The sequence below is a fragment of the Caulobacter sp. UNC279MFTsu5.1 genome (assembly GCF_900114015.1).
GTDB lineage: Bacteria > Pseudomonadota > Alphaproteobacteria > Caulobacterales > Caulobacteraceae > Caulobacter.
In genome coordinates, this window is the sequence record NZ_FORN01000036.1 from 1 (window position 1) to 56,435 (window position 56,435).

Annotated in this window: 48 protein-coding genes and 2 tRNA genes (1 of these 50 running past the window's edge); 24 read left to right on the forward strand and 26 right to left on the reverse strand. The window is 68.7% G+C overall.

Features of this window, described 5'->3' with window-relative positions; all coding sequences use genetic code 11:
• Positions 1-435: 435 nt before the first annotated feature.
• The 4 genes from BM066_RS18140 to BM066_RS18155 all read right to left on the reverse strand — a co-directional run bounded on the left by BM066_RS18140 (position 436) and on the right by BM066_RS18155 (position 5,179).
• Complete coding sequence (locus BM066_RS18140) at positions 436-2,460, reverse strand: DUF3857 domain-containing protein (RefSeq protein ID WP_218150920.1); 2,025 nt, start codon at positions 2,458-2,460, stop codon at positions 436-438.
• Positions 2,461-2,695: 235 nt separating this feature from the next.
• A complete protein-coding gene (locus tag BM066_RS18145; RefSeq protein ID WP_056749999.1) occupies positions 2,696-3,322 on the reverse strand; it encodes an ATP-dependent Clp protease proteolytic subunit in 627 nt (208 codons plus the stop codon).
• 178 nt (positions 3,323-3,500) lie between these two features.
• Positions 3,501-4,859, reverse strand: coding sequence for a trigger factor (gene tig, locus BM066_RS18150; RefSeq protein WP_304441217.1), 1,359 nt, complete (start codon positions 4,857-4,859; stop codon positions 3,501-3,503).
• 235 nt (positions 4,860-5,094) lie between these two features.
• Positions 5,095-5,179 (reverse strand) — tRNA-Leu (locus BM066_RS18155).
• Between the two features lie 309 nt (positions 5,180-5,488).
• On the opposite strand from BM066_RS18155, the gene BM066_RS26540 reads away from it, so the two are divergent.
• Entirely contained in the window at positions 5,489-5,665 is a 177-nt protein-coding gene (locus BM066_RS26540) for a hypothetical protein (protein WP_177218492.1), read from the forward strand.
• On the opposite strand, the gene BM066_RS18160 is transcribed toward BM066_RS26540, so the two are convergent.
• Positions 5,662-7,113 carry an NAD(P)H-hydrate dehydratase gene (locus BM066_RS18160; RefSeq protein ID WP_089929820.1) on the reverse strand — a complete coding sequence of 484 codons (1,452 nt, stop codon included), beginning with the start codon at positions 7,111-7,113 and terminating at the stop codon, positions 5,662-5,664. The genes BM066_RS26540 and BM066_RS18160 overlap by 4 nt on opposite strands.
• Before the next feature lie 685 nt (positions 7,114-7,798).
• Between BM066_RS18160 and BM066_RS18165 the strand changes: the two genes are divergently transcribed.
• Positions 7,799-8,137, forward strand: a complete 339-nt coding sequence (locus BM066_RS18165; protein WP_028037660.1) for a P-II family nitrogen regulator — start codon at positions 7,799-7,801, stop codon at positions 8,135-8,137.
• Positions 8,138-8,177: 40 nt separating this feature from the next.
• Positions 8,178-9,587, forward strand: coding sequence for a type I glutamate--ammonia ligase (glnA, locus tag BM066_RS18170; RefSeq protein WP_089929821.1), 1,410 nt, complete (start codon positions 8,178-8,180; stop codon positions 9,585-9,587).
• A 129-nt stretch (positions 9,588-9,716) separates the two neighbouring features.
• On the opposite strand, the gene BM066_RS18175 is transcribed toward glnA, so the two are convergent.
• A complete protein-coding gene (locus tag BM066_RS18175; protein WP_089929822.1) occupies positions 9,717-10,094 on the reverse strand; it encodes a nuclear transport factor 2 family protein in 378 nt (125 codons plus the stop codon).
• A gap of 166 nt (positions 10,095-10,260) precedes the next feature.
• On the opposite strand from BM066_RS18175, the gene BM066_RS18180 reads away from it, so the two are divergent.
• Entirely contained in the window at positions 10,261-11,142 is an 882-nt protein-coding gene (locus tag BM066_RS18180) for a LysR substrate-binding domain-containing protein (RefSeq protein ID WP_089929823.1), read from the forward strand.
• 93 nt (positions 11,143-11,235) lie between these two features.
• Here the strand turns inward: BM066_RS18180 and BM066_RS18185 are convergent, their stop codons facing one another.
• Both BM066_RS18185 and BM066_RS18190 read right to left on the reverse strand, forming a co-directional pair.
• Positions 11,236-11,631 (reverse strand): putative quinol monooxygenase, encoded by a 396-nt coding sequence (locus BM066_RS18185; protein ID WP_089929824.1) that lies wholly within the window; start codon positions 11,629-11,631, stop codon positions 11,236-11,238.
• Positions 11,631-12,521, reverse strand: a complete 891-nt coding sequence (locus BM066_RS18190) for a LysR family transcriptional regulator (protein WP_089929825.1) — start codon at positions 12,519-12,521, stop codon at positions 11,631-11,633. Before BM066_RS18190 ends, BM066_RS18185 begins: the two co-directional genes overlap by 1 nt.
• 91 nt (positions 12,522-12,612) lie before the next feature.
• Here BM066_RS18190 and BM066_RS18195 point away from each other — a divergent pair, with 91 nt between their 5' ends.
• On the forward strand, positions 12,613-13,359 hold the full coding sequence (locus BM066_RS18195) for a hypothetical protein (protein ID WP_089929826.1): 747 nt from the start codon (positions 12,613-12,615) through the stop codon (positions 13,357-13,359).
• Here the strand turns inward: BM066_RS18195 and BM066_RS18200 are convergent.
• On the reverse strand, positions 13,356-13,712 hold the full coding sequence (locus tag BM066_RS18200; RefSeq protein WP_089929827.1) for a Kazal-type serine protease inhibitor family protein: 357 nt from the start codon (positions 13,710-13,712) through the stop codon (positions 13,356-13,358). The genes BM066_RS18195 and BM066_RS18200 overlap by 4 nt on opposite strands.
• A gap of 197 nt (positions 13,713-13,909) precedes the next feature.
• Between BM066_RS18200 and parE the strand changes: the two genes are divergently transcribed.
• The 3 genes from parE to BM066_RS18215 all read left to right on the forward strand — a co-directional run bounded on the left by parE (position 13,910) and on the right by BM066_RS18215 (position 19,381).
• A complete protein-coding gene (gene parE / locus BM066_RS18205) occupies positions 13,910-16,012 on the forward strand; it encodes a DNA topoisomerase IV subunit B (RefSeq protein WP_089929828.1) in 2,103 nt (700 codons plus the stop codon).
• Between the two features lie 320 nt (positions 16,013-16,332).
• The gene (locus tag BM066_RS18210) at positions 16,333-16,659 is read left to right on the forward strand and encodes a UrcA family protein (RefSeq protein ID WP_089929829.1); all 327 of its coding nucleotides are present in this window, start codon (positions 16,333-16,335) and stop codon (positions 16,657-16,659) included.
• Between the two features lie 430 nt (positions 16,660-17,089).
• Positions 17,090-19,381: a DEAD/DEAH box helicase gene (locus BM066_RS18215; protein WP_089929830.1), complete on the forward strand. Its 2,292-nt coding sequence runs from the start codon at positions 17,090-17,092 to the stop codon at positions 19,379-19,381.
• 130 nt (positions 19,382-19,511) lie between these two features.
• Here BM066_RS18215 and BM066_RS18220 read toward each other — a convergent pair whose 3' ends face one another.
• Positions 19,512-20,690 carry a BaiN/RdsA family NAD(P)/FAD-dependent oxidoreductase gene (locus tag BM066_RS18220; protein ID WP_089929831.1) on the reverse strand — a complete coding sequence of 393 codons (1,179 nt, stop codon included), beginning with the start codon at positions 20,688-20,690 and terminating at the stop codon, positions 19,512-19,514.
• A 52-nt stretch (positions 20,691-20,742) separates the two neighbouring features.
• Positions 20,743-21,558 carry an alpha/beta hydrolase gene (locus BM066_RS18225; RefSeq protein ID WP_089929832.1) on the reverse strand — a complete coding sequence of 272 codons (816 nt, stop codon included), beginning with the start codon at positions 21,556-21,558 and terminating at the stop codon, positions 20,743-20,745.
• Positions 21,559-21,678: 120 nt separating this feature from the next.
• Between BM066_RS18225 and BM066_RS18230 the strand changes: the two genes are divergently transcribed.
• Positions 21,679-23,013 (forward strand): Hsp70 family protein, encoded by a 1,335-nt coding sequence (locus tag BM066_RS18230; RefSeq protein ID WP_089929833.1) that lies wholly within the window; start codon positions 21,679-21,681, stop codon positions 23,011-23,013.
• Between the two features lie 70 nt (positions 23,014-23,083).
• On the opposite strand, the gene ppdK is transcribed toward BM066_RS18230, so the two are convergent.
• The gene (gene ppdK / locus BM066_RS18235) at positions 23,084-25,768 is read right to left on the reverse strand and encodes a pyruvate, phosphate dikinase (RefSeq protein ID WP_089929834.1); all 2,685 of its coding nucleotides are present in this window, start codon (positions 25,766-25,768) and stop codon (positions 23,084-23,086) included.
• 421 nt (positions 25,769-26,189) lie between these two features.
• Between ppdK and BM066_RS18240 the strand changes: the two genes are divergently transcribed.
• Together BM066_RS18240 and BM066_RS18245 are read left to right on the forward strand one after the other, a co-directional pair.
• Positions 26,190-27,857: a sensor histidine kinase gene (locus BM066_RS18240; protein WP_089929835.1), complete on the forward strand. Its 1,668-nt coding sequence runs from the start codon at positions 26,190-26,192 to the stop codon at positions 27,855-27,857.
• A gap of 82 nt (positions 27,858-27,939) precedes the next feature.
• Positions 27,940-28,263, forward strand: a complete 324-nt coding sequence (locus BM066_RS18245) for a GIY-YIG nuclease family protein (protein WP_089929836.1) — start codon at positions 27,940-27,942, stop codon at positions 28,261-28,263.
• Positions 28,264-28,435: 172 nt separating this feature from the next.
• Here the strand turns inward: BM066_RS18245 and glyS are convergent, their stop codons facing one another.
• From glyS to BM066_RS18270, 5 genes are all read right to left on the reverse strand, one after another.
• A complete protein-coding gene (glyS, locus tag BM066_RS18250; protein ID WP_089929837.1) occupies positions 28,436-30,565 on the reverse strand; it encodes a glycine--tRNA ligase subunit beta in 2,130 nt (709 codons plus the stop codon).
• Positions 30,565-31,095, reverse strand: a complete 531-nt coding sequence (locus BM066_RS18255) for a YegJ family protein (RefSeq protein ID WP_089929838.1) — start codon at positions 31,093-31,095, stop codon at positions 30,565-30,567. Before BM066_RS18255 ends, glyS begins: the two co-directional genes overlap by 1 nt.
• The gene (locus BM066_RS18260; protein ID WP_089929839.1) at positions 31,095-32,006 is read right to left on the reverse strand and encodes a glycine--tRNA ligase subunit alpha; all 912 of its coding nucleotides are present in this window, start codon (positions 32,004-32,006) and stop codon (positions 31,095-31,097) included. The genes BM066_RS18255 and BM066_RS18260 overlap by 1 nt, the downstream gene beginning before the upstream one ends.
• A gap of 86 nt (positions 32,007-32,092) precedes the next feature.
• Complete coding sequence (locus BM066_RS18265) at positions 32,093-32,494, reverse strand: hypothetical protein (RefSeq protein ID WP_089929840.1); 402 nt, start codon at positions 32,492-32,494, stop codon at positions 32,093-32,095.
• 84 nt (positions 32,495-32,578) lie between these two features.
• Positions 32,579-32,929: a DMT family protein gene (locus BM066_RS18270; RefSeq protein ID WP_089929841.1), complete on the reverse strand. Its 351-nt coding sequence runs from the start codon at positions 32,927-32,929 to the stop codon at positions 32,579-32,581.
• A 323-nt stretch (positions 32,930-33,252) separates the two neighbouring features.
• Here BM066_RS18270 and BM066_RS18275 point away from each other — a divergent pair, with 323 nt between their 5' ends.
• Positions 33,253-33,591, forward strand: a complete 339-nt coding sequence (locus BM066_RS18275) for a P-II family nitrogen regulator (RefSeq protein ID WP_007665036.1) — start codon at positions 33,253-33,255, stop codon at positions 33,589-33,591.
• Between the two features lie 27 nt (positions 33,592-33,618).
• The gene (locus BM066_RS18280) at positions 33,619-35,151 is read left to right on the forward strand and encodes an ammonium transporter (RefSeq protein WP_089929842.1); all 1,533 of its coding nucleotides are present in this window, start codon (positions 33,619-33,621) and stop codon (positions 35,149-35,151) included.
• A gap of 111 nt (positions 35,152-35,262) precedes the next feature.
• On the opposite strand, the gene BM066_RS18285 is transcribed toward BM066_RS18280, so the two are convergent.
• The 3 genes from BM066_RS18285 to BM066_RS18295 all read right to left on the reverse strand — a co-directional run bounded on the left by BM066_RS18285 (position 35,263) and on the right by BM066_RS18295 (position 39,676).
• Positions 35,263-36,147 (reverse strand): 4-(cytidine 5'-diphospho)-2-C-methyl-D-erythritol kinase, encoded by an 885-nt coding sequence (locus tag BM066_RS18285; RefSeq protein WP_089929843.1) that lies wholly within the window; start codon positions 36,145-36,147, stop codon positions 35,263-35,265.
• Between the two features lie 37 nt (positions 36,148-36,184).
• Positions 36,185-37,918, reverse strand: coding sequence for a tetratricopeptide repeat protein (locus BM066_RS18290; protein ID WP_089929844.1), 1,734 nt, complete (start codon positions 37,916-37,918; stop codon positions 36,185-36,187).
• Positions 37,919-38,002: 84 nt separating this feature from the next.
• On the reverse strand, positions 38,003-39,676 hold the full coding sequence (locus BM066_RS18295) for an electron transfer flavoprotein-ubiquinone oxidoreductase (RefSeq protein ID WP_089929845.1): 1,674 nt from the start codon (positions 39,674-39,676) through the stop codon (positions 38,003-38,005).
• Positions 39,677-39,848: 172 nt separating this feature from the next.
• Between BM066_RS18295 and BM066_RS18300 the strand changes: the two genes are divergently transcribed.
• Positions 39,849-40,670, forward strand: a complete 822-nt coding sequence (locus BM066_RS18300) for a uracil-DNA glycosylase (protein ID WP_089929846.1) — start codon at positions 39,849-39,851, stop codon at positions 40,668-40,670.
• A gap of 70 nt (positions 40,671-40,740) precedes the next feature.
• Positions 40,741-42,306 carry a lytic transglycosylase domain-containing protein gene (locus tag BM066_RS18305; protein ID WP_089929847.1) on the forward strand — a complete coding sequence of 522 codons (1,566 nt, stop codon included), beginning with the start codon at positions 40,741-40,743 and terminating at the stop codon, positions 42,304-42,306.
• A gap of 139 nt (positions 42,307-42,445) precedes the next feature.
• On the opposite strand, the gene BM066_RS18310 is transcribed toward BM066_RS18305, so the two are convergent.
• Positions 42,446-44,404 carry a hybrid sensor histidine kinase/response regulator gene (locus BM066_RS18310; RefSeq protein ID WP_218150921.1) on the reverse strand — a complete coding sequence of 653 codons (1,959 nt, stop codon included), beginning with the start codon at positions 44,402-44,404 and terminating at the stop codon, positions 42,446-42,448.
• A 379-nt stretch (positions 44,405-44,783) separates the two neighbouring features.
• Positions 44,784-45,269 carry a glycosyltransferase gene (locus BM066_RS18315; protein WP_089929848.1) on the reverse strand — a complete coding sequence of 162 codons (486 nt, stop codon included), beginning with the start codon at positions 45,267-45,269 and terminating at the stop codon, positions 44,784-44,786.
• A gap of 75 nt (positions 45,270-45,344) precedes the next feature.
• On the opposite strand from BM066_RS18315, the gene BM066_RS18320 reads away from it, so the two are divergent.
• Positions 45,345-46,025 (forward strand): HAD-IA family hydrolase, encoded by a 681-nt coding sequence (locus BM066_RS18320; protein ID WP_089929849.1) that lies wholly within the window; start codon positions 45,345-45,347, stop codon positions 46,023-46,025.
• Here the strand turns inward: BM066_RS18320 and BM066_RS18325 are convergent.
• Positions 46,022-47,113 (reverse strand): PA0069 family radical SAM protein, encoded by a 1,092-nt coding sequence (locus BM066_RS18325; RefSeq protein WP_089929850.1) that lies wholly within the window; start codon positions 47,111-47,113, stop codon positions 46,022-46,024. The genes BM066_RS18320 and BM066_RS18325 overlap by 4 nt on opposite strands.
• A gap of 200 nt (positions 47,114-47,313) precedes the next feature.
• On the opposite strand from BM066_RS18325, the gene BM066_RS18330 reads away from it, so the two are divergent.
• From BM066_RS18330 to BM066_RS18360, 7 genes are all read left to right on the forward strand, one after another.
• Entirely contained in the window at positions 47,314-47,469 is a 156-nt protein-coding gene (locus BM066_RS18330) for a hypothetical protein (protein ID WP_089929851.1), read from the forward strand.
• Between the two features lie 311 nt (positions 47,470-47,780).
• Complete coding sequence (locus tag BM066_RS18335; RefSeq protein WP_089929852.1) at positions 47,781-48,329, forward strand: helix-turn-helix domain-containing protein; 549 nt, start codon at positions 47,781-47,783, stop codon at positions 48,327-48,329.
• Positions 48,330-48,420: 91 nt separating this feature from the next.
• A complete protein-coding gene (locus BM066_RS18340) occupies positions 48,421-49,398 on the forward strand; it encodes a S1C family serine protease (RefSeq protein WP_089929853.1) in 978 nt (325 codons plus the stop codon).
• Positions 49,399-49,551: 153 nt separating this feature from the next.
• The gene (locus BM066_RS18345; protein WP_089929854.1) at positions 49,552-49,923 is read left to right on the forward strand and encodes a DUF2946 family protein; all 372 of its coding nucleotides are present in this window, start codon (positions 49,552-49,554) and stop codon (positions 49,921-49,923) included.
• 139 nt (positions 49,924-50,062) lie between these two features.
• Positions 50,063-52,114: a TonB-dependent receptor family protein gene (locus BM066_RS18350; RefSeq protein WP_089929855.1), complete on the forward strand. Its 2,052-nt coding sequence runs from the start codon at positions 50,063-50,065 to the stop codon at positions 52,112-52,114.
• Positions 52,115-52,143: 29 nt separating this feature from the next.
• Positions 52,144-52,617 (forward strand): copper chaperone PCu(A)C, encoded by a 474-nt coding sequence (locus BM066_RS18355; protein WP_089929856.1) that lies wholly within the window; start codon positions 52,144-52,146, stop codon positions 52,615-52,617.
• Complete coding sequence (locus BM066_RS18360; protein ID WP_089929857.1) at positions 52,617-53,198, forward strand: SCO family protein; 582 nt, start codon at positions 52,617-52,619, stop codon at positions 53,196-53,198. The genes BM066_RS18355 and BM066_RS18360 overlap by 1 nt, the downstream gene beginning before the upstream one ends.
• A 243-nt stretch (positions 53,199-53,441) precedes the next feature.
• Here the strand turns inward: BM066_RS18360 and BM066_RS18365 are convergent.
• The 3 genes from BM066_RS18365 to BM066_RS18375 all read right to left on the reverse strand — a co-directional run bounded on the left by BM066_RS18365 (position 53,442) and on the right by BM066_RS18375 (position 55,974).
• Positions 53,442-53,515, reverse strand: a tRNA-Cys gene (locus BM066_RS18365).
• A gap of 99 nt (positions 53,516-53,614) precedes the next feature.
• A complete protein-coding gene (locus BM066_RS18370; protein ID WP_089929858.1) occupies positions 53,615-54,706 on the reverse strand; it encodes a class I SAM-dependent methyltransferase in 1,092 nt (363 codons plus the stop codon).
• 41 nt (positions 54,707-54,747) lie between these two features.
• Positions 54,748-55,974: a class I SAM-dependent RNA methyltransferase gene (locus BM066_RS18375; RefSeq protein WP_089929859.1), complete on the reverse strand. Its 1,227-nt coding sequence runs from the start codon at positions 55,972-55,974 to the stop codon at positions 54,748-54,750.
• 251 nt (positions 55,975-56,225) lie between these two features.
• On the opposite strand from BM066_RS18375, the gene BM066_RS26685 reads away from it, so the two are divergent.
• A protein-coding gene (locus tag BM066_RS26685; protein WP_089929860.1) for a hypothetical protein crosses the window boundary here: on the forward strand, positions 56,226-56,435 show its 5' end (the start). Its footprint extends 426 nt past the window's final position; 210 of the gene's 636 nt are visible here — the first part of the coding sequence; it begins with the start codon at positions 56,226-56,228; the stop codon falls past the right edge of the window.

The following is a 56,435-nucleotide window of genomic DNA, read 5'->3' on the forward strand; positions in this document are numbered from 1 at the left end:
GCCCTCGCCGGCCCTTCGTCCAACGCCGTATCCGTGTTCCGGGCTCGGCCAGCACCAGATGGACGAAAGTCGCGGCCCCTCGCGGAACCGCCGCCGACGAGCGCTTCCCGCTCGACCGCACCCCAAGGCCGCGAAGGTCGCAGGCCTTAGCGCCCTCCCCATCGCCTCGAGGTGAGTTGATCATACGGCGGCGCGGGAGGGGGAGGATAAGTGATTTCGGAGTGTTGTTTTTGTTGGAAAAACACGCCGGGAGCGATGGGAAGAAGTTTTTTCGTCCAATTTTCGCCGGACGAACGATTTCTCTAGCCCCCGAACCTGACCGATCAGATTCATCATCAGGATTGGAAGCGCGATCACCCAGCACATCACCGCCAGAAGCAGCGCCCCCGCGCGAACCGGTGGTGGCGGGATTCGTCCTGATTCGTCGTCGGAAGCTCAGGTCTTCGGAGTGGACACACAGGGCACGTCGTCGGCCGTCCAGTCGAAGTCATAGGTTGCGGGGACGTTCTCTCCACTCCCCACGGCGCTCTTGCGCGCCGAAGGGCGATAGAAGATCCAGCCCATGCTGTTATCGAACGCGGCGATCCGTCCGTTGTCGCGCTGGGCGGTGGCGGAATCGATCTCCGGCTGCTCGACCCGCGATCCGCGGATCATGCGAATTGCCCCATCGCGCAGTTCCCAAGCGCGATGATAGTTGCGACCGAAGATGCGCGTATCGTAGCTCTTCTCGGAAGACCATTGGTTCGGCTGGGTCGAGCTCGGCAGTCGCACCGTCGTGACGTGGCAGCTGTATTCCGGCTTGGTGTAGAAGGGCACGTCCTTGTGATCCGCCCTTGCCCGCCGCTCAGGAGGGTTGAACCCGCCTCCAGGAAGCGCCAGGGACTTTTCACCGGGGCCGTCGTCGTCCCAATCCATGGCCCCCGTGCCACTGATCGTCAGGATGCTCGCGCCCGCCCTCTGATCATAGCGCCACTTGACGTCGTCGATCGTCTGCCAAACACCGCCAATGGCGCGCTGGCGGAAGAGCTCAAGCAACTGCCCCTCGCTAACCGAAGAAAACTGCACCTGCCGTTCCAGGGCGGGGACACCTCGAACAATTTCGGTGGATACGATCCGCGCCGGCTTGTCGAAACCCGCGCGCGCATCGATCTCGAACAGACTGATCTCCTCGGGCGCCGCGGCTGGGCGCCATTCCATTCGCTCGAGGTCGCCGCCCTGTGCGGTCAGAGGCAGGACCCATCTGACCGGGAAAACGGGCTGTGGACTGGGCGAAGCCACCGGCGGCAGCGTGCCGTCCAGCCAGTAGACCTTGCCGTCGATATGGGCGCGCACGAGCACATGATCGAACAACTGCGGGATGGGCAGGCGCTGATCGAAGCCGTCGTCGACGCCGCTGGAATTCACGAGCACGGCCTCCGCGTCGATGCCCAGCTCACGCAACAGGGCCAGCAGGAGCGCGGTCTTCCCCTTGCAGTCCCCATAGCGGCGCTTCCAGGTTTCGTCCGCAGAGACGGGGACCAGATTGCCGCCATTGAGGCCCACGTAGATGTACCGCACGTTCTGCTGAACCAACTTCAGCGCCACGCTGGCGCGATCTAACGAGTTCGCGTGGGCGGCGCGGAGGCGGGCGGCTTCGAGCTTGAGCGAAGAGTCTGGAGCGAGGGTCGATGCTTTCGCGTACAGCGGCGCGAAATGCCGGGAAAGAACCGCCCAGTCGTGAAAATCACTGTATTCGACGACGCGCTGCCATTGGTAGCGGATCGGCGCGTCGGTCGGTGCTGACTGAACTGGCGGATTGTCGAACTGGAAATCGACGGCGCGCTCAGTGCTCCGCATGGCCGCGGTCATGTCGGCCGTCACCTTCAAGTCGGGCTTGCGGCCCTCGTCCCAGCTCAACCCGAGACGATACCGGCCCGGGGACGGACTGGCCCCAAGCAGCAGCAGGCCAGATTCATGGGTCCCGAGGGCAGGACTATGCTGGAACGTCGTCAGCTCGACCTCCAACTCGTCGCCAACGCGAAGGTCGGGAACGCGAAGAACCGCCGTCAGCATCCCATCCAGCTTGGCCGCCTCCAGTTGATTCTCACGGCGCAGGATTTCGAAGGTGGCGTCCTTCAGAACGTCGATGACTTGCTCGTCGCGAAAAACCTTGATGCCGTGGACAACCGGAGCTCCAGCTGACGGGTCCCAAGCGATCGAGATATTGCCAAGCTGAAGTGCGCTGGGTTGGAGAATCCTGACGCGATAACCGAGGTACTGCGCCTGACCCTCTCCGTTCAGATGGATTTCCGCATCCTGGCGACGAAAGAACATCGCCCCCGAAGCGGTCTCCGGCACGGGCATCGGCGAGGATGCGACCGCCCAAGCCGGGACCGGACCACGCCGTATCTCCTGTGACTGAGCAAAGGCCGAAGTGGCGACGAGCACGCACGCCGAAACCAACGAAACTTTCAAAGCCATAAGCGCCCCCTGTCGGACAAATGCGGCAGAAAGGCCAAGCTTTCAAGGGGGCCACTTTCGAGCCCATCAGGGACGTTGAGCTTGCCCTCCCGGGAACCGACCGTCGTCGCGTCCGCTTTCCGCCCATGGCGTCAGCCCAGAAAGCCGAGGCCGCTCCAGCCTCGGCGGCAAGATCATGAAAAGGCCGCCGACCTTTCGGCCGGCGGCTTGAATTCAGCGCGAAAGGACGCAGCCCTTACGCCTTGTCTTCCGAGGCGTCGCGGCTTTCGTTGATGTGGTCGATCAGGCCCCAGGCCTTGGCTTCCTCGGCGCTCATGAAGTGGTCGCGGTCGAGGGTCTTTTCGACTTCCTCATAGGTGCGGCCGGTGTGCTTGACGTAGATCTCGTTCAGGCGGCGCTTGGTCTTGATGATGTCCTCGGCGTGACGCTCGATGTCCGAGGCCTGGCCGCGGAAGCCGCCCGACGGCTGGTGGACCATGATGCGGGCGTTCGGCAGTGCGATGCGCTGGCCGGCGGCGCCGGCGGTCAGCAGCAGGCTGCCCATCGAGGCGGCCATGCCCATGCACACCGTCGAGACCGGGCTCTTGATGTACTGCATGGTGTCGTAGATCGCGAGACCCGCCGTCACCACGCCGCCCGGCGAGTTGATGTACATGGCGATTTCCTTCTTGGGGTTCTCGGACTCCAGGAAGAGCAGCTGGGCGCAGATCAGGCTGGCCATCCCGTCTTCGACGGGACCGGTCAGGAAGATGATCCGCTCTTTCAACAGACGGGAGAAGATGTCGAACGCCCGCTCGCCGCGGCTGGTCTGTTCGACCACCATCGGCACGAGGTTCATCGCCGTCGCCATCGGATCATACATAGGGATCGCCCTTTTCAATGTGTCTGGGCGGCGCGAACGCGAATCAGCCCCCGCGCGCCGTCGCCAACGCATATCGCGTGGCGCTTAACAGGTTGCAAGGAGCCGGGCCGCGGCTCGGGCCATGAAAAAAGGCGCGACCCTCGCGGATCGCGCCCTCTTCAGGTCGGTCGACGGAAGCTTAGCCGCCGTAGCCTTCCGGCAGGTCGTCTTCTTCCAGGAGCTCTTCCTTGGAGACTTCCTTTTCCTCGATCTTGGCCTTGCCGAAGATCAGGTCGACGACCTTGTCCTCGTAGATCGGGGCGCGCAGGGCGGCCTGCAGGTCGGCGCGCTGGCGGTACATGTCGAACACCTGCTGGGCTTGCGCGCCGTACTGGCGGGCTTCGCGCATCATGGCGTCGGCCAGTTCCTGCTCGGTGACGGCCACGTCGTTCTTGCGGCCGATCTCGGCGAGCACCAGACCCAGGCGCACGCGGCGCTCGGCGATCTTCTTGTACTCGTCCTTCAGCTGGTCTTCGGTCTTGCCTTCGTCCTCGGGCGGCAGGCCGCCCTGGGTCTTGTCGGCCTGGACCTGCTGCCAGATGCCGGCGAACTCGGCGTCGACCATGCGCGGCGGCAGGGCGAAGTCGTGCTTGCTGTCCAGCACGTCCAGCAGGGCGCGCTTCAGCTTGAAGCGCGAGCTGTTGCCGTAGCGGCCTTCCAGGTTCGACTTCAGCAGGTCCTTCAGGGCCTGCAGGTCGGCCAGGCCCAGGCGCTTGGCCAGCTCGTCGTCCGGCTCGGCGTCGACCGGGGCGCGCACTTCCTTGACGGTGGTGGCGAACTCGGCGTCCTTGCCGGCCAGGTTGGCGGCCTGATAGTCGGCCGGGAACGTGACCTTCACGGTGACGACGTCGTCCGGCTTGGCGCCGACCAGTTGCTCTTCGAAGCCGGGGATGAACTGGCCCGAACCCAGGGTCAGCTCGGCGTCGTTGGCGGTGCCGCCGTCGAAGGCCACGCCGTCGATGGTGCCGACGAAGTCGATCAGCAGCTGGTCGCCGTCCTTGGCCTTCAGGGACTTGCCCTTGCGCGGCTCATAGGTGCGGGCCTGCTTGGCGAGGTCCGCCAGGGCCTCGTCGACCTCGGCGTCCGAGACCTTGTAGACCGGCTTGGTCAGCTCGATCGACGCGGGGTCGATCGGCTCGAATTCCGGCATCACTTCCACGGCCAGTTCGAAGGCCAGGTCCTCGCCGCCGGCCAGCACCTTGTCCATGTCGGACGACGGCTTCAGGTCCGGCTGGCCCGCGGGGCGCAGCTTGTTGTCGTCCAGCACCTTCTGGGCGCCTTCGTTCAGCGTCGCCTCGATGACTTCGCCCATCAGGGCCTTGCCGTAGAGGCGGCGAACGTGGGCCGTCGGCACCTTGCCAGGGCGGAAGCCCTTGACGTTCATCTGGGGCGCGACCTCGGCGATCCGGGCTTCGAGACGCGTGGCGAGTTCACTCGCGGGCACCGTCACGCCATAAACGCGGCTGAGGCCTTCGCCCGACTTTTCAACGATCTGCATCGACATTCTTAGCTTCTCGGCTCTTGGGCGCCCGCGCCCGTCGTCCGCCCCAGGGGTCAAAACATCAAAGCCGCCCACGTCACCGGGGCGGCGAAAGAGCGCCCTTATGTCACGCGTTTGGCGACCATCCAAGGGCATTGGCGCCCTCACGGGACGAAAGTCCCGCTGAAAATGCGCGCCGCCGGGCGAAAGCCAAGCGGGGTGGTGCGCCCCGCCGGGCGAAAGCCCGGCGAAGTGGTGCGGATGAGAGGACTCGAACCTCCACGCCTCTCAGCGCCAGAACCTAAATCTGGTGCGTCTACCAGTTTCGCCACATCCGCACGATGCGCCGGAGCGGGTTAGACATGCCCGGGCGGCTTGGCAAGTCGTCAGGCGATCCGCCAGGCCGCCCAACGTCCGGCGATCGCTCGCGAAAGGTGAATTATTTCGCCCGTCAGGCGGGAACGACTCTCCACCCAACCGGTTATGCAGAGGTCCGCGGCCGTTCAGAACGCCATGGATTTACATCGGCCCGGGCCATGCCCCCCCGACTGACGCCCGGGCCGATGTTTCACTCTCAAAAATACAACCCAAGCGGAACAATCTGGCCTCGGACGGGTTTGCGTCTGAGTACGTCCAGTGAGCGCGCCATGGAAATCATTGAAGTCGTCGAAGGTGAAAAGGGCTGGACCGTGCGGCACGGCGCGAGGGTCCTGTTCATCGACACCGTCGAGGAGCGAACCTTCCAGACGGCGCTGGCCATCAGCAACACCCTGTTCGACGAGGGCGTGCGCAGCCAGGTCGTGCTGATCCGCCAGGACAACTAGAGCCTAGCTTCCCACAGCTTCCGCAGCACCGACGGCGCCAGGTCGGGCAGGTCCTCGGCGATCAGGCCGGGCCCGTGGGCCGCGCCGGCCTCGGCATGGATCCAGGCGGCGGCGCAGGCGGCTTCGAAACTCTCCATACCCTGGGCGATCAGGCCGGCGATGAAGCCGGCCAGGACGTCGCCAGCCCCGGCCGTCGCCAGCCAGGGCGCGCCGTTGAGCCCCACCGCGGCCCGCCCGTCGGGCGCGGCGACCACCGTGTCGGATCCCTTCAGCAGCACCACCGCTCCCGCCCGCCGGGCGGCCTCGCGCGCCGCCGTGATGCGCTCGGGGGAGGCGTCCAGCAGGCCGGGGAAGATCCGCTCGAACTCGCCGGGGTGCGGGGTCAGCACGTCGTCGCGGTCCAGGGCCGAGAACAGGGCCGCCGGATCGTCGGCGAAGCTGGTCAGGGCGTCGGCGTCGACGACCAGGGCCGCGCCGTTGCGCGCCAGGGCGAAGACATGCCGCATCGTCGCCTCCCCCACGCCCGCCGCCGGCCCGATCACCACCGCGTCGGCCTTCTCGGCCCGGGTCTGCAGGTCGAACTCGCTCTCGAACGGGGCCAGCATCACCGCTTCCAGGTGGGCGGCGTTGACGGCCAGGGCGCCGGGCGGCGACAGCACGGTCACCACCCCGGCCCCGATCCGCAAGCCCCCGCGCGCCGCCAGCCGGGCGGCCCCGGTGCTCCAGGCCTCGCCGCTGACCGCCATCATCCGCCCGCGGGCGTGCTTGTGGGCGTCGACCGCCGGCCAGGGGAAGCGCTCGGCCCACAGGCCAGGCTCGTTCTCGAACAGCCGCCCCTGCCCGGTCTCCTCCAGGCCGATGTCGACCACCATCACCTCGCCGCAGGCGGCCCGGCCCCGGGCCAGCGCATGGGCCGGCTTGCGGCGATGGAAGGTGACGGTCAGTTGCGCCTTCAGCGCCCGCTCGCCGAGCGGACGTCCCGTATCGCCGACCAGGCCGCTGGGCACGTCGACGGCGACGATCCGCGCGGCGCCGGGCATGACCCGCGCCAGGCGATCGGCCTCACCCTCCAGCGGCCGCGACAGGCCCGCGCCGAACAGGCAGTCCACATAGAGGGCCGCCGAGCCCGGCTCCGAGGCCAGCGGCCCGGTCTCGCCCTTCCAGCGCGCGGCCGCCCACTGCGCCGCCGGGCTGGCGGGCGGCCCCAGCGCCTCGACCCGCACCGGCCAGCCGCGCCGGCGCAGGCGCCGGGCGACCACATAGCCGTCGCCGCCGTTGTCGCCCGGGCCGCACCAGACCACCGTCGGGCAGCGGGCGTACCGCGCGCGGATCGCCTCGGCGACGGCCGCGCCGGCCCGCTCCATCAGGACGATCGTCGGGGTCCCCGCCGCGACGGCCGCGCGGTCCGCCGCGGTCATCTCGGCGACGGTCATGATCTGGCGCGGCACGGCTGCTCCTCTTCTCACAGAACCTGGGTGGAAGCCTCGCGGCCTTTGTCGACCAGGATCGACGCGCCGTCGACCCGATCCAACACAGTCACCCTCTCGCCGCCGCCCTCGCCTGCTCCACGCCGGCGGCGCCCCAGGTCGAGGCAGGGCGGCCGTGGCGGATCAGGTGAATGCGGTCATCGGCTTCCTCGCACCTCGAAAGATCTTCCCGATCGAGCGCCGCCGCCGGGCCGTGTTGCAACGCTTCCGGCCCACGCACGGGCGCCGCCCGCCATCGAAACCTGCGAACGCGCAAAAACCGACCCCGCCGCCATCCTCCTCGCCGGCTCGGATTTCGCCACAATCTTCAGCAGCTTCCGAATCGACGGCGCATTTTTCGCCATCTCCACGAGACGATCCCGGCGCCCGCCGGACGCGAACAGCACGGCTCAAGCCTCATTCTCCGCCGCCGAAACCGCCGTTTCGACGATCCCGGGTCGCCAATCGCCGCCCGCGAGCCGATTTGGCCGCCCAAACGCGCACTGACCATTACGCAGGCTTTAAGTGCTCAAATATCGATCAATGAGCAAAACTCGACAGGCCTCGCGCAATAAAGCGCGTCAGCCCGCTTGTGAGCCGGCGGGCCGGCGTGCTCCGTGCCGCTCAGTCAGCGGCGCCCGCGCCGTTTGGGCGTGAAAGAAGTCTGATGAAAAAGATCGAAGCCGTCATCAAGCCGTTCAAGCTGGATGAGGTCAAAGAGGCGCTTCAGGAGATGGGCGTGCAGGGCATGACCGTCCTGGAGGCCAAGGGCTACGGCCGCCAGAAGGGCCATACCGAGCTCTATCGGGGCGCCGAGTACGTCGTCGACTTCCTTCCCAAGATCAAAGTCGAAGTCGTGGTCGAAGACAGCCAGTTGGAGCCCGCGCTCGAAGCCATCACCAACGCCGCCCGCACGGGCCGCATCGGCGACGGCAAGATTTTCGTGTCCGAAATCACGGAAGTCGTCCGCATCCGCACCGGAGAAACCGGCCCGTCCGCCGTCTAGGCCCGGACCGTAACCGCTTAACGCTCAAAGGGGATAAACTATGAGCACCGCCAAGCAGATCCTGGACCTGATCAAGGAAAAGGACGTGAAGTACGTCGACGTCCGCTTCACGGACGTTCGCGGCAAGCTGCAGCACGTGACCTTCGACATCGATCTGGTCGATGACGACTTCCTCAACGACGGCACCATGTTCGACGGCTCGTCGATCGCCGGCTGGAAGGCCATCAACGAGTCGGACATGAAGCTGCGTCCGGACCTGACCACCGCGATCATCGACCCGTTCTACCAGCAGACCACCCTGGCGCTGTTCTGCGACGTGGTGAACCCCGACACGGGCACCCCCTATAACCGCGACCCGCGCTCGATCGCCAAGAACGCCCTGGCCTACGTCAAGTCGTCGGGCATCGGCGACACCGTGTTCTTCGGCCCGGAAGCCGAGTTCTTCATCTTCGACGACGTCCGCTGGAACACCTCGTCGAGCAACACCTCCTACTCGTTCGACTCCGTCGAACTGCCGGGCAACTCGGCCAAGGAATATCCGGAAGGCAACATGGGCCACCGCCCGGGCCCGAAGGGCGGCTACTTCCCGGTCAACCCGGTCGACAGCTGCCAGGACCTGCGCGGCGAAATGCTGGCCGTCATGGGCGAGTTGGGCATGAAGCCGGAAAAGCACCACCACGAGGTGGCGCCGGCCCAGCACGAGCTCGGCCTGAAGTTCGACACCATGGTCACCATGGCCGACCGGATGCAGCTCTATAAGTACGTGATCCACAACGTGGCCCACGCCTACGGCAAGACCGCCACCTTCATGGCCAAGCCGATGTTCGGCGACAACGGCTCGGGCATGCACGTGCACCAGTCGATCTGGCAGGACGGCAAGCCGCTGTTCGCCGGCGACAAGTACGCCGGCCTGTCGGACATGTGCCTGTGGTACATCGGCGGCATCATCAAGCACGCCAAGGCGATCAACGCCTTCTCGAACTCGACCACGAACTCCTACAAGCGCCTGGTGCCCGGCTACGAAGCCCCGGTGAAGCTGGCCTACAGCTCGCGCAACCGCTCGGCCTCGATCCGCATCCCGCACGTCGACTCGCCGAAGGCCAAGCGCATCGAAGCCCGCTTCCCCGACCCGATGGGCAACCCGTACCTGACCTTCGTGGCCCTGCTGATGGCCGGCCTGGACGGCATCAACAACAAGATCGATCCGGGCGCGGCCGCCGACAAGAACCTGTACGATCTGCCGCCCCGCGAGCAGAAGAAGATCCCGGAAGTCTGCGGCTCGCTGCGCGAGGCTCTGGAGAACCTCGACAAGGACCGCGCCTTCCTGAAGGCCGGCGGCGTCATGGACGACGACTTCATCGACAGCTACATCGAGCTGAAGATGGAAGAGGTGATGCGCCTCACCCTGCACCCGCACCCGGTCGAATTCGACATGTACTACAAGTGCTAGGCCTTACGGCTTAGGACGAAGGACGAGGCCCGCGGAGCGATCCGCGGGCCTTTTTCCTGGTCGGTGGTTCTGGCGGCGGCGGGCCAAACCCATGCCGGCCGCGACAAAGCCGAGCGGCGCCGCCGAGAGTCAGATGGGCCGGACGTCGACCGACATCACCTTCTGAACAATCTTCCAGGCGCCCTGCACCTTCAGGCACGACAGCAGGTCCGTGAAGTAGCGCGGCGGCATCTGAAGCCTCAGTTTCACCAGGGCGAGATTGTCCGAAACATCGATGGCGACGACCTCGTCCCTGCGCTCGAGTTCGAGTTTTCGCGGCGCGGTCGCATTGCGCACGCCGGCCAGCCAAGTCGCGATCGGCATCACGCTGACCTCGCCGTCATCGCCAATTCTGGTTACAGCACTGAGGGGATGAAATATCGCCTGAAACCGCTCCGCGTCCATGTCGTACGCAGCATCGAAATAGATTTGAGCCATGGATCGTAAAGTATATTCATCGTTATTCATAGACTTACCCACTGCCTGGTGTCGGAGATTGCTTCGAGAGCGAGGGCGGCGGGACCCATTCTTCCGTTCTGGAACGTTCTCTCCCAGTCGCCATGGAGATTATTCTAGATCGCGCTTATATATGAGGAAAGCGCATATAGCCGCATAGGACCCATGAGCTGGTTTCATGAAGAGCGAACTGAATGATCTCGCGGCGTTCGCTGTCGTCGCCACTGAACGAAGCTTTACGAGGGCCGCGGCCCGGCTTGGGGTCACGCAGTCCGCGCTGAGTCACACGATCCGCAACCTGGAGCGTCGGCTGGAACTGCAGCTCCTTGCTCGGACGACCAAGAGCGTGGCGCCGACCTCGGCGGGCGCCGCGCTCCTGAAGAGTCTCTCGCCAGCGCTCGAACAGATCGATCGCGCGCTCAACGAGGTTCGCACCGCGCGAGATCGGCCGACCGGCCGACTTCGTCTTGCCGTCTCGAAATCCGCCGCTCTCTCGGTGCTGCTGCCCAAACTGCCCGCGTTCGCCGCCGCCTATCCCGAGGTGGTGCTTGATGTGTCCACCTGCACGGGCCAGGTCGATCTGGTCGGGGGCGGGTTCGACGCCGGCATCCAACTTGAAGAATTCATTCAGAAGGACATGATCGCCGCGCGCGTGACCCCGGAGCTGCGGCTGGCCGCCGTCGCTTCACCCGGATATTTCGCGGCACGGAGCCTCCCTCTGAACCCGCGGGACCTGAGCGCCCACAACTGCATCGGGCTCCGCCTGCCAGGAGGCCCGTACCGATGGGAGTTCGAGAAGGGCGGCGTCCCCGTGACAATCACGGTCACCGGGCCGCTCGTCGTCGATGACACGAGCCTCGTCATCCAGGGGGCCTTGACCGGCCTGGGCATCGGACTGGCCTATGAAGATCAGGTGGCCGGCTACATCGACCAGGGCAAGCTCGTCAGGGTGCTGGAAGACTGGTCGCCATCCTTTCCCGGCTTCTTCATCTACTATCCGGGCCGTCGCCATCAATCGGCGGCGCTCTCCGCCCTGATCCGCGCCCTCCGCGTCACCTAGCGCCGCTCCGGCGCAACGCCAGCCCTATCTCCAGCGTGCGTCCCTTGCGCGCCCAAGTTCGATCCTCAGCGGACACGAGCGCTGGCGCTCAGCTCAGCCCAGCCCCACCCCGCCCACCGGCGTCGTCTCGAACCGGTGCCCAAAGCCGGCGATGATCGGCCGGGCCCGGGCGATGGCGGCCTGCACCGCCGGCAGCTTCAGCGAGGCGGCGTGGCTGTCCTTGTCGGTCCAGACCTCGGTGATCCACAGGGCGTCGGCGTCGGTCGCGTCGGTGGCCACGACGTAGCTGAGGCAGCCGGGCATGCCTCCCGTGCTCTCCGACAGGATGGCGACCAGTTCGTCCCGCTTGCCGGGCGCGGCCTTCATCTGGCCGATCAGTCCGTACATCGCCTTGTTCTCCTTGGCCTGGGTCAGCGACGGCGCGGCGCCGGCCGCCAGGGCCAGTCCGCCCGCCAGCAGCGCGCGTCGTTTGATATCGGGTGACAGCATCAGGGTTCCTCCCCCTCGCCATTGTCGGCCAGCAGGGACCGGATCGTGTCAGCATCGGGCGAAGCCAGGGCCGCGCCAAGTCCCAGCAGGTGCAGGGCGTTGAAGCACGGCGGCCGTCCCGCCGGACGCACGATCCGCACGCGGTCGCGCCAAGGGGCCGAGCGGACCAGGTCCAGCGGCGCGATGATCGCCCCCCTGCCGGCGGCGCAGCTTTCCATCGCCTCCTCGATCTCGCCGGCGTGGTCCAGCCGCCGCAGGGCGTCCGGCTGGGCGCCGAACACGGTCTCGAACCAGCGGCCGAACACGAACTCGTACTCGTCATAGGTGGCGAAGGTCGTGCGCGAGAGGCCGGTCAGGTCTTGCGAAATCGCCATGCGGGGCGAGGCGGCCAGCACCAGTTCCTCCCGGGCGATCGGGGTCGACTGCACCGGCGCGGCGACGACCGGCCGGTAGGTGACGCCCAGGTCCACGGCGCCGGTCGCCACCGCCGACAGCACCGTCTCGTGCGCGCCGAACGTCAGCTCGATCGGCCGGTCCGCCGGCAGGCCGGCGTAGAGGCGCGGCGCCAGGCGGTAGCGCCCGAAGGCCGAGACCACGGCCAGGCGCAGCGGGCGCAGGGCCGGGTCGGCGCGGCTCAGGCGCTCGCGGGTGCGCTCCACCTCGTCCAGGGCGCGGCCGACGCTCTCGAACAGGGCCTGGCCGGCGGCGGTCAGGCGCAGGCCCCGCCCCACCCGCTCGAACAGCGGCCGGCCCATCTCGCGCTCGAAGGCCTTCAGGTCGTGGTGGACGGCCGGGGGCGACTTGCCCAGGCGCGGACTGGCGGCGGCGATGCCGCCGGCCGCCGCCACCGCATGGAACACCGCCGCCCGTCGCAGATCGACATGTCGCATCGTTTCGAAATCCAGAACGAAGGCCGCTTCCGTTCGAAATATCGCCAGATGCCGTTCGACGCTAGGTCTGGCTCCACCGAAGGAGGCGCCGATGACCTGGAGACACGCGACACTGGCGATCGCCCTTGCAACCACCGGTCTGGCGGGCGGCCCGGCCCGCGCCCAGACCGAACAGGCGGCCTTCCTGTTCACCTATGACGTCGATCGCGGACAGGAGGCGGCGTTCGAGGCCGGCTACGCCGCGCACCTGCAATGGCACGCCGCCCACGGCGACGCCCTGCCCTGGTTCGGCTGGTTCGTGACCAGCGGCCCGCGCACCGGCCTGTTCGTCGACGGGACCTTCGGCGTCCCGTTCGCGGCCATGGACGCTCGCCCCGACCCGGCCGGCGACGGCGCCGACATGGAAGCCCGCGTCCTGCCCTACGCCAAGGCCCGCGCCTATTCGGCCCACGTCCTGTGGCCCGAGTTGAGCACCGTCCGCAGCCTGGAGGCCCGCCAGCCCGGCCCGGTGCTCGACGTCTACACCCTGCAGGTCTCGCCCGGCGACGTCGCCGCCTTCGAGACCGCCCTGCTGGCCTCGGTCCGGGCCGGCGGGACCGGCAAGGGCGACCTGGCCTGGACCTGGTACCGCCTGGCGGGCGGCGGCGCCCTGGGCGGCTACATGGTGCTGGTCCCGCGCCGGTCCTGGGCCGACCTCGCCCGCCGCCCGACCGACCTGGCGGGCCTGATCGCGGCCGCCCATGGCGCCGGCCCGGACCAGGCCCGGGCGGCGGCCCTGGTCCAGGGCGTCGAGGTCGAGACCTGGTCCTACAAGCCCAAGCTCAGCCGCCTGCCCTAAGCCTTGCACTCGCCCTGGGTCGCGACGCTGACGCCCTGAGCGGCGGCGTTGCAGGCGCTGGGATAGGTCTTGCCGTCGCAGCCGCACACCGGGGCGTAGATCATCGTGCAGACCTGGGGGGCCTTGCGGCAGGTCCCCGCGCCGTCGGCGACCTGGCACTGGCCGGCCGGCTTCTGGCAGACCAGGCCCGAGGCGCACTGGAAGCCGGCGAAGCCGCCGCACATGCCGCCCTCGGCCACCGGGGTGCGGGCGTGCGACGCGGGCGGATTCGGCGCCGGCTGGTCGGTCCCCGGGCTGGTGCAGCCCAGCAGCACGAGCGCGGCGAGCGCGGAAAACAGGCTGCGCAGGGTCATGACCGGCTCCTTTTCGATCGAAGGCCCAAGATTGCCACGTCCTCGCCGCGGCGGGCAAACCCTGATCGGTTGCATGCGCCAACCTCAAGCTGTTCCGGGTTTCCGGGACGATCGCCGTGCGGGCACGCAGCCCCTTTTCAGGAGACGGCGCAGAGCCCATACGAGGCGCTCCCGCCGAATCGACGCATGTTCCCCTAATGTCCTCCAAAGACGATCCCAACTTCTCGCTGTTCGGCGACGACGCCCTCGCCCCGGTTCCCGCCTCGCCCTTCCCGGCCCGCGAGCCGCATCCCGAGCCCGCGCCGCGGGCGGCCGCCCCGCCCCCGCCCTCGGCCAAGCCCAGCGCCCCGGCCGCGCCCCCGTCGTCCGACGGTTACGACGCCAGCTCGATCGAGGTGCTGGAAGGCCTGGAGCCCGTGCGCATGCGCCCGGGCATGTACATCGGCGGCACCGACGAGCGCGCCCTGCACCACCTGTTCGCCGAAGTGCTGGACAACTCGATGGACGAGGCCGTGGCCGGCTTCGCCAAGACCATCGAGGTCAAGCTGGACGCCGACGGCTTCCTGTCGGTGCGCGACGACGGCCGCGGCATGCCGGTCGACCCCCACCCCAAGCATCCGGGCAAGTCGGCCCTGGAAGTGATCATGACCGTCCTGCACGCGGGCGGTAAGTTCAGCGGCAAGGCCTACGAGACCTCCGGCGGCCTGCACGGCGTCGGCGCCAGCGTCGTCAACGCCCTGTCGGAGCTGGTCGAGGTCACCGTCTGGCGCGACGGCTTCGAGCACCGCCAGAGCTTCGCGCGCGGCAAGCCGCTGGGTCCGGTCGAGAAGATCCAGCCCAGCCGGAAGCGCGGCACCCAGGTGCGCTTCAAGCCCGACGACCAGATCTTCGGCGAGGGCTGCGCCTTCAAGCCGGCGCGCCTGTACCGCATGGCCCGCTCCAAGGCCTATCTGTTCCGCGGCGTGCAGATCAAATGGTCCTGCGACGCCTCGCGCATCCACGACCAGACCCCGGCCGAGGCCACCTTCCACTTCCCCAACGGCCTGGCCGACTTCCTGGCCGAGCGGACCAAGGGGCTGGAGATGGTCACGCCCGACAGCTTCTCGGGCCGCATCGAACGCCAGGGCGAGGCCGGCGCCGTCGAGTGGGCCATCGCCTGGACCCCGCGCGGCTTCGGCGAGCACGACGGCTTCATGCAGTCGTACTGCAACACCGTGCCGACCCCCGAGGGCGGCACGCACGAAAGCGGCCTGCGCGCCGCCCTGACCCGGGGGCTCAAGGCCTATGCCGAGCTTAAGGGCGAGAAGCGCGCGACGATCATCACCGCCGACGACGTCATCGCCCAGGCGGGCGCCCTGATCTCGGTGTTCATCAAGAACCCGGAATTCCAGGGCCAGACCAAGGAGAAGCTGTCGTCGTCCGAGGCCCAGCGTTTCGTCGAGAATGCCCTGCGCGACCCGTTCGACCACTGGCTGACCGGCAGCCCCAAGGCCGCCCAAGCCCTGCTGGAGTTCGTGATCGAGCGGGCCGAGGAGCGCCTCAAGCGCCGCAAGGACAAGGAAGTCCAGCGCGCCTCGGCGACCCGAAAGCTGCGCCTGCCCGGCAAGCTGGCCGATTGCGCGGCCGGGGCCGTGGACGGCGCCGAGCTGTTCATCGTCGAGGGCGACTCGGCCGGCGGCTCGGCCAAGCAGGCCCGCAACCGCAAGAACCAGGCGATCCTGCCCCTGCGCGGCAAGATCCTCAACGTGGCCTCGGCCAGCGGCGAGAAGTTCACGGCCAATAAGGAGCTCAGCGACCTGATGCTGGCGCTGGGGGCCCAGGGCGGCAATCGGTACAAGGAAGAGGATCTGCGCTACGAGCGGATCATCATCATGACCGACGCTGACGTCGACGGCGCCCACATCGCCAGCCTGCTGATCACCTTCTTCTACCGGACCATGCCCGAGCTGATCCGCCAGGGTCACCTGTTCCTGGCCCTGCCGCCGCTGTACCGCATCAGCCATGGCGGCAAGAGCGCCTACGCCCGCGACGACGCCCACAAGGACGAGCTGCTGGCCACGACGTTCAAGGGCAAGAAACCCGAGATCGGCCGCTTCAAGGGCCTGGGCGAGATGATGGCCTCCCAGCTCAAGGAGACCACCATGGACCCGGCCGTGCGGACGCTGGCCAAGATCACCCTTCCCCGCTCTGAGGAAGCGGTCGAGGCCCTGGTCGAGACCCTGATGGGCCGCAAGCCCGAGCTGCGCTTCCGCTTCATCCAGGAAAACGCCGAGTTCGCGGCCGACGACCTGGATCTCTAGCCAAACGCCCGCCCGATCCTTCCGCGGGATCGGGCGGGTCATTTTCGGGCGTTTTGGCGCGACCTATAAAAGAATCTGACATTTCAGTTTGGCGGCGCTCAACCGTCGCTAAACCCCCAAATGAATTCGACTTTTCGCGTTTCGAAAATCGAAATCGCTCGATTTTTGACCGATTTGTCGACCTTTTTCGCTTTTCGCGGACGCTTTTTAGGCAGATGCAAGGTCCTGAACTCGATTTCGCGTCGAACCGCTTGCGGATCCGGCGCGACGTCTAGCCGAGCGACGCCCCGAGACGTCGCCGAAACCAGGGAAGTCGTTCCATGAAGACCCTCCTCGCCTCGACCGCCGCGCTCCTCCTGCTCGCCGGCGCCCCGCTGGCCGTCGCCGCGCCGGCCGATATGCAAACCGTCAGCATTCCGGTCTCCAAGGCCAAGCTGAACCTCGACAATCCGCGGGACGCCCGGGTGCTGATGCGCCGCATCGATAACGCCGCGCTGGAAGCCTGCGGCGCCGACACCCACAGCTTCGTGGAGGTCAAGCGCGCCGTGGCCGCCTCGGCCTGCCACCGCGACGCCGTCGCCGGCGCCAGGTCCCAGCTGAACAACAACCAGGCCTCGCTGACCGTCACCGGCGTCCGCGGCCGCTAGAGCATTTTCGAGCGAATTGGACACCGGTTCGCGTGAAGAAAATGCGTTAAAGCAAAGATCTGGAGCGTCGACCTGATGCAATCAGGTGGGCGCTCCTGGCTTCTATTCTCTCCCGCTCGAAGGAGAGGTCGGCGAAGCGCCCGGGGTCCCGCCTCGGGCGTTTTGCGTTTCGGGTCTTCGTCGGCGCGCGGCCATTTCGCCGCACCGCAGCATTCTTTCCCCAGGCCCCTTGCTTTCCGGACGGTTTTGGCCTCCTTAGGCGGCCCATCGGACCGAGTTTCACCGCGCCCTCATCGGCATCCCGGCGAAAAAGGTCTATTCTCTGAAGATATTGACCAAGAACACGGTCCATTTGGGGGTCGTATTTGGTCGTGGTGCGGACCGCGCGCGTTTGTGTGTGCGCCGTTCGCTTGAACCGAACTGGACCCGTATGCCCTTCCCCGCCTCCCACCCCGCTCTTGAGCGGGCTCTTGCCGCTCAAGGTTATCTCGAGCCCACCCCCGTCCAGGCCGCCGTGCTGGAAGCCGACGCCAACGGCCGCGACCTGCTGGTCAGCGCCCAGACCGGCTCGGGCAAGACCGTCGCCTTCGGCCTGGCCGCCGCGCCCACCCTGCTGGGCGACGCCGACCGGTTCGAGAAGGCCGGCGCCCCGATGTGCCTGGTCATCGCCCCGACCCGCGAACTGGCCATCCAGGTCAATCGCGAGCTGACCTGGCTCTACGCCGAGGCCGGCGCCGTGGTCGTCAACTGCGTGGGCGGCATGGACGCCCGCCGCGAGCAGCGGGCCCTGAACTTCGGCGCCCACATCGTGGTCGGCACGCCCGGCCGCCTGCGCGACCACATCGAGCGCGGCCACCTGGACCTGTCGGAGCTGAAGGTCGCCGTCCTAGACGAGGCCGACGAGATGCTCGACATGGGCTTCCGCGAGGACCTGGAGTTCATCCTCGACGCCGCGCCCAAGGAACGCCGCACCCTGCTGTTCTCGGCCACCCTGGCGCGCGAAATCATCGCCCTGGCCCGCAACTACCAGGACGACGCCCTGCGGATCGACACGATCGGCCGCAACGAACCCCACCGCGATATCGAATACCGCGCCGTGCGCGTGGCCCCCAACGAGGTCGAACACGCGGTGGTCAACCTGCTGCGCTATTTCGAAAGCCCCGGCGCCCTGGTGTTCGCCAACACCCGCGAAAGCGTCCGCGCCCTGCACAGCAAGCTGCGCGAGCGCGGCTTCGCCGTGGTCGGCCTGTCGGGCGAGCTGAGCCAGCGCGAACGGGCTGACGCCCTGCAGGCCCTGCGCGACGGCCACGCCCGCGTCTGTGTCGCCACCGACGTCGCCGCCCGCGGCCTGGACCTGCCCGACCTGGGCCTGGTCATCCACGCCGAGCTGCCGGTCAACAAGGCCACCCTGCTGCACCGTTCGGGCCGCACCGGCCGGGCCGGCAAGAAGGGCGTCAGCGCCCTGGTCGTGCCCTACACTCGCCGCCGCAAGGCCGAGCAGTTGCTGATGGCCGCCGGCGTCGAAGGCCAGTGGGGCGGCGCTCCGACCGCCGACGAGATTCGGGTCAAGGACACCGAGCGCCTGCTGGACGATCCGATCTTCGCCGAGGCCTCGAACGAGGACGACGCCGGCCTGGTCGCGGCCATGCTGGAGAAGCGCACGCCGGAAGAACTGGCCGCCGCCCTGATCCGCGCCCGCCGCGCCAAGCTGCCGGCCCCGGAAGAGATCTACGACGACCCGCGCCATGGCGCCGATCCGGGCCCGCGCGTCCGGGGCGAACGCTCCAACGATCGGGGCGACCGCTTCGCCGACCGCGACTTCGCGCCCCGGGGCGACTTCGGGGATCGCCCGGAACGCGAACCGCGCGCCGACATGACCAACTCGGCCTGGTTCCGCCTCAACACCGGCCGCCGCAACAACGCCGACCCCAAATGGCTGATCCCGCTGATCTGCCGCCTGGGCCACATCACCAAGAAGGACATCGGCTCGATCCGGATCTTCGACTACGACACCAAGTTCGAGATCTCGGCCGAGGCGGAAGTGAAGTTCGGGGCCGCCGTCCAGGCCACCGTGCGCGACGACGTGACCATCACCCCGACCACGGCCCCGGCCGCCCGGGACGCCGGTCCGCGCAAGGAGTACGCCCCGCGTCCGCCGCGTGACGACAGCGACGCGCCGCGCCGCGAGTACGCCCCGCGTCCGCCGCGCGACAACGATCGCGGTCCGCGCGCCAACGCCCCGGGCTCGCGCGACCATACGCCTCGTCCGTCCGCGTTCGGCGCCGACGGCGTGAGCAACGCCAAGCCCTATGACCGCGGCCAGGAGCCCAAGCGCGACTACAAGCCGCGCGCCAATGACCATCAAAGAGGGGACGAAGCGCCCAAGCGCGACTTCAAACCCCGCGCGGAAGGTCCCAAGCGCGAGTTCAAGCCGCGCGACGAAGCGCCCCGCGCCCATGCCGAAGCCGCTCCGCGTCGCGCCCCGCGCACCGATCGCGAGAGCGTGCCCTACGATCCGGCCGCCACGCCCGAAAAGCCGTTCCGCAAGCCCCGCGCCGACGCGGGCGCGGCCCCGGCCAAGCCGTTCAAGGGTCCCAAGCCGTTCAAGGCCCCAAAGACCTTCAAGAGCGGGGGCGACTTCGGCGGCAAGCCGGCGTTCGGCGGTCCCAAGCCCGCCTTCGGCAAGAAGCCGGGCGGCAAGGCGCCGTTCAAGAAGAAGTAGTTTGAGGCGGAGGGGGTGAAGACCCCCTCAGTCGCTTCGCGACAGCTCCCCCAGAGGGGGAGCATCTGCACAGCGTAGATCCTCCCCCTCTGGGGGAGGTGGCCCGAAGGGCCGGAGGGGGCGGCGCGGCCTAAACCGCCTGCCCCGCGCACCAGCCCGACGCCCAGGCCCACTGGAAGTTATAGCCGCCCAGCCAGCCGGTGACGTCCACCACCTCGCCGATGAAATACAGCCCCTGCGCCGCCTTGGCCTCCAGGGTCCGCGAGTCCAGGCCGTCGGTGTCGACCCCGCCCAGCGTCACTTCCGCGGTCCGGTAGCCTTCCGAGCCCACCGGCTTGAACGTCCAGGCGTTGACCGTCGCGGCCACGCCGCGCAGCAGCACGTCCGAGCAATCGGCCATGTTGCCGTAGGCCCCGGCGTCCTCGGCGATCAGCTGGGCCAGGCGCTTGGGCAGCATCTCGCCCAGCACGGTCGACAAGGCCCGCTTGGGCGTCGCGGTCCGGGCGGTCCGCAGCGCCTGGAACACGTCGACGCCCGGCGCCATGTTCACGCTGATCTCGCCCCCCTCGCGCCAGTAGGACGAGATCTGCAGGATCGAGGGTCCGGACAGGCCGCGGTGGGTGAACAGCATGGCCTCGGCGAATTTCGTCTTACCGCTGGAGACCACCGCGTCCAGGGCCACGCCCGACAGCGGGGCCAGGCGCTCCAGGGTCTTGACCTCGAAGGTCAGCGGCACCAGGGCCGGACGGGTCTCGACGATGGCCAGGCCGAACTGCTGGGCGATCTCGTAGCCCAGGCCGGTCGCGCCCATCTTGGGGATCGACTTGCCGCCGGTGGCGACGACGACCGAACGGCAGGTCACCGGCCCGTGCGAGAAGCTGACCCGCCAGCCCTCCCCGTCCCTGGCCACGCCCTTGACCTCGGTCTCCAGGCGCAGGGTCACGCCCGCCTGCTCCATCTCGGCCAGCAGCATGTCGATGACCTGACGGGCCGAGCCGTCGCAGAACAGCTGGCCCAGGGTCTTCTCGTGGAAGGCGATGCCGTACTTCTGGACCAGGGCGATGAAGTCGCTTGGCCGATAGCGGCGCAGGGCTGAGACGCAGAACTTCGGATTGGCCGACAGGAAGTTGGCCGGGGCCGTGTTGACGTTGGTGAAGTTGCAGCGGCCGCCGCCGCTGATGCGGATCTTCTCGCCGGGGGCCTTGGCGTGGTCGACGACCAGCACCTTGCGGCCGCGCTTGCCCGCCTCGATGGCGCACATCATGCCGGCCGCGCCGGCGCCCAGCACCACGACGTCGAAATCTTCCAAGGCCCACGCCCTCTCTCTTGAGCGGCGTATCGACAGGAGGCCGGCCGGGAAGTCAATGCGGCGGGAACAGCCAGGGCAGTCCGGCCTTGGTCGACGGGTCGTAGATCGTGCCGTGGTGCTCGTTCGGCATGGGGTCGTAGCGCCAGGCCAGGCCCTTGGGCGGCGCGGCCCTGAGCGCGGCGACCACGCGATCGACGCCCGCCTGCATCGTCGTCCCCTCGTCGCCGATCGACAGGTAGAGACGGCGCCCCTTGAACCCGCCCCGCCTCAGCAGGGCCGGAGCCTGGCGTGACAGGCTCTGGTCGTCCCACCACAGGCTGGGGCTGGCGGCCAGATAGGCGTCGAAAGCCCGGGGCTCGCGCAGAAAGGTCTCGACCACGAACAGGCCGGCCAGGGATTCGCCGATCAACCCGCTGCGGCCGTCGACGCGGTAGCGCGCCTTCACCCAGGGCCGCAGTTCATCGACGAGAAAACGGCGATAGGCCGCGGAACCGCCGGACTGCGGCAGCCGCTTGACGTCGTCGGCGAAGGTCGCCGGGTGGGTCAGGTCGTGCTTGCGGTCGACGCCCTCGATCCCGACCACGATCATCGGGGCCAAGGCGCCGGCGGCGACCATCTGCGAGACGAAGTCGGTGATCTTGGGGAAATCCTCCTGAACCACCCCGCCGTCGAGCAGGTAGAGGGTTGGGAACCGCTCCTGGCCGTCCGCATAGCCCGGCGGCAGGGCCACATTGACCCGGCGCTGGCCGCCCAGCACGCGGCTGTCGACTAGGAAGGTCCCGTCCGGCGTGACCGCGCGGGCCCGGTGGGGGACGAAGGCGGGAACGGCGGCGGCGCCCGCGGCGGCCAGGAATCGTCTGCGATGCATGCCCAAGGCTCGGCCACCAAGCGCGAACCGCCAAGCGTCTTTGTCGAATGCGCCGCCCCGCGCTTGACGCCAGCGCCTGGGAGGTTAGGAACCCTGCCCTCCTCCCGCCCAGGCGCTCCCATGACGTCCGTTCCGCAAACGACGATCGGCATCGATTTCGGCACGACCAACACCGTGGTCTCGATGACCCATGGCGACGGCCCCGCCACCCTGGTCAGGTTCCCGGCGGCGGGCGGCGACATCTTCGCCTTCCGCTCGGCCCTGAGCTTCCACGCCGTCATGGGCGTCAACGGCCGGCCGAACGAACTGGTGACCGAGGCCGGCCCCTGGGCGATCGAGGCCTATGTCGAGGACCCGCTGGAGACCCGCTTCATCCAGTCGTTCAAGACCTTCGCCGCCAGCGCCGCCTTCACCGAGACCAAGATCCTCAACAAGCGCTACCTATTTGAGGACCTGCTGTCGGACTTCCTGCTGAAGCTGAAGGCCCATGGCGGCGCGGCGATGGACACCCTGCCGCCGCGGGTGATCGTCGGCCGGCCGGTGACCTTCGCCGGCGGCAATCCGGACGAGGCCCTGGCCCTGGCGCGCTACGAGGCCGGCTTCCGGCGCCTGGGCTTCAACGACATCCGCTACGCCTACGAGCCCGTCGGTGCGGCGTTCTTCTTCGCCCGCCAGCTGAAGCAGGACGCCACCGTGCTGGTCGCCGACTTCGGCGGCGGCACCAGCGACTTCTCGATCGTGCGGTTCGAGCGGGTCCCTTCTGAAAATGGGGGCGACAAGTTGCGCTCCACCGCCCTGGCCCGCTCGGGGGTCGGCGTGGCCGGCGACGCGTTCGACTACCGGATCATCGACCAGCTGGTCTCACCCGAGCTGGGCAAAGGCAGCCTCTACAAGGCGTTCGACAACCGTCTGCCGATCCCCCAGCGCTACTACACCGCCTTCGCCCGCTGGGATCAGCTGGCCCTGCTGCGCGCCTCCAAGGACATGCGCGACATCCGCGCCCTGGAGCGCACGGCGATGGAGCCCGAGAAGATCGCCCGCCTGATCGAAGTGCTGGACGACAACCACGGCTACGCCCTCTACCGCGCCGTCTCGGCCCTGAAGGAGGCGCTGTCGAGCCGGGACGAGGCGACGTTCCGCTTCGAGGCCGGCTCGGTGCTGATCGAGAAAGCCGTCCGGCGCACGGACTTCGAGGGCTGGATCGCCCCGGAGCTGAAGGCCATCGAGACCGCCGTCGACCAGGCGCTGGAGCGCTCGGGCCTGGGGCCGGACGGCGTCGACCGCGTCTTCCTCACGGGCGGCAGCTCGTTCGTCCCGGCCGTGCGCGAGATCTTCCTGCGCCGCTTCGGCGCGGCGAAGATCGAGAGCGGCGGCGAGTTCGAATCCATCGCCTCGGGCCTGGCCCTGATCGGCCGCGAGAGCGACCTGGACCTGTGGAGCGAGAAGGTGGGCTGACCCTTCGAACGCAGAAAGGGCCGCGCGATCTGCATCGCGCGGCCCTTTCCTTGTCGACGTCGCGGGATCGCTACTTGCCGTTCAGCGCCGCCTGGGCCGCCGCCAGGCGAGCGATCGGCACGCGGTAGGGCGAGCAGGACACGTAGTCCAGGCCGACGCTCTCGCAGAAGGTGATCGAGGCGGGGTCGCCGCCGTGCTCGCCGCAGATGCCCAGCTTGACGTCCGGACGGGCCGCGCGGCCGCGCTCGGCGGCGATGCGGATCAGGTCGCCGACGCCCTCCTGGTCGAGGCTGACGAAGGGGTCCTTGTCGAAGATGCCCTTGTCGATATAGGCGCCCAGGAACTTGCCGGCGTCGTCGCGGCTGATGCCGAAGGTGGTCTGGGTCAGGTCGTTGGTGCCGAAGCTGAAGAACGCGGCGTTGGCGGCCAGGTCGCCGGCCCGCAGGGCGGCGCGCGGCAGTTCGATCATGGTGCCGACCGTGTACTGAAGATCCACGCCCTGCTCTTCCAGCACCGCCTTGGCGGTGCGGTCGGTCAGGTCGCGCAGGTACTTCATCTCCTCGCCCTTGGCGACCAGCGGGTGCATGATCTCGGGAATCGGCGCGGCCTTGCCGGACTTGGCGATGTCGCAGGCCGCCTCGAGGATCGCCCGCACCTGCATCTCGTAGATCTCGGGATACGACACGCCCAGGCGGCAACCGCGGTGACCCAGCATCGGGTTGGTCTCGTGCAGCTCCTTGGCCCGGCGCAGCAGCTTGCCGGCGTCCAGGCCCGTGGCCTCGGCCACCGCCGCGACGTCTTCCTCCGTATGCGGCAGGAATTCGTGCAGCGGCGGGTCCAGCAGGCGGATGGTGACCGGCAGGCCCTCCATGATCGTGAACAGCTCGACGAAGTCGGCTTTCTGGAAGGGCGCGATCTTGGCCAGGGCGGCGCGGCGGCCGGCCTCGTCGTCGGCCAGGATCATCTCGCGCACGGCGGCGATCCGGGTGTCGTCGAAGAACATGTGCTCGGTGCGGCACAGGCCGATGCCTTCCGCGCCGAACTGCCGGGCGGTCTGGGCGTCGAGCGGGGTCTCGGCGTTGGCGCGGACCTTCATCCTGCGCGCCGCGTCGGCCCATTCCATCAGGGTGGCGAAGTCGCCGGTCAGCTCGGGCTCGATCATCTTGGGCGCGCCGACCAGGATCTCGCCGGTCGAGCCGTCGATGGTGATGGTCTCGCCGGCCTTGAACTCGCGGCCGCGCACCCGGAACAGCCCTTCCTTGGGGAAGATGGCCACATCGCCCGCGCCGCTGACGCAGGCCCGGCCCATGCCGCGCGCCACCACGGCGGCGTGGCTGGTCATGCCGCCCCGGGCGGTGATGATGCCCCGCGCGGCGTGCATGCCGTGGATGTCCTCGGGGCTGGTCTCCTCGCGCACCAGGATCACGGCCTCGCCGGCGGCGGCGGCCTTTTCGGCGGCGTCGCTGTCGAAGACGATCTTGCCCGTGGCCGCGCCGGGCGAGGCCGGCAGGCCCTTGGCGATCAGCTCGCGATGGGCGGTGGGGTCGATGGTCGGGTGCAGCAGCTGGTCCAGCGAGGCCGGCTCGACGCGGCCGATGGCCTCCTCGCGGCTGATCACGCCCTCGGCGGCCATGTCGACGGCGATCTTCAGGGCGGCCTTGGCCGTGCGCTTGCCGCTGCGGGTCTGCAGCATGTAGAGCTTGCCCTGCTCGACCGTGAACTCGATGTCCTGCATGTCGCGGTAGTGGCGCTCCAGCGTCTCGACCACGGTCTTGAACTGGCCGAACACCGTCGGCATCGCCTCTTCCATCGAGGGGGCCGTGTCGCCCATCTCCTCGCGGGCGGCCTTGGTCAGGGACTGCGGCGTGCGGATGCCGGCCACCACGTCCTCGCCCTGGGCGTTGATCAGGAACTCACCGTAGAGGCGGCCGTCGCCGTTGCTGGGGTTGCGGGTGAAGGCCACGCCCGTGGCCGAGGTCTCGCCCATGTTGCCGAACACCATCGACTGGATATTGACGGCGGTGCCCCAGGCCTCGGGGATGTCGTGCATGCGGCGATAGAACTTGGCCCGGTCGTTCATCCAGCTGGCGAACACCGCGCCGATCGCGCCCCACAGCTGCTCCTGGGCGTCCTGCGGGAACGGCTTGCCCAGGGCCTCGCGCACGGCGGCCTTGTAGTCCTTGATCACCCCGGCCCAGTCGTCGGCCGTCAGGGCCGTGTCGACCGTGACGTCCAGCCGGTCCTTGTGGTCGTCGAGGATCTCCTCGAACATGTGGTGCTCTAGGTCGAGCACGACGTTGGAGTACATCTGGATGAAGCGGCGATAGCTGTCATAGGCGAACCGGCGGTCGCCGGAGAGCTGGGCCAGGCCCTCGACGGTCTCGTCGTTGAGGCCCAGGTTCAGGACGGTGTCCATCATGCCCGGCATCGAGGCCCGGGCGCCCGAGCGCACCGACACCAGCAGCGGGTTGGCCACGTCGCCGAAGCGCTTGCCGGTCAGTTGCTCGACCGTCGCCAGGCCGGCCTTGACCTGGTCGGCCAGTTCGGCCGGGTACTGCTTGCCGTTGGCGTAGTAGTGGACGCAGGCCTCGGTCGTCACCGTGAAGCCCGGCGGCACCGGCAAGCCCAGGGACGACATCTCGGCGAGATTGGCGCCCTTGCCCCCCAGCAGGTTCTTCATCTTGGCGTCGCCGTCGGCGCCGCCCCCCCCGAACGAATAGACCCATTGCGTCGTGGTCAGCGTATCAACCGGCATATCTTGTTCACCCTGCGATAGTGAAAAACCGGCGGCTCTCTGATGGAACCGTCCTGGCTTGGGACAATGAGCGTAACGCCCATCCCGCACTGCAATATCCGGGCGTTCAGTAGCATCTTGTCAAAGAAGCCGTCCACCGACGGTTTGCGGTTCGCAGTCTAAACCGAAATTTCGGCAAATTCTTCCAATGACAACGTTGTCCTGACCGAGATTTGCGCGAATACCCGTATCGACGAACATCGCGCCGAGTCTTGGGGCCGGCGCCATGCGCCCCTTCTCGCCATGGTGAAGCTAGGGTTCGGGGCCGGTTGCAGAGCAGATCGACGGCGGCGATGCGACCGCGCCGGGCGAGTCGAAACGCCGCTGTGACCAAAAGCCGCGCCCTCCGCCGTCGCGATCCGGAATGCGGTAGGACTGCGGCATGACGTGGCTCAATCCCTCCTCCGTGACGCGCGGCGTACGATCCCTGCACTGGATCGTCGGCGCGACCATCGTCCTGGTGGCCGTCTCGGTCCTGGGCAGCGTCGCCCTGATGCTGTTCGCCGCCCGCTCGCTGGACCGCCTGGAGAGCCAGGACGAGCGCGAACTGGTCCAGCGCACGATCCAGCGCGACCTGCAGCGCACGACCCGCGAACTGACCTCGGCGACGGTCTGGGACGACGCCGCCAAGGCCATGGGCCCGCCCGTCGACCTGGCCTGGGCCGACATCAACACCGGCGCCTACTACCATCAGTACTTCCAGCACGACCTGACCTTCGTCATACGCGACGGCCGAATGATCTACGGGTCGCTGGCGGGCGCCCGGGTGTCCGCCGACGCCCTGGGCGCGCTGCCGGCCGACGCCGCGCCGCTGATCGCCCGGGTCGCCGCCAAGGCCCAGGCCGTGCACCGCGCCAACCGCTTTGGCCTCGCGAATTCGACCACGGACGCCGGCCTGGTGCGGTCCGGCGACGAGATCTATCTGGTGGCGGCCGCCGACGTGATCGCCGAGACCGCCCCGCTCGCGGCCGCCCAGCGGGAAACGCCGCCCGCGGTGGTGGTCACCGCGCGCCGGATCAGCACGGCCTACACCCGCGGCCTGCGGCAGGACCTGGGCATCGAGGGCCTGTCGTTGATCGCCGAGAGCCGGTCCAGCGACACCAGCATCCCGCTGCACGACATCCGGGGCCAGCCGATCGGCGCGCTCAGCTGGACGGCGCACGATCCGGGCACCTCGCTGCTCAAGGCCGGAGCCCCCTGGATCGTTCTGGTCTTCGTCGCGCTGCTGGCCGCGGCCGTCGTCCTGTTCCTGCGGGTCACCGACGCCCTGCACAAGCTGGCCGACAGCCGTCGCGCCCTGATCGCGGCCAAGGAGGAGGCCGAGGCCGCCAACGTCGCCAAGACCCAGTTCCTGGCCAATATGAGCCACGAGATCCGCACGCCGTTGAACGGGGTCCTGGGCATGACCCAGGTCATGCAGGCCGACCAGCTGCCGGACCACCAACGCAGCCGCCTGGACCTGATCCACCAGTCCGGCCAGGCGCTGCTGGCCCTGCTGAACGACATTCTCGACATGGCGCGGCTGGAGAGCGGCCGGGTTCGCCTGCGCGACGAGCCCTTCGACCTGCCGGTCCTGGTGGAGGCGACCTGCGCCCTGTTCTCGGGCGCGGCCGCCAACAAGGGCATCGCCCTGAGCTTCGCGGTGGCGCCGGGCTGCGAAGGCGCCTGGATCGGCGATCCGATCCGCCTGCGGCAGGTGCTGGGCAACCTGGTCGCCAACGCCGTCAACTTCACGCACCACGGCTCGGTGCGGGTCGAGGTGCGGGCCTCCGAAACCGGCCTGCGGTTCGAGGTGCGCGACACCGGCGTCGGCATCGCGCCGGAGCATCGCCCCCGGCTGTTCAAGATCTTCTCGCAGCTCGACACCTCCATGACCCGCGCCTACGAGGGCTCGGGCCTGGGCCTGGCGATCAGCCACGACGTCGTCACCCTGATGGGCGGCGTGATCGGCGTCGACAGCACGCCCGGCGCCGGCTCGACCTTCCATTTCGAGGCCCCGCTGCGCCGGGCGCGGACGGAACGGCCGTCGCTTAGGGTGGTGGGGCGATAAAAGTCGAAGACGACGATTTCTCGCGTTGCCTCGACGGTCGACCCTAAGTTTGGCTGACGACTCCCTTGTCTAGGACGTCGTCATGGTTCCTCGTGAAGCCTGGATCGCTGTCTACATGATGGCGGATCACTATCGCGGCACGCTCTATACTGGCGTCACCGCCTATTTTCACAGCCGCATCATCCAGCATCGCGAAGGTCGAGGCGGTTTCACCAAGCGTTATGGGCTTACGCGCCTGGTTTGGTACGAGGTTCACGACCTGATGACCGAAGCCATTCAGCGCGAGACCTCGCTCAAGCGCTATCCCCGCCAATGGAAGATCAATCTGATCGAGGCCGACAATCCACATTGGGACGATCTATACGCGTCGGTGTTCGAGTGGACGCCAGTTCCGCGACAGGTCTAGCCAAACCCAACCCTCCGTCATTCTCGCCCTTGTGGCGAGAATCCCTGGTTCAGCCCGCAAGGGCGTCACCTTGGCGCGCCGGCGCGCCACACCGCTGCCCGTGCGGCGGACAAAGGGATTCTCGCCACAAGGGCGAGAATGACGATCGGTGGTGGGTTCGGAGCCCGGCCCCCTACCCGCCGATCAGCGAGAAGTCGGCCACCTGGCCCATGGCGTCGCGGACAGCGGCCAGGGTTTTCAGGCGGCTGTCGCGTTCGGCCGGGACGTCCGAATTGACGAACACCCCGTCCAGGAAGGCGTCGACCGGGCCGCGCAGGCCGGCCAGCTCCCGCATGGCGGCGGTGAAGTCCTCGGCGGCCAGGGCGTCGGCCAGCGGCTTTTCGATCATCCGCAGGGCGTCGTGCAGTTGCACCTCCGGAGCCGAGGCGTCGGGCAGGATCTCGCGGCCGCCTTGCGCCTTCCAGCCCTTCTTCTCCTCCGCCTTGAGGATGTTGGAGGCGCGCTTGTAGCCGGCCAGCAGGTTCTTGCCGTCATCGGTCTTGAGGAACCCGTCCAGCGCCTCGACCCGGGCGACGATGCGCACCAGGTCGTCGTCGCCGAGCGCGAACACGGCGTCGACGAGGTCGTGACGCTTGCCCTGGTCCTTGAGCGTGACCTTCAGGCGGTCAGCGAAGAAGGCGAGAAGGTCGTAGACTACCGCCCGGGCGGCGCGTGAATCTTCGTCCTCCGGCAGTGGCGCGTCAGGCCGAAGCGATACGTTGAGCATGCCCGACTTGAAGAGACGTACGAAACCCAGTAGCGCGCTGCCCCCCGCGAATAACAATGGCAAGCGGTGGCCGCCATCCAGGATCGTGCGGATCACACCTAGGGCGGCGCGACGCAGCGCATAAGGGTCCTTGGAGCCGGTCGGCTTCTCGTCGATGACGAAGAAGCCGGCCAGGGTGTCGAGCTTGTCCGCCAGAGCCACCGCCACGCTAAGCGGTGCGGCCGGAACAGCGTCGGACGGCCCCTGGGGCTTGTAGTGGTCGCGGATGGCGCCGGCGATGTCAGCGTCGAGGCCAAATTCGCGGGCGTAGTAGCCGCCCATCAGACCCTGTAGTTCAGGGAACTCGCCCACCATCTGTGAGGCGAGATCGCCCTTGGCCAAGCGCGCGGCTTCTCTGGCCTTTTCAACGTCGGCGCCCACCTGCGGCGCAATCCAAGTAGCCAGGGCGACGATGCGCTCCACCCGCTCGGCCATGGTGCCCAGCTTGGCGTGGAAGGTCACGCCGTTCAGCTTGTCCAGCCACGGCTCGAAGCCGACCTTGACGTCCTCGTCCCAGAAGAACCGGGCGTCGGACAGGCGCGAGGACAGCACCTTGGCGTTGCCCTCGGCGATCACCTTGCCGCCGTCGGCCGACTGGACGTTGGCGATGGTGATGAAGTGCGGGGCTAGGCCACCAGTGGCCGGGTCGCGGACCGCGAAATACTTCTGGTGGGTGCGCATCGAGGTGCGGATCACCTCGCCCGGCAGGTCCAGGAAGGCTGGGTCCATGTCGCCCAGCACCGGGGTCGGCCATTCGGCCAGGCCGGCGACTTCCTCGAGCAGACCCAGGTCCTCAACCAACTCCAGGTTCCGGGCGAAGCACAGGGTCTTGCAGCCTTCCAGGATGCGGCTCTTGCGCTCCTCGACGTCCAGCACGACGAAGTGGTCGAGGAGGCCCTTGGCGTATTCGTCGAAGTCGCGCGCCTTGAACGGCTGGCCGCCCCAGCCGTAGCCGACGCGCATGAAGCGGTGGCCCTCGGTGACGTCGCCGGCCTCGATCCCCTCGATGGCGAACGGCACGACCTCGCGGTCGAACACGCAGAGGATGCGCTTGAGCGGCCGCACCCAGCGCAGCTTGGACGCCCCCCAGGTCATCGACTTGGGCCAGGGGAAGCCGCGGATGATCGCCTCGACCATCTCGGCGACGATCTGCGTCGTCGGGCGGCCGGTCTTCTCGATGAAGGCCATCCAGACGCCGTCGCGCTCGACCAGCTGATCCTGGGTCAGGCCCGCCTTGCGCAGGAAGCCTTCCAGGGCTTGCGGCGGGGCGCCGACGCGCGGCCCCTTCAGCTCCTCCTTGCGATCGGCCTGGGCGATCGGCAGGCCCTCGACCACCAGGGTCAGGCGGCGCGGGCCGGCGAAGGTCTTCAGAGCCTCGGGCAGGAAGCCGGCGGCGGCCAGGTGCTCGCGCGCCATGCGCTCCAGGTCGCGCGCGGCGCCGGCCTGCATGCGGGCGGGGATCTCTTCGGAGAACAGTTCGAGAAGGAGTTGGGGCATCAGGATGCGTCGGACTCGACAGGATTTTCAGAGAGCATCGCGCGCACCTGCGCCGCTTCGGCGGGGTCGATGTGCTTGATGACGATGCGGGTCGTGTAGTGGCCGTAGAGCTTGCCGTTCTTCTCGTAGGCCCAGTCGGAGATCTGGGCCCTGGTGAAGGTGACCGGCGAGCCCAGCTTCAGGCCCGGCAGGTTGTCGGGATCGTTGGCCAGGCGGCCGGTGATCGTGTCGCCCTTGGCCTCGATGTCGGACACCCAGATGTGTTCGTGACCGTTCGACGTGGCTAGGCCGACCTTCAGCGACGAGGGCTCGCCGGGCTTGGTCCGCAGATGGTTCCAGAACACCGGCAGCGTCTTGCGGGCCGCGGCGATGGCGGCGTTCATCTCGGCGTCGTCCGCGCCGAAATTGACGATCTGGTCCTCGGCCGCGACAGCCTGTCCCTCGCCCTGCCCCTGGGACGGCGCGGTCTGGGCCGGCCCGCAGGCCCCTAGCGCCAGGGCGGCCAGGCCCACGCAGAACAGCGCGCGCATCAGGCGGCGTCCTGCTGTTCGACCCAGGCGCTGGCGCACAGCTTGCACAGGTCGCGGATGCGGCCGATGTAGCTGGCGCGCTCGGCGACGGCGATCGCGCCGCGGGCGTTCATCAGGTTGAACAGGTGGCTGGCCTTGAGGACCATGTCGTAGGCCGGCAGGACCAGGGACTTGCCCTGGTAGGAGCGCGCCAGCATCAGCGGGACCTGTTGCTCCATGTCCTCGAACTGGCGCTTGAGCACGGCCACGTCGTAGCCGTGGAAGTTGGCTTCCGACTGCTGGCGCTCGTTCTCCAGGAACACGTCGCCATAGGTCAGGTGGCCCAGCGGCGCGTCGGGATCGTTGAACGGCAGGTCGTAGACGTTGTCGACGCCGAACACGTACATGGCCAGGCGCTCCAGGCCGTAGGTCAGCTCGCCGGCCACCGGCGAGACGTCCAGCCCGCCCACCTGCTGGAAGTAGGTGTACTGGCTGACTTCCATGCCGTCGCACCAGACCTCCCAGCCCAGGCCCCAGGCGCCGACGGTGGGGTTTTCCCAGTCGTCCTCGACGAAGCGGATGTCGTGGGTGCGCAGGTCCAGGCCGATGGCTTCCAACGACCCCAGATAGAGGTCCTGCATGTTGGGCGGGTTCGGCTTCAGGATCACCTGGTACTGGTAATAGTGCTGCAGGCGGTTGGGGTTCTCGCCATAGCGGCCGTCGCCCGGACGGCGCGAGGGCTGGACATAGGCCGCGTTCCAGGGCTTGGGGCCGAGCGCGCGCAGCACCGTGGCCGGGTGCAGGGTCCCCGCCCCCACCTCGACGTCGTGCGGCTGCAGGATCACGCAGCCCTGGGCGCTCCAATAGTCGTGGAGCGTCAGGATCAGGTCCTGAAAGGATTTGGGTTTTTCTTGGGTTTTCGCGGCGGGCATCAGGGTCCGAACAGGGCCAGAAAAAAGTCGGCGGACCATAGGGCCCGCCGACTGGCGCTTCAAGCGATGTTGGACCGTCGGAGGGCTTAGTTGCCCCTGGCGGCGGAGCGCTTGCCGGCGTTCGACAGCGGCGCCCCGTAGAGCTTGCGGTTTTGCGGGGTGTCGGCGATCGGCGGATTGGAGGTCACGTTGGGGTCGCCGGCCTTCAGCGTGGCCTGCTGCTCGGCCGGCATCGACGAGACGCGGCCGGCGGTGTCGGTGGCCGTGCCGGTCGGCGCCGTCATCGAGGTCATCGGGTCGGTCGGCGGCGTGGCCGCGGGGGCGGGAGGCAGGGTCTGGTCGGCCGGCGCCGCGGCGGTCGGGTCCGGGTTCACCGGGACGCCTGGCATGGTCTGCGGCGTCGTGGTCTGAGGCGCCGTCGATTGAGCCATGGCCGCGCCGGACATCAGCGCCAGGGCGGCGGCTGCGGTGGCGATACGCACAAACATGGGGCTGATCCTTCTGGAGGAATACAGCCACAACAGCGTTTCGGCCTTGGACTCCGTTGCGCGGATCACGGGGTCGTGAACGCTCTACTTGAAGAACATCACGATCGCCACGCCCACGAAGATGAAGCCGAACCCGACCAGCGTCTTCCAGCTGATCGCCTCGCCCAGGTAGAAGACCGAGAACAGCGTGAAGACGACCAGGGTGATCGCCTCCTGTCCGGTCTTCAGCTGGGCGGTGGTGTAGACGTTGTGGCCCAGGCGGTTGGCGGGCACCGCCAGCATGTATTCCGGCAAGGCGATCAGCCAGCTGGTGACGATAGCCATCAGCATCGTCGTCGTGCGGCTCTTCAGGTGGCCGTACCAGGCGAAGGTCATAAAGACGTTCGAGGCGATCAGCAGGCACCAGGGCGCGATCTTGAACAAGACGGAAGGCATGGGGCGGTGGAAACTCCAGATCGCGACGAAGGCCGGCGATTGTATACGGTTCGCGACAAGCTGAGCCAACCGGTCCTTTCGAACGCTGAAACGCCGACTTTTTCGGCGCCAAAGGTCGCCCATGCCTAAAATAAAGGCGCCACGTCCCTTTCGTTTCCAATTCCCTACCGTGCGACAGCCATGGGGGAAGCGCGACCGATAGCGTGAAGACGCCGGGGAAACGATGCGGACTCATGAGCCTGCGTCGCGGTGTCGAGTGAGCAACGCGCTCTAAAACCAATTCTAAGGGGAGCCCGCTCAGTCGGCGGGTCGGAGCAAGGCGGATGAAACTGATCATAGCGATCGTCAAACCCTTCAAGCTCGACGAGGTCCGCGAGGCGCTCGTCGCCGCGGGCGTCGAAGGCCTGACGGTGTCCGAGGTCAAGGGCTACGGCCGTCAGAAGGGCCAGACCGAAATCTATCGCGGCGCCGAATACCAAGTGAACTTCGTGCCGAAGGTGAAGCTGGAAGCCGTCGTCGACGACGCGTCGGCGGCCAAGGCGGTCGAGGCGGTCAAGGCCGCGGCGGCCACGGGCAAGATCGGCGACGGCAAGATCTTCGTCCTCAATGTCGAGGAAGCCGTTCGCATCCGGACCGGCGAAACCGGCCCGGCCGCTTTGTAATTCGTCGGGGAAAAGGGGATACCAACGATGAGACTGCACTTTAAACCGCTGGCCGGGCTGATGCTCGCCGCGACCTTGGCGGGGGCTCCGCTGGGCGCCGTCGCCTTCGCCCAGGACACGGCGGCTCCGGCCGCCGCCGCCCCGGCCGCGGCCACGCCCGCCCCCGCCGCGACGCCGGCCGCCGCTCCGGCTCCGGCCGCGGCCGCTCCGGCGACCATCGTCGACAAGCAGGACAAGGGCGACAACGCCTGGATGCTGGTCTCGTCGCTGCTGGTCCTGCTGATGATCATCCCGGGGCTGGCCCTGTTCTACGGCGGCCTGGTCCGTTCGAAGAACATGCTGTCGGTCATGATGCAGGTCTCGACCGTCGCCATCATCGGCATCGTCGCCTGGGTGCTGTGGGGCTACAGCTTCGCCTTCACCGACGGCGGCAGCTGGGACACCTTCGTCGGCGGCCTCAGCCGTCTGTTCCTGACCGGCGTCACCCCGTCGAGCGTGGTCGCCACGTTCTCGACCGGCGTCGTCATCCCCGAGCTGACCTTCATCGTCTTCCAGTCGACCTTCGCCGCGATCACCGCCGCCCTGGTCGTCGGTTCGCTGGTGGAGCGCTTCAAGTTCTCGGCCGCCGTGGTTTTCGCCGTCCTGTGGCCCCTGCTCTCCTACTATCCGATCGCCCACATGGTCTGGTGGTGGCCGGGTCCTGACGCCATCGCCCTGCACCCGACCGACCCGATCAAGGCCGGCCTGAGCTGGAGCTTCGGCGCCCTCGACTTCGCCGGCGGCACCGTCGTCCACATCAACGCCGGCATCGCCGCTCTGGTCGGCGCCCTGATCCTGGGCAAGCGCCAAGGCTACGGCAAGGAGCCGATGCCCCCGCACTCCCTGACCCTGACCCTGGTCGGCGCCGGCCTGCTGTGGGTGGGCTGGTTCGGCTTCAACGCCGGCTCCAACCTGGAAGCCAACGGCTACGCCTCGCTGGCGATGATCAACACCTTCGTCGCCACCGCCGCCGCCGGCCTGTCCTGGATCGTGGTGGAATGGGTCACCCGCAAGAAGCCGTCGGCCCTGGGCCTGGCTTCGGGCATCGTGGCCGGCTTGGTCGCCGTGACCCCGGCCGCCGGCTTCGCCGGCCCGATGGGCGCGCTGATCCTCGGCCTGGTGGTCTCGCCGATCTGCATCTTCTTCTGCTCGGTCGTGAAGAACGCGCTGAAGTACGACGACAGCCTGGACGCCTTCGGCATCCACGGCATCGGCGGCATCGTCGGCGCCATCGGCACCGGCCTGCTGGTCAATCCCAAGTGGGGCGGCGCCGGCGTCGTCGACTACGCCAGCTGCGCCAAGGACGGCGACATCTCGACCTGCGACACGGCCGTCTACAGCCTGGCCACCCAGGTGATGAGCCAGGTCAAGGCCGTCGGCGTGACCATCGTCTGGTCGGCCGTCGCCTCGGCCATCGTCTTCTTCGTGATCAAGCTGATCATCGGCCTGAAGGCTTCGCCGGAATCCGAGGAAGAAGGCCTGGACATCTCCGAGCACGGCGAACGCGCCTACCACAGCTAAGGCTGGGGTTCGGACGACAAAAGGAAGGCCCGGAAGCTTCGGCTTCCGGGCCTTTTCTCTATGAGCTGCGCCGTGACGCGCGGTCCCGCTCGTCGCCGAGCAAGGCGACCGTCACGCGAACGGCCCGCCCAGCCGGCAGCGCCGGACCCACCAGTCGGGCCGCATCCGCTCGATCCGCTCGGCCAGGCCCTCGGCCTCGATGTCGCCGGCGCACAGGGCGAAGCAGGTGGCGCCGGAGCCGGACATCCGGGCCAGCAGGGTCTCGGGCTCGCCGGCCAGCAGGTCCAGCACCTGGCCGATGCGCGGCTCCAGGGTCACGGCCGGCGCCTGCAGGTCGTTGCGGGTAAAGCCAGCCAGCCAGGCGCAGACCTCCTCGATGCTGGCCAGCCCGTCCGGCAGCGGCGGCGGCGCTTCCCCGTCGGGCGCGACGGCCGCGTCATAGGCGCGATAGACGGCGCCCGTTGGTGAGGGAACCAGCGGATTGACCAGCACGGCGTGCAGCTCGGGCAGGGCCGGCGCGGGCGACAGGCGTTCGCCCCGGCCCTGGGCCATCACCGGCGCGCCCCACAGGCAGGCCGCGCCGTCGGCGCCCAGGCTGGCGGCCACGGCCTCCAGGTCGCCGTCGGGCAGGTCGGGCGCCAGGGCCTCGCGCAGCAGCCTCAGGGCGGCTCCCGCGTCGCTGGAGCCGCCGCCCAGGCCGGCGGCGATCGGCAGGGCCTTGTCGAGGATCAGGCGGAACGGCGGGACCGGCCCGCCCAGGCGGTCGCGCAGGGCGTTAGCCGCCCGCACCACCAGATTGCCGCCGTCCAGCGGGATCTGGCCGCCGAACCGCCCCGTCGCCTCGAAGCCGGGCGCGTCGGCCGCCTGCAGCCTGACCCGGTCGCCGACGTCGGCGAACAGCATCAGGCTGGAGATCGGATGATAGCCGGCCGCGTCGGGCCCGCCGACGTGCAGGAACAGATTGACCTTGGCCGGGGCGAAGGCGTCGAGGCGCATGACTTACCCTTGCAGGGGGACTGGAGCGAAGAGCCCCCTACCCCGCCTTGACCACCGAGGTCGAGGCCGCCGGACCGTTCGGACCCAGGCCGTCCTTCAGCTTGGCCTCGGCCTCGGCCTTCTGCTTGGCGTCCGGCTCCAGGCTGAGCACCCGCCGCCACTGGAAGCGGGCTTCGATCTGCCGCCCCACCCGCCAATAGGCGTCGCCCAGGTGGCCGTTGACGTCCGGATCGCCCGGCTCCAGCTCGACGGCCTGCTCCAGCTTGGCCACGGCGGTCTTGTAGTCGCCCTGGCGGTAGTAGCCCCAGCCCAGGGAGTCGAGCATGGCGCCCGACTGCGGTCGCGCGTCGACCGCCTTCTGGACCATGGCGATGGCCTCGGGCAGATGCACGCCGCGATCGATCCAGGAATAGCCCAGATAGTTCAGCAGGTCGGGCTCGTCCGGGCTGAGTTTGACCGCCGTCAGCAGGTCGCGTTCGGCGTCGTCCCAGCGGCCCGCCCGCTCCAGGGCGATGCCGCGCATGTAGAGCAGACGCCAGTCGGGCTTGTCGCCCTCGCCGGTGATCAGCGGATCCAGGGCGGCGGCCGATTCGGCCCAGCGCTCGTTGGCCCGCAGCAGGTCGGCGTAGGTGATCTGGGCGTCGCGGTCCTTGGGAGCGGCGGCGGCGGCCTGCTGGGCCAGGGCGACGGCCTTGTCCTTGTCGCCGGCGGTCTGGAAGCTCCAGGCCAGCTTCGACTGGGCCGCCACGTAGCGGGTCGAGGTCGGCGCCACCTTGGCGTAGGCCTCGCGGGCCCCTGCGGCGTCGTCGTCCTGGGCCAGCAGGTCGCCGACCAGCAGCCAGGCGTCGTCGCGCTTGGGGTCCAGCCGCAGGGCCAGGCGCAGATAGGCCAGGCCGAACTGGCTCTGGCGCTCGCTGGCGAAGCTGGCGGCGCAGGCGACCAGCATGTGGGCCGCGCCCTGCTTGTCGGTGGGCATGGCCGGCGCGGGACCGCGCGCGGCGGCCCGGGCCCGGGCCCTCTGCAGGCCCTGGTCGTCCGGATCGCGGGCCAGGGCCTGATCGTACAGCGCCACGGCCTCGGCCTGGCGCTTGCGGCGCTCCAGGAACGCGCCGTAGTCCTCGATGAACAGCGCCCGGGCGTTCTCGATCGCCATCAGCGCCTTGTAGTCGGTCTCGGCCTCGTCATAGCGCTTGGCGCGCTCGTAGAGCCGCGCCTGGCTCAGCTGGCCGAAATACTGCACGAACCGGTCGCCCTGCAGCTCCGGACGCACCACCGCGCCGTTGGCGTCGCCCGCCGCGGCGGCCAGCCAGGGCGCCAGCAGCACGGCGGCGGGGCGATGGGGGAAGCCCAGGGTCTCGGTCTTCAGCAGGGTCTGGGCGTCGCGGCCCTTGCCGTCGGCCATCAGCTCGACCACCCGGGTCAGGACGCCCAGGCGGCGCACCTGCTCGTTGGCGTCGGTCCCGCGCGGGGCGATGGCGGCGGCGCGCGGCACGTCGCCGGCCAGCAAGGCGGCGGTGAAGGCGCGGTCGGCCAGGACGCCGGGGTCCTCGTCCAGCTGGCGCGCCTCGTCGAAATAGGTCGAGGCCTGGGCGTTCGAGCCGTTCTGCAGCGCCGCCTGGCCGGCCAGGAACTGGCCGTAGGCCGAGCGGCTGGAGCCCCAGGCGGATCCCATGGCCAGCTCGCCGCGCAGGTCGGGGCCAGGCTTGGCGGCGGCGCAGGCGGTCAGGGTCGAGGCCGAGAGCAGGACGAGGAGAAGCTTGGTGCGCGTCATGCCCGCACCCTCATCGGTTTCCACGCGCATCGCAAGCGAAAGGCGCGGCCCGAAAGCCCGAACCGCGCCCGCGGATCCGCCTTGCTACATGTTCGGATAGTTCGGCCCGCCGCCGCCTTCGGGCGTGGTCCAGACGATGTTCTGCGACGGGTCCTTGATGTCGCAGGTTTTGCAATGGACGCAGTTCTGGGCGTTGATCTGGAAGCGCGGATCGGTCCCCTGCTCGTTATAGAGCACCTCGTAGACGCCCGCCGGGCAGTAGAGCCGGGCCGGCTCGCCGTACTTGGGCAGGTTCACCGCGATCGGAATCGTCGGGTCCTTCAGCTTCAGGTGGGCCGGCTGGTCTTCCTCGTGGTTGGTGGCCGAGATGAACACCGAGCTTAGCTTGTCGAAGCTGATCACGCCGTCGGGTTTGGGATAGACCAGCGGCTTGTAGTCCTTGGCCAGGCCCGTCGACTCGGCATCGGTTTTCTCGTGCTTCATCGTGCCGAAGAACGAGAAGCCGCCAAACAGGTGCGCGCACCACATGTCGAACATGCTGACCGCGCCGCCCAGGGCCGTGCCCAGCTTGCCGATCAGCGGCTTGGCGTTGCGGACGACCTTCAGCTCCTTGGCCACCCAGGATTTCTCGTAGAGATCCTGGTAGGCGACCAGCTCGTCGCCGGCGCGGCCGGCGGCCAGGGCCTCGAACGCGGCCTCGGCGGCCAGCATGCCGGTCTTGACCGCGTTGTGGCTGCCCTTGATGCGCGGCACGTTGACGAAGCCGGCCGAGCAGCCGATCAGCACGCCGCCCGGGAAGGTCAGTTTCGGCACCGACTGATAACCGCCCTCGGTGATGGCCCGCGCGCCGTAGGCGATGCGCTTGCCGCCCTCCAGGTGCGGCTTGACCGCCGGATGATGCTTGAAGCGCTGGAACTCGTCGAACGGCGACAGCCAGGGATTCTTGTAGTTCAGGTGCACCACGTAGCCGATGGACACGTAGTTGTCCCCGAAGTGGTACATGAAGCTGCCGCCGCCGGTCTGGTTGTCCAGCGGCCAGCCGGTGGTGTGCTCGACTAGGCCCGGTTGGTGCTTCTCGGGCGGCACCTGCCACAGCTCCTTGATGCCGATGCCGAACTTCTGCGGCGACTTGCCGGCCGACAGGTCGAACCTGGTGATCAGCTGCTTGGCCAGCGAGCCGCGCACGCCCTCGGCGATGAACACGTACTTGCCGTGCAGCTCCATGCCGGGGTTGTAGTCGGGCTTGTGGTGGCCGTCCTTGGCCACGCCGACGACGCCGACCACGACGCCCTTCACCGAGCCGTCCGCGTTCCAGACCAGGTCCGAGGCGGCGAAGCCCGGATAGATTTCGACGCCCAGCGCCTCGGCCTGGGTCGCCAGCCAGCGCGAGACGTTGCCCAGCGAGGCGATGTAGCAGCCGTGGTTGTGCATGAACGGCGGCATGGCGAACATCGGCAGGCTGAGGTCGCCTTGCGGACCCAGCAGCCGGAAGCGGTCGGTCTTGACCGGGGTCTCCAGCGGCGCGCCGCGGTCCTTCCAGTCGGGGAACAGCTCGGCCAGACCCTCGGGATCGATCACCGCGCCCGACAGGATGTGGGCGCCGACTTCCGAGCCCTTTTCCAGCACCGCCACCGAGACCTCGGTCCCGGCCTTGGCCGCCAGTTGCTTGAGCCGGATGGCGGCCGAAAGGCCCGCCGGGCCGCCGCCGACGATGACGACGTCATATTCCATCGACTCGCGTTCGAGCTCTTCGCCCATAACATCTCCCGCCCGGGCGCACGCTGCCCGCGTTCTTGCTGTTTGAGTCGAAGCTTATCCCGACGTGACGCCGGGGTGGTCAAGAATAAACGACTGTTTTGCTGCGATGCAGCGCGGCCCCGGCGTGGCGACCGGCGAAACTTCGTACTAAGAGAAGCGGATGGAACGCCCCATGGCCTCTGATGTCGATCCGCGCGCCGTCGAAAGCCTGCTCGCCTTCTGGGCCGATGCGGGCGTGGAGGCGTCGTACGCGGACGATCCGATCGACCGCCTGGCCGAGGGCGCGGCCCTGCTGCGGGCCCGCAGGGAGGCCCCCGCCCCGGTCGCCGTCGCCCCCGTCGCGGCGCCGGCCTTCGGACGCGGCCCCGACCTGGGCGCCGCCGTCGCCGAGGCCAAGGCCCTGGCCGCCGCATGCGTCGACCTGCCCGCCCTGGCCGCCGCCATCGCCGCATTCGACGGCTGCCCGCTGAAGACCCAGGGCGCCCGCCAAGCCGTGGTCTCGCGCGGGCCGGCCGACGCGCCGCTGATGATCATCGGCGAGGCGCCCGGCGCCGACGAGGATCTGCAGGGCGCGCCGTTCGTGGGTCGGGCCGGCCAGCTGTTGGACCGCATGCTGAAGGCCGCCGGGGTGCTCGACCGCGCCTTCGTGACCAACACCGTCTTCTGGCGCCCGCCGGGCAACCGCACGCCCACCCCGCAGGAGCAGGCGACCTGCGCGCCGTTCCTGGAACGGGCGGTCGCGCTGGTCCAGCCCAAGATCCTGCTGCTGGTCGGCGGCGCCTCGGCCAAGAGCATGCTCAAGCGCGAGGAAGGCATATTGTCGCTGCGCGGACGATGGTTCGAATGGACCTCCAGCGACGGTCAGACCGAGCTTCCAGCCTTGCCCACCTTGCATCCGGCGTTCCTGCTGCGCCAGCCGGCGGCCAAGAAGAAGGCCTGGGCCGACATGCTTATGCTCAGCGAGAGGCTTGATCGCCCCGAGCGTCCCAATTAGAGATTCGGGCGACCAGTTGGACACGGGACGCGTCGGGGAGCCCCATCGGGGCAAGGGCGCGCAAAACGCATTGCAGCTTTTGGCTCGCCCTCTGGCCGTCCTCTCGGCCTTCGTACTGTGCTTCGCGGCCGCTTTCGGCGCCGCCACGAGCGTCCGCGCCTCGGCGCTCGAGCCGCTGTCCGAAGCCGACGCCCGCTTCTACCGCGCCGCCTTCGCCGCCGCCGACCACGGTGATTTCGACGCCGCCGAAGCCGCCCAGGCCAACGCCCGCGACAAGAGTCTGCGGGGCGCGCTGGACTTCGCCAGGATCATGCACCCGACCGCCCACGCGGCCAGCTACGACGAGCTGACCGGCTGGCTGGCGTCCTATGGCGACCAGGCCGGCGCCGAGCGGGTCTACGCCCTGGCCGTCAAGCGCAAGCCGGCCCGCGTCCCCGCCCCGAAGGTCCCGGCCCTGTTCGTGGCCGGCGCCAAGACTCCCGCCCCGGCCGACCGGGCCCGCGCCGCCCGCGAGGCCTATTATTCCGGCGACGTGAAGAAGGCCCTGACCCTGGCCCAGGCCGCGGGCGAGCCCTGGATCGCCGGCCTGGCCGCCTTCCGCCTGCAGTCCTTCGCCCAGGCGCGGACCTATTTCGAGCGCGTCGCCAACGATGAGGGCCAGGACGAATGGCTGCGCTCGGCCGCGGCCTTCTGGGCCGCGCGCTCGGCGGCCTCGGGCGGCCAGTCGCGCGACGTCGAGGACCTGCTCGGCCAGGCCGCCCGCGCCCCCAACACCTTCTACGGCATGATCGCCGCCCGCCAGCTGGCCTTGGCCGGCCAGGCCCTGGCCCAGGACGACCCGATCGCCGCCCTGCTGACCAAGGTCTCCTACGAAGGGCCCGACACCGCCTCCCTGGCCCGCCTGCTGGCCGCCGATCCCCGCGCCCGCCGCGCCGCCGCCCTGGCCCAGATCGGCCGCTGGGCCGAGGCCGGCCAGGAACTGCGCGCCGGCTTGTCCCTGGCCAGCGACGATCCCAAGGCCCGGGGCGACTGGACCGACCTGGCCCTGGCTCTCAACGAGAAGGCCCCGCTGAACGCCGGGCGCGCGGTCAAGCGGGTCGGCGGCGAGGACTATCCCCTGCCCCCGCTGGAGCCCAAGGGCGGCTTCACCATCGACAAGGCCATGGTCTACGCCCTGGTGCGCCAGGAAAGCCGCTTCGACCCCTACGCCATGTCGGGCGCCGGGGCGGTGGGCCTGATGCAGCTGATGCCGGTGGCCGCCGCCCGCGCCGCCGGCGACGACAAGCTGCTGGCCGACACCAGCCCGCTGCTCGACCCCAGCTTCAACCTGCGGGTCGGCCAGGACTATTTCACCTGGTTGATGGACCGCGGCCTGCAGAGCCCCGACCTGTTCCGCGCCGTCGCCGCCTACAACGGCGGCCCGGGCACCCTGATCAAGACCCAGGCCCAGCTGGGCGGCGCCGACTGCGACCCCCTGCTGCTGATCGAGAGCCTGCCGGCCCAGGAAACCCGCAACTATGTCGAAAAGGTCATGGCCTCGTACTGGACCTATCGCAAGCTGATGGGCGCGGAGACCAAGACCCTGGACGCCGTGGCCAGCGGCGCGCGGGTGATCGATTTCCGGCTGGATCAGTAGGCTGTGACACAGCGGGCGCTCTGCTAGGGCTTTCCGTCAGCGGACCTTTCAAACGTCTGCTGGAGCGGACACTCGCTGCTTAGAGAAACGACCGTTGGTCGGAGGCCGACGCATTGCCCAAGCACTTTCTGGCGTAGCCCTAGGCGCTTGTAATGATGGATCGGATGCGCGCTGCGAGTTGATCCATCGCGAACGGCTTGCTCATCACCTGCATCCCAGGTTCAAGGTGACCGTTCGACACAGCCGCGTTCTCAGCATAGCCAGTGATGAAGAGGACCTTCAGGCCGGGTCGCTTTGTGCGTGCAATGTCCGCCATCTGCTTGCCATTCATGCCGCCCGGCAGGCCGACATCAGTGATGACTAGGTCGATCTCCGCATCTGAATCCAAGACCTTCAGGCCGGATGCTGCATCTCCTACCTCAATGGCTTGGTAGCCGAGGTCACTAAGGGTGTCTCCGATCAGCATCCGGATTGTCGGCTCATCATCGACAACCAACACCGTCTCGCTTCCTTCAGCTCGGGGAAGTTGGCGCCGCGCCTGCTCTTCTTCAGGCTGATCTGGTTTCCCGTGGTGACGCGGGAGATAGATTTTGACCGTCGTTCCCAACCCCACCTCAGAGTATAGGCGCAGCTGCCCGCCGGACTGCTTGGCGAAGCCATAGACCATCGACAGTCCAAGCCCCGTGCCCTGGCCAATAGGCTTGGTGGTGTAGAACGGGTCTAGCGCGCGCGACAGCACGTCCGGCGCCATGCCGCAACCATTGTCGGTCACGCTGACAGCGACGTACTGTCCGCACGGCATGTCGCGCTCGATCGCTCCAGCTTGATCGATCCAGGTGTTGGCGGTCTCAATTGTGATGCGCCCCCCGTCCCGCATCGCGTCGCGCGCGTTGATGCAGAGGTTGAGGATGGCGCTCTCGAGCTGATTGGGATCGCAGTGGCAGGGCCACAGGCTGACCGCGGCGACCACCTCCAGCGAGATGGCGGGGCCGACGGTGCGCCCGATCAAATCCTCCATGCCGGCTATCAGGCGGTTCGCATCCACGACCTTCGGCTCAAGCGTCTGCCGACGCGAGAAGGCAAGGAGTCGATGCGTGAGCGAGGCGGCGCGCGAGGCGGCGCCTTGGGCCGCCGTTATGTAGCGTTCGAGCTCGTTGATGCGGCCTTGCGCGAGGCGCGCGCGCATGACGTCCAGACTGCCGGTGATGCCGGTCAGCAAGTTATTGAAGTCGTGCGCCAGCCCGCCGGTGAGTTGGCCGACCGCCTCCATCTTTTGTGCTTGAAACAGCGCCTGCTGCGAATGTTCAAGCTCAAGCTGCGCCTCGCGCCGTTCGGTCAGGTCCCGTGTGACCTTCGCGAAGCCAATCAACTGGCCATCGTCGTCTCGGATTGCATCGATAACCACGCTGGCCCAGAATCGAGCGCCGTCCTTCCGCTGCCGCCACCCCTCTGCGGTGAAGCGGCCTTCTTTGGTCGCCGTCTCCAGCGCCTTCCAAGGCACTCGGGCTTCGACATCTTCAGGGGTGTAGAACCGGGAGAAATGCTGACCAATGATCTCGTCGGCCGTGTACCCCTTGATCTGCTGAGCGCCCGTGTTCCAGTTGGAGACCACGCCGCGCGGGTCGAGCATATAGATCGCGTAGTCGGTTACGCCCTGCACGAGCAGCCTGAATCGACGCTCTGTCTCAAGCGCCGCGCGCGCGGCTTCTTGTTGCTCGGTGATATCGCGCGTGATCTTCGCGAAGCCGATCAACTCGCCGTCAACGCGAATGGCGTCGATCACGACCATCGCCCAGAATCGACTGCCGTCCTTGCGAAGTCGCCAGCCCTCCGCCACGAAGCGACCTTCTGAGGCCGCCGTCTTGAGGGCTTGTTGCGGTACACCGGCCTCCAAGTCCTCAGGCGTATAGAAGCGGGAAAAATGGTCGCCGATGATCTCATCGGCTGCGTAACCTTTGATGCGCTCGGCGCCGGCGTTCCAGCTTGCGACCCGGCCTTCCAAATCGATCATATAGATCGCATAGTCGATGACGGATCGGACGAGGTGTTCGTAGGCGGAAGGCCCGAGTTCGCCGCCCGCATCGATCTTCTTCGGCACGCTGACGTCCGATCTGTTGGCTGAGCATTTTCGCTGGCCACAGCGAACGCCTGTCTGACCTATCGAGTTCCAAGGAGACCATTGGAGACAAGCCAAGGCTCTAGCGAGGTCAATCTATCCCAGAATGGTCGATCTGATAGGTCGCTCTAAGTATCGCCCTGCAAGTTGTCCGCCCGAGAGCGGACGCTCCCAACGTCCGCTCAGGGGCGTAAGTTACCCCCTTCATTCGTCATTCCGGGCTTTGCGCCCAGAACCCCAGGTTCAGTTCGCATGTGAAGCGCAAGCGGTTCGCCAGCACCCCCTCCCGCACTTGCTGTGGAAGGAGGGATTCCGGGCGCGAGGCCCGCCCGGAATGACGAGCGTATTTTGAAGAGCGAACTCAAACCCGCAGCCGCACGGCCCTCGGCTTCACGCGCCCCAGCAGCGCCTTCAACGGATCGCCGCCCGGCTTGAAGCCGCCGGCCGCCTCAAAGGCGTCGCGGGAGGCCAGCACGGCCAGGGGACGGCCGGCTAGGCCGAACAGCCCCTTCTCCCCGATCCAGGCCGGCTTGCCGCCGCCGCCCGCCAGGTGGGCCTCGACCGGCGTGCGCCAGGCTTCCGGCAGGACCAGGTCCTCGCCCAGCGCCAGGATCCAGGCGCTCCGGGCCGCCGCGCAGCCGGCCGCCAAGCGCGCCCCGGCGTCGCCCGTCGCCGCGACCACCCGCGCCCCGCTGTCCTCGGCGATGGCCAGGGTGGCGTCCGTCGAGCCGGCGTCGGCGAACACCACCGCCTTGACCAGGCCGTCGACGGCGGCGGGCACCAGCAGGGGCAGGACGTGCACCAGGCGGGCGGCGCTGTCGCGGGTGGGCAGGACGACGGTGATCATGGGCCTTGCTTCCGATCCGGCGCGGCGCAGGTCAAGCCGAGACTTAGCGGCCCGAAGCGTGGCATACGGCGGCCCATGACCCCGACCAAGACCCCCGATAAGGCTTACGCCGCGTTCCTGTTCGACATGGACGGCACCGTGCTCGACTCCATCGCCGTGGCCGAACGGGTCTGGGGCGACTGGGCCCTGCGCCACGGCCTGGACGTCGAGGCCTTCCTGCCGACCATCCACGGGGTGCGGGCCGAAGAGACGATCCGCCGCCAGAACCTGGCGGACATCGACCTCGCTGGTGAGACCGAGGCGATCCTGCGGGCCGAGGTCGCCGACGTGGAGGGCGTGATCCCGATCCCGGGCGCCGAGGCTTTCCTGCGCGCCCTGCCCGCGGACCGCTGGGCCATCGTCACCTCCGCCCAGCGCGAACTGGCCCTGCGGCGAATGGAGGCCGCCGGCCTGCCGATCCCCGCCGTGCTGGTCACCGCCGAAGACGTGTCGCGCGGCAAGCCCGCGCCGGACGGCTACGCCCTGGCGGCCCAGCGCCTCGGCATGACGGCCGACGCCTGCCTGGTGTTCGAGGACGCTCCGGCCGGCCTGCTCGCCGGCGAAGCGGCCGGCGCCGACGTGGTCGTGATCACCGCAACGCACCGCCATCCGTTCGCGACGGTCCACCCGGCCCTTGCCGACTATTCGGACCTTGGCGTCGCGATCGACACCGACGGCCTGCGCCTGACGGCCAACTCCGCCGAGAACACGCCCTAGAACAGCGACAACTGATCCCCCGCCTTGGGCGGCACGGCGAACTGGGAAAGATCCAGCGGCGCCAGCTTGCGGTCGAGGCCGAACCGGGTCCGCGCCAGCCTGAAGCGCTGGCTCATCACCTCGGCCACCGGCCCCTCGCCGGTCATTCGCTTGCCCCATTCGGTGCTGTAGGCCGCCCCGCCGCGCATCTGGCGGACCAGGGACATCACCCGCCGGGCGCGGTCGGGATGCTCGGCCGCCAGCCATTCCTCGAACAGGTCCTTGATCTCCAACGGCAGGCGCACGGCCACATAGCCGGCCGTGGTCGCCCCGGCGGCGGCGGCGGCCTCGAGCACCGCCTCCATCTCGTGGTCGTTCAGCGACGGAATGGACGGGGCGAACATCACCGTGGTCGGCACGCCGGCCGCCGTCAGCTGGCGCAGCGCGTCGAGGCGGCGCTTGGGGGTGGCGGCGCGCGGCTCCATGCTGCGCGACAGCCGGTGGTCCAGGCTGGTGATTGACACCGCCGCCCGCACTAGCCCCGCCCGCCCCATCGGCCCCAGGATATCGAGATCGCGGGTGATCAGGTTCGACTTGGTGATGATCGAGAACGGGTGACGGAACCGCGCCAGGGTCTCGATCACCGCCCGTGTCACCCGCAGCCTGCGCTCGTCGGGCTGGTAGGGATCGGTGTCGCCGCCGATATGGATGACCTTGGGGACGTATCTGGGCTTGGAGAGTTCACGCTCCAGGAGCTTGCCGGCCTCGGGCTTGAAATAGATCTTCGTCTCGAAGTCCAGGCCCGCCGAATGGCCCAGATAGGTATGGGCCGGCCGGGCGTAGCAGTAGATGCAGCCATGGCTGCAGCCGCGATAGGGATTGATCGAGCTCTCGAAGCCGACGTCGGGACTGTCGTTGCGGGCGATGATGGTCCGCGACTTCATCGGCTGCAGGGTGGTGGCGATCTGGGCCGGCTCCTCCTCCTCGCCCCAGCCGTCGTCGAAGGCTTCGTTGACCTGGGATTCGAAGCGGCCGGTGCGATTGGACTTAGCCCCGCGCCCCCGCGCGCTAGAAGGCGGGTGACCGGGAAGATTGGCGGGAGCGACCATGGCTCGATCATGAACCGCCAAAGAGAACAATTCAAGAACGCAAATGTCCGTGACCCGACGGGATCGAGCGGTTTCGAGGCGCCTCGTCCCGCTGTACGCGCATCGCAATCGCTTTCGCTGACAGCCGCGCGGGTTCGTGCCAAGCTCGCCGCGAGGCGCGTCGGGCGAAGGGCGTCCGGCCCTCGCATCGGGAGGCTCCCATGACCACCAAGCCGGAAGACAAGGACGAAAAACCCGAAGTCGAAGCGCCGCACGTCGCCAAGGTCGGCGTGATCGACACGGGCCACAACGTCACCAGTTTCAACGAGGAACCGATCAACGGCCTCCTGGCCGACATCGCCGACGGCGACGCCTGATCAAAGACGGAGCCGCCGCTTCGCGGATTCGCGGGGCGGCGGCGCTCGATCCAAGCCCTCGGTCACAACCATCATTGATTGCTGAAAACATCACCCAAGACTCAAATAACCTTGGTCTCCCCCAGGAGAAGCATCCCGACAGTTGCGCAAAACGACAAGACATCGCGCAATTCCGGACGCCTAGAAGCTTGACTACAGCTGGTCTTTAGCCTGCGCCATTGCGGCGCGGCGCAACCAATGCTAGCAGAATCGAAACTGAACCTGACGCGACCCTGCGCGGAAGGTTTCGGAAAAGAGGCGGCGAGCTGGACATGACTTCCTCGGACGCGACCCAGACCTCCACCCTGCCCCGTGACCAGACCCTGATCCTGGCGCGCCTGGTCACCGACGCCTCGCGCGCCTTCGACCGCGATCCCGACACGGCGCGGGCGCTGGTGCATCGCGCGAGCCAGCTGCTGGAGGCCGAGGTCCGGCGCCTGACCCGCGAGCCGCAGACCGGCAAGCTGGCGCCCTGGCAGGTGCGCACCGCGACCGCCTTCATCGACCAGAACCGCGACCGCAACCTGCAGGTCCGCGACGTGGCCGCGGCGGTCCGCCTGAGCCCCAGCTACTTCTCGCACGCCTTCAAGGAAACCTTCGGCCAATCCGCCAAGAGCTACATCATCGAGCGGCGCGTCGCCCGGGCCAAGCAGCTGATGCTGAGCACGCGGGACACCCTGGCCCAGATCGCCCTGGCCTGCGGCTTCTCGGACCAGGCCCATTTCTGCCGGACCTTCGGCGGATTAGTCGGCCAGACGCCCAGCCGCTGGCGCCGCGGCCGCCAAGAACGCCCCGCGGATCCTCCCGCCCTGGCGGCTTAGAGCGGATCGACATTCAAGGCCGTGCGTGGCTCTCCCCCCCTTGTTCCCGCGCCGTCCGGCCCCAGATTTGAGTCTCCTGTAGGAGATCGACTTGCCTTCACCGTTCCAAGGGCACGAGGTCGAGGCGCGGCTGCGCCCCGCCGCCAGCGCCTACCCCTTCGACCTCGATCGCGCACTGTCCTCGGTGGTCGCCCTGGAGGCCCAGGTTCCGGCCGACGCCTTCACCGCCCGGATCCTGGGAACCGAGCGGCTGGGCAACGGCGTGGTGATCAGCGAGAACGGCCTGGTGCTGACCATGGCCTATCTGATCACCGAGGCCAGCCAGGTCGTGCTGACGCTGAACGACGGCCGGCAGGTCCAGGCCCACGTGCTGGGCTTCGACGGCCAGACGGGGCTGGGCCTGGTGCAGGCGCTCGAGCCCCTCGGCCTGCCGGCCCTGCGCCTGGGCGCCTCGAAGGTCCTGGACGCCGGCAGCCCGGTCGTCATCGCCGGGGCCGGCGGACGCGCCCACGCCGCCGCCGGCCGGGTCCTGACCCGCATGCCCTTCGCCGGCTATTGGGAATATCTGCTGGACGAGGCGATCATCACCGAGCCGGCCCACCCGCACTGGAGCGGCGCGGCCCTGATCGGCGCTCAGGGCGAACTGGTCGGCGTCGGCTCGCTGAGCCTGGCGGGACAATCGCCCGACGGCCGCGCCAAGCCGATGAACATGTTCGTGCCCGCCGAGCTGCTGCCGCCGATCCTGGACGACCTGGCGCGCGGCAAGCCCGCCCATCCGCCCCGCCCCTGGCTGGGCGTCTTCGCCCAGGAGACCGAATCCCACGTCGTGCTGGTCGGCGTGTCGCCCGCCAGCCCGGCCGCGCGGGCCGAGCTGCGCGCCGGCGACCTGATCCTGGCCGTGGCCGGCGACGAGGTTTCCGACCTGGCCGAGTTCTATACCGCCCTGTGGGACCAGGGCCCCGCCGGCGTCACGGTCCCGCTGCGGATCCAGCGCGAGCAGGACGTCTTCGAGGTCGAGATCCGCTCGGTCGATCGCAACGCCCTGCTGAAGAAGCCCCGGCTCAACTAGCAAGATGACGAGGCGGCCCGCTGAGCCCGTCCCGTCACATGGCGTGGTGATGGTCAGGATCACCCCTTAGTAGCCTTGTCCGATCGCTTGCGATAAAGCCGGCGCGTGACTCGCTCGCCAAGCCTTGGCCGGACCTGGACACGCGGCGTCTTCTTGGCGCTCGCGATCCTGGCGCTCGCCCTGAAGGTCATGGTGCCCGCGGGCTTCATGACCCAGGCCGAGCCGAAGAACGGCCTGCCGTTCGCGCTGGTCCTCTGCACCGGCCAGGGCCCGCTGGTCGTCCAGCCTGGCGACGCCCTGGACCATCACGACAAGACCCCCGCCGAAAAGCCGGGCCACGACGCGCCCTGCCCGTTCGCCAGCCAGGGCGCGACGGCCCCGCCGCCCAGCCCGCTGGCGGTCGCCCAGGTCGAGTTCGTCGCCTATCGACCGACGGCCGTGACGCGCGCGGTCGATCCGGTCCCAGGGCGCGGCCTGGCCGCGCCGCCATTACCGGCCCGAGGTCCTCCCAGCCTGCTGATCTAGCGTCCGGCCGTCCTACGGCCGGATCCGCTCGCGCGCGCCGCGCCCGGACTCCGTCCGGTCGCTGTTCTCGCACGCGCCCCTCGCCCAGTTCAGCTTGCCCACGGCCGCGCCCCGCCGCGCGCCCAAGGACCCGGATCGCATGAAGTCCCTTCTGCTGGCCTCAACGGCCGCCCTCTTCGCCCTGCCCGTTTCCGCCTTCGCCGCCCCGGACGACGATCAAGCCGCCCGCGAAGTCAGTTCCGTCATCGTCACCGCCCGCCCCGATCCGGAAGACCCGCCCGTGGTCGCCGCCGCGCGCCGGCGGCTGTCCGAAACGCCCGGCGGCGTCTCGGTGATCTCCCAGGAATCCTACGCCAGTCGCCAGGCCCTGGCGCTGGACGACATGCTGCGCGACGCGCCCGGGGTCTACGCCCAGCGCAAGTGGGGCGGCGACGTGCGCCTGTCGATCCGAGGCTCGGGCATCGGCAACGCCAGCCACAATCGCGGCCTGCTGCTGGCCCAGGACGGCGTGCCGCTGAACGAGGCCGACGGCTATGGCGACAGCCAGGTGGCCGACCCGCTCAACACCCGCTTCACCGAGGTCTATCGCGGCGGCAACGCCCTGCGCTTCGGCGGCGCCCTGCTGGGCGGGGCGATCAACATGGTCACGCCGACCGGCAAGGACGCCGGCTTCCAGGAACAGGTCCGTATCGACGGCGGCTCCTACGGCCTGCTGCGCGAGCACCTCGCCCTGGCCCGCCAGTCGGGCGACTGGGACGTCTACGCCGCCGCCACCAACCAGACCGGCCAGGGCTGGCGCTCGCAGAGCCAGCAGAACCTCCAGTTCGGCTCCCTGAACATCGGCCGCGGCTTCGGCCAGGACCGCGAGGTGCGCTTCGTGGTCAACGGCTCCAACGTCAACCAGGAGATCCCCGGCTCCCTGACCCTGGCCCAGTTCGCCGCCAATCCGCGCCAGACGGCCGCCGCCAGCGCCGCCAACGACCAGGGCCGCAACCAGCGCGGCCTGCGCGGCTCGCTGCGCACGTCCTGGCGGCTGGGCGACCACACCGTGTTCGAGGGCGCGATCTATGCGGTGTGGAAGGACCTGGACCACCCGATCTTCCAGGTCATCGACCAGCAGAGCCGCAACTACGGCGCCTTCGGGCGGCTGGACTGGGAGGGCGTGCTGGGCGGGCTGAAGGCCGACGCCTATCTGGGCGCCTGGTACCGCCAGGGCGACCTGGACTCGGCCTTCTACACCAACCTCAGGGGCGCGCGCGGCGCCCTGCAGTCGCTGTCCCGGCAGAACGCCAAGGCGGCCGACGTCTTCGCAGAGGGCCGGGTCTTCGCCACCCGGCATCTGGCCCTGGTCGGCGGCCTGACCTGGGGAACCGCCAAGCGCGACTACCAGAGCTTCGCCGTCCCCGGCGTCGCCACTACCTTCAACCTGGCCGCCGGCAAGGACTACGCCTGGGTCTCGCCGCGCATGGGCCTGCTGTGGCAGGGAGACGACGGCTCGCAGCTCTTCGCCAACGTCACCCGCTCGGTCGAGCCGCCCAACTTCGGCGCCCTGTCGCCGACCAATGTCGGCTTCGCCCCGGTGCAGGCCCAGGAGGCCTGGACGGGCGAGGTCGGAGCGCGCGGCCATCGCGGGCCGTTCACCTACGACGTCACGCTCTACCGCGCCCATCTCCAGCACGAGCTGCTGCAGTTCGCGGTCGACAGCCAGCACCCGGCCTCGACCTTCAACGCCGACAAGACCGTGCACCAGGGTATCGAGGCGGCGCTGGACTGGAAGCTGGCTCCGCGTTGGCGGCTGCGCCAGAGCTGGACCCTGTCGGACTTCCGCTTCGACGGCGACGCCCAGTACGGCGACAACCGCCTGCCGATCGTACCCAAATCCTTCTACCGCGCCGAGCTGCGCTACGACGACGCCCGCGGCTGGTTCGTGGCCCCGTCGGTGGAGTGGTCGGCGACCGACCCGTGGATCGACTACAGGAACACCAAGGCCGCCCCGTCCTACGCCATCCTCAACCTCAACGCCGGCTGGACGCTGAGCGACCGGATCGCGCTGTTCCTCGACGCCCGCAACCTGGCCGACAAGGCCTATGCCTCCAACGTCCAGGCGGCCACGACCTGGACCCCGGCCACGGCCGCCGTCTGGCCGGGCGACGGCCGCTCGGTGTTCGGCGGCGTCACCGTGTCGTTCTGATCCCCGCCTCTCGCCATAGGACCCTGACCATGAAGCCCTTCCTTGCCGCCCTCGCCGTCGCCGCCTTCGCGATCCCGTCGCTCGCCGCCGCCGCCCCGAAACCGCCGGCCATCCAAGTCGCCGACGCCTGGTGCCGCGCCGCGCCCAGGGGTGCCCTGGCCGGCGGCTGCTACCTCACCCTGACCGCCGGCGCCGACGACCGCCTGGTCGCCGTCGAGACCGCCGCCGCCGCCCGCGCCGAGGTCCACACCATGTCGATGGACGGCGGGGTGATGCGCATGCGCAAGCTGGCCGACGGCGTCGCCCTGCCGGCCGGCAAGCCCGTCGCGCTCAAGCCCGGCGCCGAACACCTGATGCTGATCGGGCCGAAGATCGCCCTGACGCCCGGCGCCAAGGTCGCCCTGACCCTGCGCTTCAAGTCCGCCGCTCCGGTCACCGTGACCGCGCCGGTCAAGACGGCTCCCATGCCGGCCATGACCGGCATGTCGATGGAGCATCACTGATGAAGCCCTGGAAAACCGCGACGGTCGCCCTGGCGCTGGCCTGCGCGCCCCTCGCCGCTTGCGACAGGCCCGCCGCCCCAAGCAGCCCGGGTTCGACGATCCAGATCGGAGGCCCGTTCCAGCTGGTCGACATGAACGGCCGGCCGGTCACCGAGAAGACCCTGCTGGGCAAGCCGACGGCGATCTTCTTCGGCTTCACCTATTGCCCCGAGGTCTGCCCGACCACCATGGCCGAGATGACCGCCTGGCTGAAGGCGCTGGGGCCGGACGCCGACAGGCTGAACGTCGTCTTCGTCTCGGTCGATCCGGAACGCGACACGCCCGAGCAGCTGAAGCTGTACCTGTCGAACTTCGACCGCCGCATCCAGGGCTTCACCGGTACGCCGGACGCCATCGCCAGGACCGCCAAGGCCTATCGCGTCTACTACCAGAAGGTGGCGACCGACGGCGGCGGCTACACGCTGGACCATTCCTCGGCGATCTACCTGTTCGACGCCAAGGGTCGCTTCGTCGAGCCGATCGGCTACGGCGGCCCGCCCGAGCGGGGCCTGGAGCAGTTGAGGGCCCTGTTGAAGGGGTAAAGCGGACCCCTTAGCTCTCTTGGGCGGCTCGGTATCACCCAAGCCCTCCTTTTGATCCGTCATTCCCGCCCTTGTGGCGGGAACCCCTCTATCCACCGCAAGTGCGGGAGTGTGGCGCGCCGGCGCGCCAAGGCATTTCTCCGTCGGCTGAACCAGAGATTCTCGCCACAAGGGCGAGAATGACGGACTCGTTGGGGAGTGCGGCTGAACGCCGATCCGCTCTAATCACAAAGGAAAGAAAGGTGGAGGCCCGGCCCGGAATCGAACCGGGGTGCACGGATTTGCAATCCGCTGCGTCACCACTCCGCCACCGGGCCATCCGGGTCAACGCAAGCTGCGTCGGCGAAGAGGTCGGTTCGAATACAGGAGCCCGCCGCGCTAGGCAATGGCCATGAGCCGGTTGATCACAAGCTTGATCACCGGGCCTTTTCCAGCAGCAGCGCCTTGGTCAGGAAGGCCTGGTCCTGTCCGGCCACGCTTAGCCCCGCCGCGCCGAACAGGGCCGGCAGGTCGGTCTGGGCGTAGGTCGAATAATAGGGCTCGTGGAAATAGGCCGGGAAGGCCTCCAGCAGCCGCGACAGGTCGGGCTCGTCGAGGGGCTGCACCGAATCGGCGAAGGCCAGAACGCCGCCGGGCTTGAGCACCCGGGCGATCTCGGCGGCCACCACCGGCCGCACGCGCGGCGGCAGTTCGTGGAACAGGTAGACGCAGGTCACCGCATCCAGGCTGGCGTCGGCGAACGGCAGCCGCTCGGCGTTGGCCTGCACCCCGCCCCGGCCCGAACGGCTGCGGGCGGCGGCCAGATAGGCGCGCGACAGGTCCAGCCCCGCGATGGCGGCGCGGGGAAAGGCCGCGCCCAGGTCGGCCAGGAAGGCGCCGGAGCCGCAGGCCAGGTCGATGATCCGTAGGCCCCGCTGGTCCTTGCCGCGCCAGTGGCGGGCCAGCAGCGACAAGGCCCGACGGCGCATGGCCCCGGCCGCCCCGGAGAACAGCGCCTCGACCTGGGCCTCGTAGCGGCGGGCGCTGGCGTCGGTGAACCAGCCGCCCGACTGGTAGTGGAAGTTCTGCCGGTAATAGTTGGGATAGCCCTCGGTGCCCGGCGCCTCGCGCACCTCGACCCCGTCTCCGCGGCGGCGGCGCTGGTCGACGGCCCGGGCGTCGGCGATGACGTCCAGGGCTTCCCGAAAGGCGTCGGCGGGATTGCGCGGCCCGTCCCCGGTCGGCGGATAGAGACCGGCGGCGACGTCGGCGGCGTCCTTGTCGAAAGCGGTCAGATAGGCCCTGCGCAGCCGGGCGGCCGAGACCGGCGGCCCTTGGGGCTCGAACCGGGTCTTGGCCTCGCCGCGCGTCGGCTGGGCCAGGGCGCGGGTGACGCCGCCGGCGGCGGTCCACCAGGCGGCCTTGACCGCCGCCCTGGCCCGCTGGCCGGCGCCGTCCAGGGCGAACGCGCCACGGCTCTTGGGGAGGGTTTCCCGGGGCTCGCCCGGCTTGGCGGATCGCTCGTCCATGACCGTCTCCCAGACGGCCCCTCCCGAGGAGAGGACTCGTCCTAGCGCGAAAACACGCCGACCAGCTCAATATGGGGCGACCACAGGAACTGGTCCACCGGCAAGACCCGCTCCAGGCGGAAGCCGGCCTCGGTCAGCACCTTGGCGTCTCGGGCGAAGGTGGCCGGGTTGCACGAAACGCCGACCACGCGGGCCACCTTGGACTTGGCGATCTCGACATGCTGCTCGAAGGCCCCGGCCCGAGGCGGGTCGAGCACGGCGACATCGACCCTGTTCAGCTCGGTCGAAAGCACCGGCCGGCGGGTCAGGTCGCGGGCCTCGGCGGTGATCGCCTTGAGACCCGAAGCCGTGCCCAGCGCCCCCTTCAGGGCCGCGATGGCGGGGGCGGAGCTGTCGGCGGCGTAGACCCCGCCGATCTGCGCCAGGCGGAAGGTGAAGGTGCCGACGCCGCTGAACAGGTCGACGATCCGCGACGCGCCCTGGGCCGCCTCGACCGCGAACTCGACCATGGCCTTCTCGGCCTGGGGCACGGCCTGCAGGAAGCTGCCGGCCGGCAGGGAGACGACGGCCGGGCCCAGCTTCACCATCGGCTGGCGGGCCATGTAGATCATCTCGCCGGCCATGGTGACCCGGGCGAAGTCGTGCTCGCCGGCGATCATCGCGGCGCGGACCCGGGCGTCGGCCGACAGCCCGCCGCTCTTGGCCTCGACGCCGGTGACGTCGATGTCCAGGCCCGTGGCGGTCAGGGTGACGTGCAGGGTCGGGGCCGACTTGGGATGCTCCAGGAACGGCGCGGCCAGGCGGGCCAGGGCAGGAAAGGCCGCTACCAGCTTCGGATGCGACACCGGGCAGGTCTCGATCCGCGCCAGGTTCCACGAGCGGCGCTCCTTGAAGCCCAGCCGCGCGCCGCCCTTGCCGCCCCGGGCATGCAGGGCGACGCGGCGGCGCGAGGCCGGCGGCGAGGCGAAGGTCGGCAGCACCTCGGTCTCCAGCCCCTCGCGGGCCAGTTGGAACCGCACCTGCTCGCGCTTCCACTCCAGATAGGGCGCCGCGTCCCAGTGCTGGAAGGCGCAGCCGCCGCAGACGCCGAAGTGCGGGCATGGCGGAATCACGCGATCCGGGCTGGGCTCCAGCACCTCGACCAGTTCGCCGCGGTTGCCGGTCATTTCGGCGGTGATCCGCTCGCCGGGCAGGGTCAGGGGGACGAAAGAGCCCTCGGCGATGCCGTCGCCCTGGGCGCCGACCGCCTGGATCCTCAATTCACGCATGGACAGTCCAATTCGTCTGGCGGAACCTTCACCGGGGCTCGGCCATTCTCTGTGATGATTTTTCGGGACGACGCCCGCCATGCCCGCGCCACGATCGGCACGGACAAGATTTCGGATGCTCATAGCGTATTCCGAGCGAATGCGCGTGAACGAAGATGAACGGGTCGCTCAACAGCCGTTCATCAAGGGCTTGGCAGTTTAGATCGTAAGGTGGGTCCGACTCTCGGCGGCCCCGGTCGGAGGAGTTTCTCATGATGTTCAAGACCGTTCTCGGCGTCGCCGCCGCGGCCGCCCTCGCCGGCGCGCTGGCTCCGACGATGGCCTCGGCCCAGGCCTATGGCGCCTATGGCAACGCCGGCGCGTACGGCGGCGGCAACTATGACAGCAACGGCTATTACTACGATCCCTGCCGCCGCAGCACGACGCAGCGCGGCACGGGCGGCGGCCTGGCCGGAGCCGGC

What these genes read in the sequence shown, in the direction of transcription:
- BM066_RS18140 (WP_218150920.1), bottom strand. Translation starts at nt 2,460, where the DNA reads ATGGCTTTGAAAGTTTCGTTGGTTTCGGCGTGCGTGCTCGTCGCCACT.
- BM066_RS18145 (WP_056749999.1), bottom strand. Translation starts at nt 3,322, where the DNA reads ATGTATGATCCGATGGCGACGGCGATGAACCTCGTGCCGATGGTGGTC.
- tig (WP_304441217.1), bottom strand. Translation starts at nt 4,859, where the DNA reads ATGCAGATCGTTGAAAAGTCGGGCGAAGGCCTCAGCCGCGTTTATGGC.
- BM066_RS26540 (WP_177218492.1), top strand. Translation starts at nt 5,489, where the DNA reads ATGGAAATCATTGAAGTCGTCGAAGGTGAAAAGGGCTGGACCGTGCGG.
- BM066_RS18165 (WP_028037660.1), top strand. Translation starts at nt 7,799, where the DNA reads ATGAAAAAGATCGAAGCCGTCATCAAGCCGTTCAAGCTGGATGAGGTC.
- glnA (WP_089929821.1), top strand. Translation starts at nt 8,178, where the DNA reads ATGAGCACCGCCAAGCAGATCCTGGACCTGATCAAGGAAAAGGACGTG.
- BM066_RS18175 (WP_089929822.1), bottom strand. Translation starts at nt 10,094, where the DNA reads ATGAATAACGATGAATATACTTTACGATCCATGGCTCAAATCTATTTC.
- BM066_RS18180 (WP_089929823.1), top strand. Translation starts at nt 10,261, where the DNA reads ATGAAGAGCGAACTGAATGATCTCGCGGCGTTCGCTGTCGTCGCCACT.
- BM066_RS18185 (WP_089929824.1), bottom strand. Translation starts at nt 11,631, where the DNA reads ATGCTGTCACCCGATATCAAACGACGCGCGCTGCTGGCGGGCGGACTG.
- BM066_RS18190 (WP_089929825.1), bottom strand. Translation starts at nt 12,521, where the DNA reads ATGCGACATGTCGATCTGCGACGGGCGGCGGTGTTCCATGCGGTGGCG.
- BM066_RS18195 (WP_089929826.1), top strand. Translation starts at nt 12,613, where the DNA reads ATGACCTGGAGACACGCGACACTGGCGATCGCCCTTGCAACCACCGGT.
- BM066_RS18200 (WP_089929827.1), bottom strand. Translation starts at nt 13,712, where the DNA reads ATGACCCTGCGCAGCCTGTTTTCCGCGCTCGCCGCGCTCGTGCTGCTG.
- parE (WP_089929828.1), top strand. Translation starts at nt 13,910, where the DNA reads ATGTCCTCCAAAGACGATCCCAACTTCTCGCTGTTCGGCGACGACGCC.
- BM066_RS18210 (WP_089929829.1), top strand. Translation starts at nt 16,333, where the DNA reads ATGAAGACCCTCCTCGCCTCGACCGCCGCGCTCCTCCTGCTCGCCGGC.
- BM066_RS18215 (WP_089929830.1), top strand. Translation starts at nt 17,090, where the DNA reads ATGCCCTTCCCCGCCTCCCACCCCGCTCTTGAGCGGGCTCTTGCCGCT.
- BM066_RS18225 (WP_089929832.1), bottom strand. Translation starts at nt 21,558, where the DNA reads ATGCATCGCAGACGATTCCTGGCCGCCGCGGGCGCCGCCGCCGTTCCC.
- BM066_RS18230 (WP_089929833.1), top strand. Translation starts at nt 21,679, where the DNA reads ATGACGTCCGTTCCGCAAACGACGATCGGCATCGATTTCGGCACGACC.
- ppdK (WP_089929834.1), bottom strand. Translation starts at nt 25,768, where the DNA reads ATGCCGGTTGATACGCTGACCACGACGCAATGGGTCTATTCGTTCGGG.
- BM066_RS18240 (WP_089929835.1), top strand. Translation starts at nt 26,190, where the DNA reads ATGACGTGGCTCAATCCCTCCTCCGTGACGCGCGGCGTACGATCCCTG.
- BM066_RS18245 (WP_089929836.1), top strand. Translation starts at nt 27,940, where the DNA reads ATGGTTCCTCGTGAAGCCTGGATCGCTGTCTACATGATGGCGGATCAC.
- glyS (WP_089929837.1), bottom strand. Translation starts at nt 30,565, where the DNA reads ATGCCCCAACTCCTTCTCGAACTGTTCTCCGAAGAGATCCCCGCCCGC.
- BM066_RS18255 (WP_089929838.1), bottom strand. Translation starts at nt 31,095, where the DNA reads ATGCGCGCGCTGTTCTGCGTGGGCCTGGCCGCCCTGGCGCTAGGGGCC.
- BM066_RS18260 (WP_089929839.1), bottom strand. Translation starts at nt 32,006, where the DNA reads ATGCCCGCCGCGAAAACCCAAGAAAAACCCAAATCCTTTCAGGACCTG.
- BM066_RS18265 (WP_089929840.1), bottom strand. Translation starts at nt 32,494, where the DNA reads ATGTTTGTGCGTATCGCCACCGCAGCCGCCGCCCTGGCGCTGATGTCC.
- BM066_RS18270 (WP_089929841.1), bottom strand. Translation starts at nt 32,929, where the DNA reads ATGCCTTCCGTCTTGTTCAAGATCGCGCCCTGGTGCCTGCTGATCGCC.
- BM066_RS18275 (WP_007665036.1), top strand. Translation starts at nt 33,253, where the DNA reads ATGAAACTGATCATAGCGATCGTCAAACCCTTCAAGCTCGACGAGGTC.
- BM066_RS18280 (WP_089929842.1), top strand. Translation starts at nt 33,619, where the DNA reads ATGAGACTGCACTTTAAACCGCTGGCCGGGCTGATGCTCGCCGCGACC.
- BM066_RS18285 (WP_089929843.1), bottom strand. Translation starts at nt 36,147, where the DNA reads ATGCGCCTCGACGCCTTCGCCCCGGCCAAGGTCAATCTGTTCCTGCAC.
- BM066_RS18290 (WP_089929844.1), bottom strand. Translation starts at nt 37,918, where the DNA reads ATGACGCGCACCAAGCTTCTCCTCGTCCTGCTCTCGGCCTCGACCCTG.
- BM066_RS18295 (WP_089929845.1), bottom strand. Translation starts at nt 39,676, where the DNA reads ATGGGCGAAGAGCTCGAACGCGAGTCGATGGAATATGACGTCGTCATC.
- BM066_RS18300 (WP_089929846.1), top strand. Translation starts at nt 39,849, where the DNA reads ATGGCCTCTGATGTCGATCCGCGCGCCGTCGAAAGCCTGCTCGCCTTC.
- BM066_RS18315 (WP_089929848.1), bottom strand. Translation starts at nt 45,269, where the DNA reads ATGATCACCGTCGTCCTGCCCACCCGCGACAGCGCCGCCCGCCTGGTG.
- BM066_RS18320 (WP_089929849.1), top strand. Translation starts at nt 45,345, where the DNA reads ATGACCCCGACCAAGACCCCCGATAAGGCTTACGCCGCGTTCCTGTTC.
- BM066_RS18325 (WP_089929850.1), bottom strand. Translation starts at nt 47,113, where the DNA reads ATGGTCGCTCCCGCCAATCTTCCCGGTCACCCGCCTTCTAGCGCGCGG.
- BM066_RS18330 (WP_089929851.1), top strand. Translation starts at nt 47,314, where the DNA reads ATGACCACCAAGCCGGAAGACAAGGACGAAAAACCCGAAGTCGAAGCG.
- BM066_RS18335 (WP_089929852.1), top strand. Translation starts at nt 47,781, where the DNA reads ATGACTTCCTCGGACGCGACCCAGACCTCCACCCTGCCCCGTGACCAG.
- BM066_RS18350 (WP_089929855.1), top strand. Translation starts at nt 50,063, where the DNA reads ATGAAGTCCCTTCTGCTGGCCTCAACGGCCGCCCTCTTCGCCCTGCCC.
- BM066_RS18355 (WP_089929856.1), top strand. Translation starts at nt 52,144, where the DNA reads ATGAAGCCCTTCCTTGCCGCCCTCGCCGTCGCCGCCTTCGCGATCCCG.
- BM066_RS18360 (WP_089929857.1), top strand. Translation starts at nt 52,617, where the DNA reads ATGAAGCCCTGGAAAACCGCGACGGTCGCCCTGGCGCTGGCCTGCGCG.
- BM066_RS18370 (WP_089929858.1), bottom strand. Translation starts at nt 54,706, where the DNA reads ATGGACGAGCGATCCGCCAAGCCGGGCGAGCCCCGGGAAACCCTCCCC.
- BM066_RS18375 (WP_089929859.1), bottom strand. Translation starts at nt 55,974, where the DNA reads ATGCGTGAATTGAGGATCCAGGCGGTCGGCGCCCAGGGCGACGGCATC.